This window comes from Chryseobacterium sp. R2ACT005 (assembly GCF_049949215.1).
Lineage (GTDB): Bacteria > Bacteroidota > Bacteroidia > Flavobacteriales > Weeksellaceae > Chryseobacterium.
The window spans coordinates 865,073-921,113 of sequence record NZ_CP188192.1; the positions used below are offsets into that span (position 1 = coordinate 865,073).

Below are 56,041 nucleotides of genomic sequence, written 5' to 3' on the forward strand. Positions count from 1 at the left end.
CTATGTTCCATCTACCCTTGAATTTTTACAGCAATTGTCTCTTTATCATAGAAGTAAGCTTACCATTCCTTTTATTGGGCTTACAGGAAGTAATGGGAAGACGACGACTAAAGAATTGATTCATGCTGTACTCTCAGAAAAATATAATGTACAGTATACATTTGGAAATCTGAATAACCATATAGGAGTTCCTTTGACAATTCTTTCCATTAAACCGGAACATGAAATGGCTGTGATTGAAATGGGAGCTAATCATCAGAAAGAAATTGAATTCCTGTGTACCATCGCTCAACCCGATTTTGGGTATATTACCAATTTCGGAAAAGCCCATTTAGAAGGATTCGGAGGTTTTGAGGGGGTGATTAAAGGAAAGTCTGAGCTTTATGACTATCTTAAAAATGATAACAGAACTATTCTTGTTAATGAAAATGATCCTATTCAGGTAGAAAAAACTGAAAATTATTTACCTAAAATTACTTTTGGAAAAGAGACATCAGATTACAATTTTGAATCTTTTTCTGCAGAACATTTTGTAGGATTGACTTATCAGGGAGTAAAAGCAGTTTCAAAACTGACTGGAGAATATAATTTCACCAATCTTTGTGCAGCGGCAAGCCTGGGGCTTCATTTCGGAATCAGTTTTGAAAAAATAAAACATGCGCTGGAATTGTACACGCCAACCAATATGAGATCTCAGGTGGTGAAAAAAGAGGGTAGGACTTTGGTGTTGGACACCTATAATGCCAACCCGAGCTCTATGACCGCTTCTTTGAATAATTTCATCAGTTTTGAGGGCAGTAAAACCATTATTATTGGGGATATGCTGGAATTGGGTGATGAAAGTGAGAAAGAACATCAGAACATCTTAAAACTGGCTCAGGAACTTAACTTCAATGAAATTATTACCGTAGGAAAACATTTTAAAGAGGTTAATTCTTCAGATCTTGCTTTTGAAAATACAACAGTCCTGATAGAATATTTGAAACAAAATAAAATTCAGTCTGAAAATATATTGCTGAAAGGTTCCAGAGGAATTGCTTTGGAGAAGCTGATCGAATTTATTTAACAGAGTAAGGAAGCTGGAGGCTGGGAGAGGGAAGATCCTGAAGGCAAGTGAAGAGTATTCTCTTTTTTATTCAACTATATAAACTTCATTGTTAAATGATCTCCGAAAAAGTGGATTGCCGGATAGTAACTTCCAGCTTCACTCTTCCAGCTTCCAGACCTACTACTTATTTCTTCAAGTCCCAGAATTCCTGTACAATCAGTATAATATTTTTGAAGGTACTTGGGAAAACTTCATCCTCAATTTCTGCTGTTGTTTTCCAGGCCACTTCAGTAATACCTTCTTCTATTTGCGGCTTGGAAGTGTCTTCTCCGTCAAAGTTCATTTCAAACCAATGGGTACATTTTAAAATTTTCTCACCATTTCTTTCTACATAAATATGGTAAGTGGTATTGATGAATTTTAAGAGTTCAACATCACTAAGGCCGGTTTCTTCCTCTATTTCCCGTACTGCAGATTCTTCTCTGGATTCTCCTTTTTCCATTTTACCCTTCGGAAGATCCCATTTGCCGAGTCTTTTAATAAAAAGAATTTTCCCTTCAGGATTATTAACAAGGCCCCCAGCTGCTTCTATAATTCTGAAAAGCTTTTGAAATTCCTGCCATATTTCATCCAAATTCTCTCCATATACGTTAAGTTCCTGCACAGAAGTATTCTCCAGAAGATCCAAAGCGATCTCTAAAGTTGTATAATTTTCATACTCAAGCTTTTTTTCAAGAGCTTCCGGATGCTTAGATATCAATAATTTTTTTTCGTTGACAAAAACTTTATACATTTGTAATAGTTAAGAATTTAAATACAAAAATAAAAAATGAATTTAGAAGGACGAAAGATTATTGTCAATAAATCATCTAAAGAACTTACCGAGTTGTTAAAATCACCTGAAAACTATAAAGATTTTATGCCGGATGGTCTTCAAAAATTTGAAACAAGAGATAACGGATTTAAATTCGGATTACAGGGAATGCCGGAAATTGCGTTAAAAATAGACGAAGTAGATGATCAGAAAGCTGTTTTAAAATCTGCAAGTTCAAGCTTGGATTTCACATTAACAGCAACTTTAAACCCAATCAGTGATAATCAGACTGAAGTTCAGATGTTATTCGAGGGAAAATTCAATCCATTCATCAAAATGATGGTAGAAAAACCTTTACAGAACTTTATCAATACGCTTACCGATAAAATCGAAGCCTATAAATAACAAAAAAAACCTTCATTTTTGAAGGTTTTTTTATTTTAATATGAAAATTGTTATGCAATGACCCCTGAACAGTGGTCATAGGAACTTCCTGTAGCAGAAGACAGTACATTCACTTCATTATTTACTTTTAAAACACCCATAAAAGCGAAGATCAGGGCTTCCTTATAATCAATGATTTCTTTTTTAGGGATAATCACTTCAGCTTGTGTTTTTGATCTTATTTTTTCAATTAAAAATGAGTTGTAAGCACCTCCGCCGGTGATAAGAATATCCTTTATATTATTTTTATTGATAACATTGGCGATCTGCTGGGCGGTATGCTCTGTAAAAGTGGCCAGGGCATCTGGGATTTCAATATTTTTAAGAGCTGGAAATATATGTTTATTGCACCATTCGATTCCCAAAGATTTTGGGTGTGAATGCTGGTAGAAATCTAAAGCATTAAGATCGTTCAGTAAAGGTTCATTTATTTCTCCTTTTTGAGCAAGCGCTCCGTTTTCATCAAAACTTTTGTTGATTTGTTGTGCTAAATGATTCAATACAATATTAACCGGAGCTATATCAAAAGCGATTCTTTTTCCGTCTGAATGTAAAGATATGTTGGAAAACCCGCCAAGGTTTAAGCAGGCGTTATACTCCGAAAAAAGTAATTCATCACCTATAGGAACCAACGGAGCTCCGTTTCCATTCATCAGCACATCCTGGCTTCTGAAATCATAGATAACGGGTAATCCTGTTTCCAGTTTGATCGCTCTGCCGTCTCCTATCTGAAGGGTAAATTTTCGCTTAGGCTGATGGAAAATCGTATGACCGTGAGATGCAATCAGGCTGATGTTTTCGAGCTGATGCTTATGAATGAATTTTTTCACCTGCCGGCCAAGGTAAAAACCATATTCTGAATGCAGTTCCAGTAAATCTTCAGCAGAAAGATGAATAGAGTTTCGAAGTTTGTTTTCCCAATCCTCAGAATAGGGGATTGTCTCGGCTTTCAGGATCTGAAAGGTCCATTTGTCTTGTTTCTCAAATTCAGCAAGACAGATATCCAAACCGTCCAGACTTGTCCCGGACATCAGTCCAATAGCCAGAGCTTTCATTATTTTTTTGGATTATTTTTTATTCTCGGAAATTCTCTTTGAACTGAAATCTCCTGAGTTGTTATAGAAAGTATATTCTGAAAAGTCATCCTTTGCAGTCATTCCATTGGCGCCTACCAGCGTAGAGCCGTCTTCCATGGTAACATATACTGTATCTTTAGTATAGATTCTGTTCTTTCTTTGATCCCAATAAATACTCTGCATTGCAAATCTCTGTCCTTCATTGGTTTTTATCCTTACGTCACCTTTGGCTTCGTAGAATTTTTTATATTCAAAGATACGGGCGTATTTAGCTGTAATCCTTCCCGGAACTTTAGGTTTCTTTTTATCAAAAAACTCAATGTCAATTCCTTTTCTGGCTACTACATAAGGGCTGTCAATCAGCTCATACTTTTCAATGATGGGTGCTTTGGCTTTTAAAGTGATAAAGCCGGAGTCACGCTGTATAATATTGGCGTTGTTGATAATCTGTGAAGGGAAATTTTTGCTTTGGCTTCCATTTCTTTTGGTAAGATCCTCTTCACAGGATGTCAATATAAAAAATATAGCACAACTAAAAAGGCATGCTATATTTTTATATGATATTTTTTTTGAAAAATTCATTCTAGTTATAAAGAGTCTTTCGGAACCATTTATCAGCAAAATTAAAGCCGATTTTCAGGTTGACAAAATTCTGGTTGATCAGGTTGTTTTTAAGAGTTCCTCTTTTACCTACTTCCAGACCTATTTCCAGACCACTCATTCTTGTGATACTACTTGTTTTGAATGGAAGCATTACCCCGGCAGAAATACCGAATTTGTTGATGCTTGTTCCTTCCAGTTTAAGGTTTCCTCTCTCATAGAAAGCTCCATATCTGTAGATTACCCTTGAGAAGTAGTTTCTGAAGTTGTTATAGTTAGGAAGATACCATCCACCGGCAGAAACTCTGTACGTATCCTGAAAGTCGAAAGTTTTACCAAAATAAGAGATATCTTCTCCTTTTTTATAATCCACCTGTCCTGATAAGAACCAATGGTTTTCACTTCCATATCCAACCCCTACGGATGCTTGTAATGGAAGAAGGTTTTTAGATTTTGTTTCCTGCTGATCTATGATTGTCTCATATACCTTATTGGTTTCCTGAGCATCAGAGTATCTGTAAGTACTGTTGACGTATTCAGTAGTCATATTACTTGTGTTACCAAAAGTAGCAGTTGCTCCTACTGTGAATTTCTTATCAGTACGGGTATTTAAAGTCTGGTAGCTTGTACCAAGCGTAAAATTAAAGTTTCTGACTCTGTTTTTAGTTTGATAACCGTTAACATATTCACCAGCATAACTACCTGTAGCAGGGTTGTACGCACGGAATTCATTAAGGTCATTAAGGTCTCCAAAATAAAGGTTAGCTCTTGCCCCCACAGAAAGTTCCTGATTAATTTTATAAGAAACAGCAACCTGTGCAGCATTCAATGTTCCGCTGCCTTTAAAGTTATTTTTATACATTGGAGTTCCGTCTGCAGCTAATTGTTCATTTACGATATCGTAACTTTTAGAACTGTATGGCTGGTATGAAATCCCCATTTTCACTTTTGGAGATAGTGGAAATGCAAGAGAAATATTGGAAAGATACGTAGAATGCTTTGTAGATTTCATATCGTTATAGTTCGATTTGAAATAATTGTTTTCATTGGTAGCCTCCAGTCTGATACTCGTAAGTTCAAAATTGGCGTTGTTTGCCGGGTTGGCAAAATTGAAACTACTAGTGAAATCACTTATAAAAGCAGTTGATATACCTCCCATAGAAGTAGTCTCGATCGTATTATCATATTTCACATCTCCAATTCCATACGTTGCATAAGGCGAGTTGCTTAGACTCTGTGCATTTAGAAAATATCCAACTGATATGAATGATACTACAAAGATTTTTTTCATTCTTTATTTTTAAAACAATGCGCAAATATCTTAAATATTAATGAATTGTAAAAATTATATGTGGTTAAAGTTTGTTAAGGGCCTTTCTTTCAAAGAAAAATGCAAATTTTCATCAGTTAAAAGATCAGTTCTATTATATAAAAAAGGCTGTTCTATATTGAACAGCCTTAGTTTATAGGACTTATTATCTCTATTTATTATTTTACCTGAAGCACGGATCGGCTGTGGCTAAAACTTTCAAAGCTGAATTTCCCATGATATTTTCCCATTCCTGAAGTTCCTACACCCCCAAAAGGTAAATAATGCGAACCCACATGGATAATTGTACTGTTGATCTCCGCATCTCCGCTTGTGGTATGATGCAAAACGGTATCTGCAAATTCCTGGTTTTCTGTAAAAACATATAATGCCAGTGGTTTGGGGCGGCTGTTTATTTCTTCCAGAGCCTCATTAATATCACTATATGTCATGATAGGAAGAATAGGGCCGAAGATCTCCTGCTGCATTACCTGATCATTCCAGGTGATATTATCCATTAAAGTAGCTTCAAAATGACGGGTTTCCAGATCATAGTTGCCCCCATAGATCACTTTTTCAGGAGCTGCTTCCAAATAACCGGCTAGATGTTTAATTTGATTTTGGCTCACAATTTTCCCGATTTTCCCTAATGACTGACCTTCATAAGTAGTATTTAAATGCGCTTTAAACTTTTCAATAAATGCACCCTTTATAGATTCATGGATGTAAATATAGTCCGGAGCAACACACGTTTGCCCACAGTTAATCCACTTTCCGTAAGATATTCTTGCTACCGCCTTATCAAGATCTGCATCTTTGTGAACAATCGTTGGCGATTTTCCCCCAAGTTCCAATGCCAGAGGTATTAATTGCTCTGCGGCTGCTTTCATCACAATTTTTCCAACATTCGGACTTCCGGTAAAGAAAATATAATCAAAAGGAAGGCTTAATAATAGAGTATTCTCTTCAATAGCTCCCTGAATGACTGCTACATAAGATTCATCGAAAGACTCTTTTACAATATTTTCAAGAACCTGGGCAACATGAGGTGTATTTTCAGAAGGTTTTAGAATCGCTGTATTTCCGGCTACCAAAGCTCCGATGAGCGGACTGAATGTAAGCTGAACCGGATAGTTGAAAGGGCCAATAATATAGGTAACACCATAAGGTTCATACATTACTTTGCTTATCCCTTCAGCTCCTGATGGATGTGGCTTTGAAGGGACGGGAGTTGGTTTTGCCCATTCATCAATATTCTCCAGAAAATAATCCAGCTCACTAATGACAATTTGAATTTCCACATACTCTGCTTCCTTTCTGCTTTTTCCCAGATCAATAGACAGGGCTTCACAAAGATCATCCGTATGCTGCAAAAAGATTTCACGGAATTTTCTTAATTGCGCTTTTCTGAATTCAATATCTTTAGTCTTATTGGTTTTGAAAAAGGCTTTCTGCTGTTGAAATATACCTTTGATTTTTTGTTCCAGGTTTGTATCCATTGGTGTATGATTTTTACTAGTTGAAAATGATGTGAAACCGTAATGAATTTACGAAAAATTTCACTTCGTAAATTTATTGCTTAAAATTAAATTGTGTAAAATTTAATTTTAAGTTTTATTCTAATCTTATTATTGATATTTCCTATAATAGGATAGGAGTGATCTCTTTTGAAATTTGTAATCTATAGTTTTATACATTTTAAGCAGACTTAATTTTATAAATTGAGATAAGATTTTTTATCTTTGAAACATGAATTGGGAGAACATCGCCGGACAGACGAATCTGAAAAAACTTCTTAGAGAAAGCATTGCCGAAAACAGAGTGAGCCATGCCCAACTTTTTGTAGGAAAAGAGGGATACGGAACTTTACCTATGGTTTTAGCCTATGCAAAAGAGATTCTAAATCGTGAGAATGAACATGCTGCAGCGAAAGTAGAACATCTCAATCACCTGGATCTGCATTTCAGCTTTCCTGTTTTTACGGATAATAGAAATTCTTTAAGTAAGAATAAATTTGATGAATTCAGAGAAATGATCATGGCTTCTCCTTATGCAAGCTATGATGACTGGACTGCTTTTTTAGAGTCGGAAAATAAGCAGCTGTTTATTTCCGCAGATGAAATTGATGACCAGAACCAGAAGTTTTCTTTGAAAAGTTTTGAAGGAGGAACTAAAATCCTTATCGTCTGGAGAGCTGATAAAATGAATATTGCCGCTTCCAACAAGTTTTTGAAATTTTTAGAAGAACCACCGGCTAAAACAATCATCCTTCTTACTGCGGAAAGTACCAATGATATTCTTCCTACCATCCTTTCCAGAACGCAGATTGTAGAAATCCCGAGAATACATGATGAAGATATTGAAAACCATCTCAAAAAGAACTTTTCTGTTTCAGAAGAAAAAGTGAAAGAGATTGTTCATGAAGCGCAGGGAGATCTTAATGATGCTGTAAAACTTTTGAATTCCGGAGAGAAAACCAATGAATTTGAAAAGCTCTTTGTACAGTGGGTGAGAGATGCCTTTATGGTGAAAAAAAAACCTGAGTATCTGAGAAGTATCATTCTTTGGGCAAGAGAAATAGCAGGATGGAACAGGGAAAAGCAGAAAAATTTCCTGAACTACTGTTCTGAAATCTTCAGACTGGCATTACTTCAGAATTATCAGTCCGAAAATCTGGTGTATAAAAAGATTAATGCGAACGGCTTTAACTGGGCAGGATTTTCAAAGTTTATCAGTGGAGCCAATATTGAGAGCATCTTAGATGAAATCAATACAGCTGATCTGCACCTTACCCGAAACGGAAATCCTAAAATTGTGTGGACCGATCTGGGTATAAAACTATCCAGATATATTCATAAAAGCACATAAATAAAACTCCGGTAGCAGCCGGAGTTTTTTGTTTCTGTTTTTCCTTTTTTTAATACATTTTACATTAACATTATGTTAAAGATTCACATTTTGCAGTGAAATTTCTCTAAATACTCCATTATTATTAAGCTTTCTGAAGTTGTTTTTGTCTGAAAACAGGCTTTCCGGCAGTTTCAGTGCCCATTATAGAAAACGTCTTTTCTTTACAATAAATTAAATCTATATTAAAAAATCAATCAATCGTTTGATTTGTGTTAAAACTTGTGTACATTTGCGCCCTGAAAAATGAACACTAACATGATTTCAAAAGAAGAAAATATATTATTCGCAGCCGAGAAGCTTTTTGCAGAAAAGGGATTCGAAGGAACTTCCACCCGTGAAATTGCAAAGGATGCTAATGTAAATATTTCTATGATTTCGTATTATTTTGGCTCTAAGGAAAAACTTTATGAGAAATTAGTAGAATACAGAATGAATGAAGGTCAGTTTTTTTCAAAAGACCTTTTGGGAAGAACCGATATCAACGAGTGGCAGAAGATTGAAAAAGTAATCGATCAGTTTTCTAACAAGATCCGTACTCAAAAATGCTTTTACAGGATTATGCAGAGAGAACAGCTGTATAGTAAGAATCCTCAGATTATAGAATTTTTGAAACAAACTAAAATGGGATTCCTTTCTATGTATTCACAAATATTGGAAAGCGGTCTTAAAAATGGAATTTTCACCAAAAATCCACCTATTTATCTCCTTCATTCCACTATAAGCGGAACCTTATTTTATGCATTCAATGCAAAAGAAATGTATAAAGAGTTTCTGAATGAAACAGAGGATGAGGAAACTTTTGATGCAAAATACTATACAGAACTTAATAAACATATTAAATACTTACTAAAAGACCTTTTAGGTTATGAAGAGAATAAATAACTCAGTGATTGCATTATCACTATTCGTAGGAATAGCAAATGCAAATGCTCAGGAGAAAAAAACACTTTCTCTTGACGAAGCTGTACAGTTGGGAATCCAGAACAGCAAGAATCTCAAGATCGATGCAGCCAAGATCGAAGAGGCTACAGCTGATCTTTTGGAAGCTAAAAACAGACAGTTACCGGAATTGAAAGTATCAGGCAGCTATATGTATCTTCCGATAAAACCGAATGTAGATATCAAACTTCCGGGTGTTTCAGGAGCAGGAGGTCCCGAAGTACATCAAGTACTTTACGGTTCAGCTAATCTTAGTGTTCCAATTTACAGCGGAGGAAGAATCAAGTATGGTATTCAGTCAGCGAAATATTTGGTAGAAGCTTCAAAATTAAGCACTGAGAACGACAAAATTGCGATTGCTTATAATGTTGCCCAGGCTTACAACAACTTATTTAAAGCCAATCAGTCTATTAAAGTTTTTGAAGAAAACCTTGCTGCTTCTCAAAAAAGAGATGAAACTTTCCTTAAAATGGAAAACAATGGTTTGATTGCGAGAAATGACAGATTAAAAGCAAACCTTCAGACTTCAAATATTGAACTTCAGCTATTGGAAGCTAAGAACAACTATAATATTGCCAACATCAATATGGATTTGTTGTTAGGAATTCCTGAAACTACAGAGTTAGTAGTAGATGAAAACTATATTGAAGAAGGTTCAGATGTGAAACCTGTTGATTTTTATGTAACTGAAGCCAGAGAAAACCGTAAGGACTTACAGGCTTTGGCACAACAGAGAAAAGCGGCAGAGTTGGGATCAAAAGCGGCAAAAGCTGAAAATCTTCCTTCTATTGCATTTACCGGAGGCTATGTAGCCGCAGATATTCCTAAGTTTCTTACTGTATACAATGCTATCAATGTAGGAATCGGGGTTTCTTATAACTTATCCAACTTATGGAAAGAAAATTCTTCATTAAGACAGTCGCAGGCGAGAGAAAAACAACTTGCCGCTACAGATGAGCTATTGAATGATAACATTAAGCTTGATGTCAACAGAGAGTATCAGAATACAGACTATTCAAAAAAGAGAATTGTTGTTTTCGAAAAATCTGCTGAGCAGGCAAATGAAAATTACAGAATTACAAAAAATAAATACGACAACGGTCTTGCAACCATGACAGAATTACTGGATGCAGATGCGGCTCAGATTGCAGCCAACGTTGGAGTGATCAATGCTAAAGCAGATGCTGCCTTAGCATACAGAAAACTATTACAGACAACAGGAACTTTAACAATTAAATAATCAGATCGAAACCAAAATGGAAAATAATAATACACAGGCAGCTGAACCTAAAAAGAAAAAAAGTTTAGTTTTTCCTATCATTTTAGCGGCAGTAGTAATCGGAGGAGGATTCTATGGTTACAGAGCCTTTACTTACGGACAGTATCATGAAGAAACTGACGATGCTCAGATTGCTTCCAATATGTCACCGGTAATTTCTAAAATCTCAGGATATGTAGCTCAGGTAAAAGTAAAAGACAACCAGTTTGTAAAGAAAGGAGATACGTTGGTGATTTTGGATAACAGAGATCAGAAAATGGCTCTTGAACAGGCTCAGGCAGCATTATCTACTGCTAAAAGCAATATTTCAAATGCAGAAGCTACTACAACAGCTACTTCTAAAAATATAGGTTCTTCAGAAGCGGCAGTAGTAACTGCTAATGCTCAGATAGAAGCGGCAAAAGTAAACGTTTGGAAAACTTCTCAGGATTTGAAGAGATATGCTAATCTTGTAAAAGATCATTCTATTACAGAACAGCAATATGAGCAGGCTTTAGCTGCAAAACAATCTGCAGACAGACAGTTACAGGTTTTAGTTGATCAGAGAAATCAAATTGCTCAGCAAACCCATATTGCTTCTTCTCAGACAGCCGCAAGTTCACAACAAATCAGTGTTGCCGGATCTGTTGCTAAGCAAAGAGAAGTAGATGTAGAAAATGCAAAATTGAATTTATCATATACCGTAATTCTTGCTCCTGAAGACGGACATGTAGGAAAAGTGTCTACACAGGCAGGTCAGTATCTGCAGGCAGGATCACAGTTGTTTGCTTTGGTTAAAAACGATCAGAAATGGGTTGTAGCCAACTTTAAAGAAACACAGGTAGATAAAATGGTAGAAGGACAGAAGGTGAAAATCGAGATTGATGCTTTCCCTGATCAAGAGTTTGAAGGAGTGGTAAGTTCATTCTCTCCGGCTACAGGAGCTACTTTCTCTATTCTTCCTCCGGATAATGCGAGTGGTAACTTCGTAAAAGTAGTTCAGAGACTTCCTATAAAAATCGATTTTGTAAATCTTGACAAGAATATTGCAAAAAGATTGAGAACAGGAATGAACGTGAAAGCAGAAGTTGCTTTGAAATAACATTTAAAATTGTTAAAAGTCAATGGACTTCGTTGTCAATAGTGAATCAGTTTTTGTAGTCAATTTAAAATAGACTGCTTTTATAATTCAGGATTCACTTGTGAAACAAAATTCGCCATTGATTTTTTACATCATAAAAACTTATGCAAGATTCATTAGTAGAATATGGAGCGCGTAGAGTGATCATTACGATTACTGCTATCCTTTGTGCCCTTCTTGAAATTGTAGACTCCACGATTGTCAATGTTGCCTTGAATGAAATGAAGGGGAATCTTGGATCTACACTTTCTGAAGTGGGATGGGTAATTACGGCTTATGCCATTGGTAACGTAATTATAGTACCAATGACGAGCTGGCTTTCCCAGCAGTTTGGACGTAGGAATTACTTTGCGGCATCCATCATTATATTTACCATATTTTCATTTTTATGTGGAAATGCGACCAATATCTGGGAACTCGTGTTCTTCAGATTGATGCAGGGAATCGGTGGGGGAGCCTTATTGGTAACTTCACAGACGATTATTACGGAATCTTATCCGATTGAAAAAAGAAGTATGGCCCAGGCTATTTATGGTCTGGGAGTAATCATTGGTCCTACATTAGGTCCGCCTCTTGGAGGATATATCGTTGACAACTTCAGCTGGCCATATATTTTCTATATTAATATTCCTATTGGAATTGCCGCAACCTTGATGACGCTGCAGTTTGTAAGAAGTCCGAAATATGCCGAAAAACGTAAGGTCTCGGATGTAGACTGGATTGGAATTGGTTTACTGGCGGTAACGGTAGGTTCATTACAGTTCATTCTGGAAAGAGGACATGAAGAAGACTGGTTTGAAAGCGGAATGATCGTAGCCTTCACAGCAGCAGCAATTTTAGGATTTATATTATTCCTCTGGAGGGAACTTACCTTTAAATATCCAATTGTTGAGCTCAGGGTGCTTAAAAACAGCAATTTAAGAATCGGAACCATGATGTCATTCGTGCTTGGATTTGGGCTTTATGGTTCCACATTCATCGTTCCACTGTATACCCAGAGTATTTTAGGGTGGACGGCACTTCAGTCAGGAGCTTTGATGATTCCTGCAGCTTTAACGACGGCCTTCATGATGCCAATCATTGGTAGATTGCTGGCGAAAGGAGCAAAACAGCAGATCCTGGTTTCTTTAGGATTGTTCATCTTCTTTGTCTATAGTTTCTGGGGATATAAAATTCTGACACCGGACACCAGTAAAGATGCCTTTTTCTGGATGCTGATTGTAAGAGGAGCAGGATTAGGACTACTGTTTATTCCAATCACCTCTTTGTCCTTAAGTACATTGAAAGGGCAGGAGATTGGTCAGGGAGCAGCCTTTACCGGGATGATGAGACAGCTAGGAGGATCTTTCGGGATTGCAGCAATTACAACTTTTATTGCCAATGCAGGCCAGAAGTACAGGAATAACCTGATTTCCCACCTTGACGAAAACAGTTTTGAGGTCCAGCAAAGACTCGCAGCATTGAAGGCAAGTTTTGTAGCGAAAGGAATGACCCCGGACGCCGCGATGAATGCGGCTTATAAAATGCTCGACATGTCAGTAACCAAGCAGGCAACGGTATTGTCTTACATGGATATATTTCTTTACCTCGGAATTGTATTCCTGATATGTATTCCGTTTATCTTACTCGTAAAAGAAAGAAAGAGCAAAGAAAAAATAGATTTGAGTGAAGCCATGCACTAAATTTTAATTAAAAACCTTCGATATTTTCGAAGGTTTTTTTTGTTCATTTCTGTCATAAAAAAATATCAGACAATAACTTTTAGTTTTAATTCTGTTAAATAAAAAATAATATCACTTATTGGAGAGTTTAATTATTTTTTCTAGCTTTACAAGAACAAATGAAAAAATATGAATAGATTCCCTAATCCCTCAAACACTCTTCAAAAAGGTGTTTTCCCAATAAAGTACCGGATTTTTATCTGAATATCAGTTTTATATCAATTGATTGAGTACTATCATCCACTTTGTTTTTATATTCAATAAAGATAATATCCTTATTTCTGAAAGCTTTATTAAATATTGTCTTTCGTTTTAATAATTAACTAAACCATGATCTCAACATACTTACAAAATATTAAATATGAATCAAATACAACTGCCGGAAACCTATCTGGCATTATCAGACTTCAGAAAGCATGATGTCTATCTTCCTGAAATGAATCAGGCTCAGATTATTTCAGATTTTTTTCCCGGAACCTTTACAGAACTTACCCAGCGCCTGTCTGATATTACAGGAGCTTTTTATGGTGGAATGCTTAAGCAGATTGGCAGACTTTATGGAGCCGAAGCTATTGAACAGCTTTCCAGTACCTTCATGTATGATCTCGGATCCAGAATGACACTGAGAAATCTTGAAACAAAACCTAATCTGCAGCCCGGTATTCCGGCCGCAGCCAAAATACTGATAGGAGCAATTTTTACATCCAGTCCCGAATATAATTTTGAATTTAAAGAATTAAATGACCACCAATGTGAACTGCTGATCAAAGGAGTAGACCGTTACCATAAAATAACGCAGAGCCTGCAAATCGCCGGCCTGTTGAAATGGCCGGTCATAAAACCATTTTTACAGTGAGTTTGCGATACCCTGGGGCTGGATGTTTTACTTGAAATAAAAGTGCTGAAACTTGACCCGGACAGTTCATGCAGTTATCATATAATGGTCTCAGAGAAATAAGATTCTTCAAAAGCATTTTGAAGATTTCGCAGATCTTATTGTAATCAATTTTATCTCAAAATATTAATAAAAGCGGACGAAAGTCCGCTTTTACCATTATAAATTAAGGATCGGCTTTAGCGAGAACATAAAACCCGCACCCCGAATCTTGAAATTTAATCTACTTCATCCTCTCTATCCACTCAATTCCGCTCACATCAATCAGTTTCAGCGCATGAATTTCACTTTTCTGAAGAATATCATCAATATCCAAAGTTACATCAGCCTTTGCTCCCAAGGGAATTACCAAGCTGTGCTTTCCGGGTTTTACTTTGGTGACATAATGATTCTGTATATTTTCTTTAGACAATTCAGAAAGTTCTTGATGATCCAGTGCTTTTAAAATATTTCCATTTTTGTCCAGAATATGGATGCCTATCAGGAAAGAGCCATAAACGTCGGCCCCTTCCGTCCTGTACACTTCAAATTTTAAATCCGAATTAGTATGGGAAATATTTGAAATTTCCAGTTTCGGTTTTACCGATTTATTATGCAGGGCTCCCCATACACCTCCATGGAAATACTGATTGGTAAAAAGAGTCAGCCCGAATATGATAAGCGAACCTGCCAGTACAAGAACTTTTGGTTGTGAGACAGGAAAATTTCCTGAGCCAAGCCACTGAAACCACCTTTTTTGAGTGAAGATTTTGTTATTCTTCATGAAATAGTAATCCAGTGAATAAGGACCGCTTCCGGTAAGAAACAGAACAAATCCGCCAGCAACTCCTAAAACTCCTATCTGCCATTCATCAAGACAGGTTGTTCCCAGCCAGCCGGAACCCAATAGAATCCCAAGGGCAAGACTGAAGATGCCGATGCTCATCAGCCGTGTAAATAACCCGAGAATAATGAATAATCCCACAATAGCTTCAATAATAGTGAAAATCATCATGGATCGCTGTAAGGCATCAGGATGGGTGACCAGATATTCAATAATAGGTTTTATACCGAGTGCATTCGGTAAAAAGTGATTGAATTTTTCCCCGATATATCCCTGTTCATCAGGAATAAGCTTGTTTTCAAGGATAAGTCTGCGCCAGAAGGCTGAAAAGTAAGTCCATCCGATCACCATGCGGAGGGATAAAGCATATAATCCGGCCATGTCCGAAGACTGGCTGTTTAGAGTATGTTTCATTGAAATTAATATTGTATTGTAAAAAACTGATTTTTAATTAGGTTAAAAAAGTTTAAACCAGATTAAGCTTCAGTCTTTTAAACAGAATATATTTCGGCGGGCTGTTTCCTGTAGAATGCCCTGAGTATTCATTGAAAAAAATCTTCTCTTCAGCAGAAACCTCTGCAGAAGAATAAAAATTGGAAAAAGAATCTTTGTATTGGCCCTGAATGTTGGCTTTTGATACTGAAACTCCTGCTGAAGCGGATGCAGCGTCACAACTGGAAGAAAGAGATGAAGTTATCTTTACCTTATTCAGCCCGCTGATATACTGAATATCAAAAATATCAAGAACATTTCTTTTTACAGAACACGGTGATAATGAAAACACCAATACAAGCATCGTAATGACAGCTTTATAGGTTTTCATATGGAGTCCTGAATGGGGCATGGTTACAAAACTACACATTATTTCAATGTAAGCTTCATAAATTGCAAAAAATCCTCCTGCTGGTCTACAAATAAATAATGGGAACAGTTGTCGATAAGTCTGAAATTTTTCACCCCAACGATATTTTTAAGATCATTCAGCTGTTTTTCTGAAAATATTCCGTCATCCTTGCCATACACTGCAAAAATGGGAATTCCTTTTTTTCGGATGTCTTTTAGAACGGGAGTATTATCCAGATTGTTCAGAGTTTCATTTTTATAGAATTTAAGGGGTGAATCAGGATTTCTTATATTGTTTTTATAAAACTCACCTGCCTTGTATTCGTTTCTCAGCATTTCACTTTTGGGAGTAGGATTGGGCATATCGAAGAAACTCAGCTTACCGGCCATTTCATAACATCTTTTTCTATAGGCCGCAGAATTTTTATTCAGATTTTCTATTTCCGAAATCTCTTTGAGCTGTACAGAATCATTTTTAAAATGTTCTTTTGCCTGTTTTAAAATATGATCATAAGTTTCCTGCTGGGTAAATAAAGCTCCGGCAAGAGTCAGAGAATTTACTTTTTCAGGAAATTGTGAAGTGAATAGAGTCCCGATAATTCCACCGAAACTGTGAGCAAGAATATTTGCTTTTTTAATATGATAAGCTGTGTAAATTCCTTTTAAATCTTCAAAACTTTCTTTAAAAGTCATAGTGGCATTTTCATCTTTTGAACGGCCTTCACCGCGTCTGTCATAGACAATGACATAAAATCCTTTATCAGCAAGTTTTTGAGCTGTAGTTCCTTCAAATAAAGTGGCATTTCCGCTCGGTCCTCCATGAATAAAAATAACAGGAATGTTTTTTGGATTTCCATAGGCTTTAGAATATAGATTCTGTGCATTTAAAAAAATAGAACATACAATAAAGATAATAGAAAACAGTGATTTCATGATAGCGTTTTAGGATCCTCTAAACTACTGAATATTCTGTGAGCAGGATAAAATAAATGGAATTATCATTAAATTTAAAAAATAAAAATCACTACTGACGGACAGTTGTCACAAATCTGATTTATTTTTACAACATTATTTAGAATTTAAACAGAATATTGTAATGAGTTATTGTTTAGCAATAGAAGGTATGCAGCCCGAAAGCAGAAAAGAACTGCACAAAAATTATCATGACCACTATTATGGATTTCCAATTCATGATGATAATGAATTGTTTGGAAGGCTGATTCTGGAAATCAATCAGGCAGGCTTAAGCTGGGAAACCGTTCTGAAAAAAGAAGACAGTTTCAGAAAAGCCTATGATCATTTTAATATTCAGAAAATAGCAGCGTATACAGAAGAAGACCGCGAAAGACTGTTGAATGATCCGGGAATTATCAGAAATAAATTAAAGGTAAATGCTGCGATTGAAAATGCCAGAACGATTTTAGAGCTTCAGAAAGAATTCGGGTCATTTGAAAAATGGCTGGAACATCATCATCCTAAAACATTGCAGGAATGGATGAAGTTATTCAAAAAAACATTCAAATTCACAGGTGGAGAGATTGTCAACGAATTTCTCATGAGTACTGGATATCTGAAAGGAGCCCATCATGAAACCTGTCCGATACATTCAAAGGTTTTGGCTCAAAAACCTTTGTGGAAGAGAAGTTTGGATCAATAATAGACATAGATTCCTACGGAATGACAAATAGAAGTATTTAACTTTAAACACACACCTTGTCATTCTGTAGGAATCTCAATCATTCTTTGTAGCTTCATTCACTACTTTTTTATGTTCATTTCCCCATTTTTCAAACTCGAGGATAATGGGTTTCAGCTTGTACCCGATTTCTGTAATCTCATATTCTACCCTTGGAGGAACTTCGGCAAATACTGTTCTGGTAATGATTTTGTCCTCTTCCAGCCTGCGAAGCTGAAGAGTAAGCATACGCTCTGTAATATTCTGAAGCTTTTTTCTCAGTTCTCCGAATCTCATTTTTCCATTGATCAGATAACAGCAGATAGCCAATGCCCATTGTCCCCCGATAATGTTGGAAGCATAGATTTCCGGACATTCATCAGCAAGCGCTTTTTTATTGGCAAAATTCGTTGAAGTTTCCTTTATTTTAGTCATTACTTACATTTTTTATAGTACCATACAATGGGTGGCTAATGTACAAAATGTAAGTTACGTATCGTAATTTTGTAATAGAAATTTAAACATAATGAAGACTTTAGTAATTGTTACCCATCCTGATATTGAAAAATCTGTGATCAATAAAAAATGGACTGACGAATTAAAAAAATATCCTGAAAAATATACGGTTCATCAATTATACGAAGCTTATCCTGATGGCAAAATCGATGTAACTCAGGAGCAGAAGTTGATGGAGTCTTATGACAAAATTGTATTTCAGTTTCCTTTTTACTGGTTCAGCAGCCCGCCGCTTTTAAAGCAATGGTTGGATGAGGTGGTTTTATATGGTTGGGCGTATGGAAGCAACAGTGGTTTCAAGCTTGCAGGAAAGAAAATGTCACTGGCCGTTACTGCTGGAATTGATGAAGAAGGATACAGTACATCCGGAGAGTATAAATATACCATGAAGGAGCTTTTCAGGCCTTATGAACTGACGTTTGATTATATAAAAGCAGATTATAAAGAACCTTTTGTTTATTACGGCATTGAAAGAGATTCTTCCGATGAATGGATCAACAGAAGTGTTCCGATGTATCTGGAGTTTTTGGATGCTTTATAACAGAGTAAAAGTAAAGTTGGACTTTAATTAAATGAGTTCAACTTACTTTTCTATGTATTCAAAAGGTTCTACATTCCAGTTCTGAATATATTTCTTTATTGTATTGCTATCAATATTAAAAGGGACATCTTGATATTTCCAGCCTTTTGCGGGAATTTTTAAATCTATAAGATAATTCTCAATAGAATAAATGTCAAGAACTTTTGCATTTTTAGGTTTGATAGAATCAAAAATGATGAGAAATTTATCTCCTTTTTTGTAAGAACAATTTGTTGTTTTATAATATATTTTATTACTAACCTGATAGCTATAATCTGTTCCTACACCATTGTTATTCTTTGGATGCCAATCCGTAATAGCCTCTCCAATTGTATATTTAGGACTTTTGAGCATTTTTTTTACCCATAAATTCTCGTCTACCATGCAGAATATGATCAATCCTAAAGTGAGTACCAAAAGAATAATATGAAATTTTCCAGAGATAAATTTTTTCATGTTCAACTCATATATTTTTCATTGAACTTTTGCAGATCTACTGCCTGTTCCTGAAAATATTCTTTAAATTTATCTGAAAGATTTTTTTCTTTAAACTTTACTATAGTATACCCGCTATCAAAAGCAATAATCTCTAAAATACTTTCCTGAATTAAAAAATGATTAGATTCCCAAACGATGGAATCTTCAGCAGATAATTTAGAGATTAATGAAGCATCTGGTTCAATACTGTTTGAAACAGCCGATATTATTCCCCAAATCATCTGAGTATTGCTTTGACAGAGCTTTTCAAATTCCGGATTATCCAAAACAAAAAAATCTTCATCAAAATTAATAGGAAGTGGTTGTTCAGATATAAAATCCAGATCAGTTAAGATCCAGTGATAAATAGTCAGATCATCCCATATAGGCTTTAAAACTTCCTGAAGATTGGTATGGAATTTTACTTTCTTTGTACTTCTGATAATCCAGTTCATCTATTCTCTATTTAAAATCCTGTTGATTCTTTTCTCTGCTTCTTCCTTTGTAATTCCATTATAGAAATCATGTACAAAAGGATGTTCATAGCTTTGGTGAGGATAAACAAATGGCCTGCCGATAGAATTATTTACCACAACTGTTGTAGGAACACTTTCCTCAAACTCATAATCCGGAAGATAGGTAGAAAGCCATCCAAAATATTCAGCTTCAAATTTCTTATTATCGTAATTCTCAACATATTCATTATAGCTCTTCTCACTCAATGAAACCCATATTCCGTAATCCAGATCTCTGCAGTCATCCGCGACTTCCTGTACAAGAACTGTGCGGATAAATCGGTGCGTATTTTCTGAGTCTTCAACAACACACAGGTCTGAACTGAGTTCAGCATTCTTTAATTCTTCTTCGGATAAGCAGGAATAAAAATAAGGGTATGAATAGGCTATTGCCGGCCAGTCTTCTTTTTCTTCCCCGCAGCATTGGCAGATGTATTTCATGATTAAATTTGCTTTTCGGCTAAAATACCTAAAAATCCTTATCCCACCGTCGGCGTATCCTCTTCTTTCAGTATTTTCTTCTCTTTCATGGTGAGCATCATGCGTTCATATTTATACTTTTCCCAATCAAATGTGTTAAGAAAATCAAGGGCTGCCTGGAAACCTCTGTTGAAAAGTTCTTCCTTTTCCTCTTTTTTCATAAAGAAATTCAGCCAGCTGCTGGTACCGCAGTTCACACTCTGTATACTGTATAAACGGTAAAAAGTATGTTTGGTAAGGAAAGTTTTGTCATTAAAACCTTTCAACGTACTGATGATATTTCCGGCATAGCTGAAGGGTGTTTTCATGATTTCTGCACTGGTTTTCCCTCTTTGCGAAAGAATAGCAGAATCACTAGTCAGCTGTACTCCGAAAAGAGGCATTCTTGGATAAAAAACTTCATCGGCATGAAACAGGTCAATAGGAAAGTTGGAAATACTGCCTCCATCAATGAAAACCCCGGCAGGGTTGATATCTTCCGGTTTGGTATTCATCCAATATCTCCAGGCGTATTTTACAGAGCTGTCATCTTTATTGATCTGTTTCTGAAAAGGTTCAAAGAAAAAAGGAACAGCCATAGATGCTCTTACAAATTCCGCTGGGCTGATGTGCTTCAGTTCCTCTTCGGACCAATAGAGATTGGCCATTGTAGGAAGTTCCACTTTAATTTTAGCATTGATATCGGTGGTAATGACCACATATTCAGATTTGAGAAGGTAAAACGGATTGTTTTTATAATAATCATTATTGAGGGCACTTTCATAGAAAATTCGATATCGGGTCTGATCAATATGTTCCTTATTTTTTATTTTAATCTTTTCGATATTCTGCAGAGTCATTGTATAATATTCCTGACCGTTTCCATACCGGTAGTTGAGGTTAAGATCCCGTTCTTTCTGAATAAATTTTTCGTTGAGGTGGGCCACCGTTTTGATTCCAAATTGATCCAGAGCATTTTGCATGGTATTCTGAAAAACATTTCCGGGGTTGAGGCCGCTGTTCTCTTTTCTAAAATTATTATACAGTTTTTGAATGCAGAAAAAGAGAATGACAGCCGGAATCAGAGGAATCAAAAACATCAGTTTGGCATTCAGTATAGTAGCTGAAGAAACCAAAAAAGGAATACTGATCAGGATAATGAACAGGATCGCAGCAATAATGGCATTGATCTTAAAAAAATCCTTATTGTTAAGCATTGCATGCAGCGTCGTTTTTACATAAGTTTTTCCATCCATAAAATCGGAAAAATCCCAGCTGAAAAGGATATCTTTAATAAGCTCACTTTTGGGCTCTTCTTTGGTTTTACAGGCCGCAATGAGCATCGTATTAATGGCTCCGGCACTCGTTCCGGCTACTTTCAGAAAACGGATACCAAATATTTCCAGCCCGTAAAGATAGCCTACCAGTGCACTTCCCCAGACACCACCACCTTCCTGCACAAACTCTATATACTGATTCCCAGACTGATCCAGGAGATCAGAGAATTCTTTGGCAGATATATTCTCATGCAAAGCAGCCAGTTTATCTTTGGAGGCCTGCGAAAGAGAAGAATCTTCCATGATTTTGTTGAGGTTTTCCGAGGTCATGGTATTTTGTCTTGATGGTGTTTGGGTTAAAGGCAAAAAGCAATCAACCGGTTTATATTTTTATCGAAGATAAAATCTTTGCGTCTTTGTGCTTATATAAAAATTAATCACCATTGTTTACGTCTTACATAAATAAACGTACTGATCATGACCGTAGCCATAGCTCCCAGCGTTATAAAATATCCGTATTTATGATGAAGTTCAGGCATATTATCGAAATTCATCCCATAAACCCCGGCAATAAAGGTGATCGGTAAGAAGTAAATAGAATAGATAGCCAGAACTTTCATAACCTGGTTGGCCTTTTGATCCGAAAGTGCCAGGAACATGGAAATAAGGTTGGTGATCTGAATATTCAAGTGATCAAAATCTGCCACTACATCTTTATGTTTATCTTTCAAATCAACAATTTCGGAGTCCTGTAAATTCAATAATTTAAATTTATCAATGGCATCCGTAGAAATCACCAGTACCCGTGAATTCAATCCTGATTTTCGTTTCAGTTTATAAAGACGGCGGATCTGGCTTGTATGATTGGTGTTTTTAAGGAAAATCTCATTCTCTATATTGTCCATAGTTTCAAACAGACTTAAAGATTCATCATCAAAACTTTTCATGATCAATATAGCAATCATCAGTGTGATCTGCTGAGGATTAAGGTCTTCCTGAATTAAAGAAACTTTCTTCTTGACTTCGGTGATACTTCTGGTTTTCATCCTGTGGATGGTGATAATGGTATTCTCCACCAAAAAAATCCCGATCTTGGTACTGATGTCACTGATGGTATTCAGATTCTTTCTTTCCAGTTCTGTACTTTCACGCAGGAGAAAGAATTTGATATTTCCGTCCTCTTCATATTTGGGAAGGTGGTTGGGGTCCATGGTATCTTCCAGAAGAAGATTATTGATTTCATATCTTTCATGAAGAAATTTCAGGTCTTCTGCAGTAGGAGCCTCTACATCTACCCATTCGCACTGGGAGGTTCTGTATATCGTATCAATTGGCATAAAGTAAAAATACTAATATTTTGAAAAACTATGTGTTAAATAAGTTTTATCTTTGCCAAAATTAAAAAACTATATGATTAAAAGTACAATAAAAGGTGTGGGATTTTATGTTCCAGATAACGTTGTTACAAATGATGATTTAGCAAAACTAATGACGACCAATGATGAATGGATTACGGAAAGAACGGGTATCAAGGAACGCAGACATAGAAAAAACAGGAATGACGCTCAGGAAACTACTGCTTATTTAGCGTTTAAAGCCTCAGAAAAAGCCATTCAGAACGCAGGTCTTACCTCAAAAGATATTGATTTTATTGTTTTTGCAACCCTTTCTCCGGATTACTATTTTCCTGGGAGCGGGGTATTGCTTCAGGATATGTTGGGATGCGATACAATTGGAGCACTGGATGTGAGAAATCAATGTTCGGGATTTGTATATTCTATGAGTGTTGCCAATGCATTTATTAAATCAGGTACTTATAAAAATATTCTTGTTGTAGGAGCGGAGGTTCACTCTTTCGGATTAGATTTTTCTGATGAAGGCAGAGGAGTTTCTGTTATTTTCGGAGATGGAGCAGGGGCCGTTGTACTTTCAGCTTCAGAAGATGAAAATTCAGGAGATATTTTAGCGGTGAATATGCATTCTGAAGGTAAATATGCAGACGAACTTTGTACGCAGTTCCCGGGTTCAAAATTCGGATGGAGTGACAGAATGAGAAGAGAACCTGAAAATGTAACTAACAAAGAAGTATACCCAATCATGAACGGTAACTTCGTGTTCAAACATGCAGTGACAAGATTTCCTGAAACGATGATGGAAGCATTAAACAAAGCAGGAAAAACAGTTGAAGATCTTGATATGTTCATTCCGCACCAGGCGAACCTTAGAATTGCTCAGTTTGTACAGGATAAATTCGGATTACCGAATGAAAAAGTCTTTAACAATATTCAGAAATACGGGAACACAACCGCTGCTTCTATTCCTATTGCTTTAAGTGAAGCGATTGAACAAGGGAAAATTAAAAGAGGTGATTTGGTACTTCTTTCAGCTTTCGGAAGCGGATTTACCTGGGGAAGTGTGCTGTTTGAATACTAAGAGAAGAGAGTAAATAGCTTTTGTATCTATAAAACAGAAAGAAAGCTTTATGTTCCACTCATATTACAGCTGAAGACGTGAAAATTCCCATCCTTTGGAGGGGTGGGGAAAATTCAAAGAATTTTTGACGGGGCGGTTGGCAACATTTATTCTCCAAACAATATAAAAAAAACGCAGAACTGCTAAAGTTCTGCGGTTTTTGATTTATGTATTCCTATTAAAGGCTTTTCAATAATTTTTCGGTATCCGTAGAATCCTGTCCTGTGCTTTTTGCAAGCTCAATAGACTTTTCAGCCCATGTTTTTGCATTTTTCTTATCCCCAATCTTATTGTAAAGATTTGCCAGAGTATCTGTATTAGCAAAGTTCTGATCTTTCTTTACAGATTCCTGTGCCCATGCAATTGCTTTTTCAAGAGATGTTTTATTGCTTACGTTTTCAAAGAAGTTCCACGCAAGAGAATTCAGTTCTTCAGAACCTGCTGCAGAATAGTCTTTGTATAAGTCAAGGATCAATTTTTCATACTCAGGAATATCTTTATTCTTTAAAGCTCTGTTGGCTTTCATTCTTTTTAAGATCTTGTCAGCCTCTTCTTTGCTTAGGAATTTCTGAGTTTCAGACATGAAATAGTTGTCGTCCCATTTTTTTGTATCTGCATTATATGCTTTTTTGGAAACGGTATTCAACTTGATGTTTTTGTCAAACTTTTCATACTTATCTTCCGGGAAGAATTTAACGATATCCGCTTTCTTATCCTGAAAAATTTTGTACAAAGGGCTGTCTGTAGTTTGAACCCCTGAAAGAAGCATTTGAACATCTTCCTGATCTAAACTTGGTTTCTGCTGGAAATAACGGTTAAGTACTTTACCGGCAAACTCAGCATCATTATACATTGTAAGCCCTGCAAGATTCTTTAGGAACTCAGGATCTTTTTCTCCTTTCTCAAACTGCTCTTTTAGAGAAGTCAGTCTTTTGTTTGGATCTTCGGCATCTTTGGCAAACTGGATAAAGTCTTTTTCTTCAACATATCCTAACGTTCTGTGTACTGCTTCACCGTTTCCATCAATAAACAGGTAAGTAGGGAATGCTTTTACATTATATTTTTTAGCCAACTCAATTCCTTCACCTTTTTCCATGTCAATTTTAGCATTGATGAAGTGAGAATTATAGTATTCACCCACAGACTGAAGTGGGAAGATATTTTTTACCATCAGTTTACAAGGTCCACACCATGAAGCATATGCATCTATAAAGACCAGTTTTTTTTCTTTTTTTGCTTTGGCAAGGATAGACGCAAAATTGCCGTCTTCAAATTTAATTCCCTGCGCCCATGCAAGAACTCCTATAAAGATTGAGGAAAGTATTGCTATTTTTTTCATAAAAACTTTTTATTCCCTGCAAATGTAATAAATATGATGACACATGAGCCGTTCATATTGAAAATAATTATAAAGGAATTTTGGTTTTAAAACAGGCATCAGTTCATATGAAGGATAATCATTTATTATTTCGGTCTAATTATTAAAATTAATGTAAATCGCTGTTTTAAGTTAAATGATTAAATTTCAATATAATATTTTAATAAAAAATAAAATATCACTAGTTTTGTAAAAAACAAAAAGACACCCAGTGAAAATAATGATGAATTATTATAAAATAAAAATAATAATTTGTTTCTGTATGTCTAAAAATATCCTGAAATTTTTGTTTTTGCTGGCAACAGCAGTCCCCATATTCGCTCAGAAAAAAAACAACTTTGACCTTATCTGTGAAAGAACGTCTTCTGTTACCGCACATAAGGATTTACCCAAAGCGATCAAGACCGCAGATTCTCTTTATATGCTGGCACAGAAACCTTCTGAGAAAATACAATCTCTTATTCTCTCTTCAGAACTTTATCATCATGCCGGCGAGCTTAAAAAAGCAATTTGCTATAGTGAAAACGTCCACTCGATAATCAATCAGATAAATGACCCGGAACAGATGGCTGTTGTAACCAGATTACTTGCCAGGCAATATAGACAGGTAGGGTTATATGAAAGATCTAAAAAATACATTGTAAAAGGACTGGAAGCTTCCGGCAGGATTACTGATTTTCAAAAAAGCAATGAGGCGGCAGGACTCCTGAATCAGGAAATGGCTTTCTATGAAATGGAACTGGGCAATTACTCAAATGCAATACGATTTATAGAATCTTCCCTGAAATATTTTGAGAGAATCAACAGCCGTAATGAAAACAGAACAGCTGCTGCTTCCTATCAGTTGCTTGGTGATGTCTATTTCAAACTGAATGACTATCCTGTTTCTGAAAATTATTACAGGAAAGCTGAAGGTTTGCTCAAAGTCGGAAGCTGTACGCTCGGATTGGTTTATAATGGTCTGGGAGGAATCCGTTTGAAGCAGAAAAACTGGAAAGATGCGGAACTATACCTGAAAAAAGCAGAAAAAATAGCAGACACTTCCCGAAGTCTTACATTGAAAAAAGCAGTATACTCCAATATAAATGATTACTATGAAGGGATGGGGGATAATTTCAAAGCTTCTTTATATGCTGTGAAATATGTACGGACATACGACAGTATTGCAGCCCGTAATCAAAGCTTCACAATGAAAGGAGCAGAGGTTTCAAAAGGGAAGACCAGTAAGAAGAGCGGACAGATGAATCTGGTGAAAAATGCCACTATTATTGTCCTGTTTACATTGTTGGTTGGCTTACTTGTTTTCTTCAGAATGAAACAGAAAAAACAACGTTCAAAGTTTAGAAATATCATAAGAACTCAGTTGAAAATGATCAGCAGCAGGAGTAATCATCCTTTAAAACAATCCGATGGTTCTGAGTTTTCCAATATATCTGTGGAAGAAATTGATGAAAAAGATTCTGAAACAGACCGAAGACGAAATGATTCTCTGATGACTTCCGAAACAGAATCAAAGCTGCTTGAACTTCTTGAAGATTTTGAGAAAGGTGATCTCTATAACAATAAGGGAATGTCTCTGTCTTTCCTTGCAGGTGAATTGAATACCAATACAAAATATCTGTCTTATGTAATCAATCAGCATAAGAGTGCTGACTTTAAATCGTATGTCAACCGACTGAGAATCAGATATATTGTGGATAAGCTGATCAACGATGAGAAATACCGACAGTATAAAATAAGCATCCTTGCTGATGAATGCGGCTTCTCTTCACACAGTAAATTTGCTGCAGTTTTCAAAGCGGTCACAGACTATTCTCCATCAGCCTATATTAAATATCTTGATGCTGAAAATCAATCAGATAAAAATGTTCATTTTCCTGAAAATGATTAAAAATAGATAGGTTTTTAAATTCTATCTTACTGTTTTCACGAAAATGAACAACCTATTGTTTTACAGGAACCCTTTGCTATCCTATCTTTGCGCCAGTTCGAGGGACATGAATACAATCATACTACAGCTTATCTCTTTTATTTTTTGAAGGAATATTTCTTTTCCTGAAATAATAGTATAGTAAGAAAATCATCCCTAAGCTGAAAACTAAACCATGAAAATTTATATATGGAACGCGTGTATATTTCATCATTGAAACAGCCACGGTTCCTGTTTTTATCTTTAAAGGAAGTATTCTGTTCACAGAATATAAACCATATCTTATAATCGGGGTTGATTGCCCGGTTTTTTTTCAGTCAAGTTTTTTTAAGTGCAAATCCACAGAAGTCTGTGGATTTGTGATTTTATTTAACTTTTGGACTGTCGGGTTTGGTTTTTGAAGTATCAGCTGCCGGAGCGGGTATAGAATTAGCTACAGCAGAATCACCCATTTTGTTTCTTAAAGATTCCTTGTTGTGGGCATCTTTATATTCCTCTCGTTTTTCTTTATTTTGAGCACAACTTCCAAGGAAAAGAAGTCCAAGAACTGCTCCTATCCAGAATTTTTTCATAGTAGTATATATTAATGTTTGGTAATAATCAAATATAAGATTAATTAAAAGATAAAAGATAAAAGATAAAAGATAAAAGATAAAAGATAAAAGATAAAAGATAAAAGATGTTATTATTAAAATTCAATAGGGGGTGGATTTTAACTCACTAACAAAAAAATATTCGTCCCATTGGCTTTATCCAATAAAAAAATCTGCAGCGATTTCATCTGCAGATTTTCCATTTTTAAATTGAACGTATATCAATACTATTTGACTGGAGACATTACCGCTGAATCTTTTTTTATCTTGACACTGTCAGGATTTGTCATTTTTGTAGTCATTGTATCAGTGGTTGTAGGCGGTATACTTTTTTGAGTATTTTCTACTGTCGCTGAATCACGATTGCTCGATGACATTGTCGATTCTTTGGTTCCACAGCTCACTGCAAATATTCCTATTCCAATGACTGTTAGCAATAACTTTTTCATACTATTTTATTTTGGGGTGTATACCTATCCAAAATCAACAATTATTCCTAAGAGGGTAGGGAAAGTCGTAAAATATAGGTAAAGTTTGTTAAAAAATGTTAGGTAACAGGTTGTAGGGATTAGGGATTAGGGATTAGGGGAGAGAGTATTGAAGTATTGGAGAAGTAAAAGTATATTTCTGGCTACCAGTAACCTTAAACTTTAAATCTTAAACCTCGAACTCTGCATCCCACAAAAAAGCCCCGAAACCGAAATTCCGAGGCTGTTCAATCATTTATCAATGATTATTTATCTTTTATTATCCCAAATAAGGATATTTGTAGTTTTTTGGAGAAACAAAAGTTTCTTTTACACTTCTTACAGAGGTCCATCTCAGAAGATTCATTTTAGAACCTGCTTTATCATTTGTTCCTGAAGCTCTACCACCACCGAAAGGCTGTTGTCCCACTACAGCACCTGTTGGTTTATCATTGATGTAGAAGTTACCTGAAGCATTCTCTAAAGCTTTATAAGCTTCATTGATCGCGTAACGGTCTTGTGAAAATACAGAACCTGTTAATGAATAAGGAGAAGTAGAATCTACAAGTTTTAGCGTTTCTTTCCAGTCCTTATCTTCATATACAAAGATTGATAAGATTGGCCCGAAGATCTCTTCTACCATACTTTCGTAGTGAGGATTTGTAGTTTCAATTACTGTTGGGTGTACAAACCATCCTTTAGAATCATCAACTTTTCCACCGATTGCTACAGAAGCTTCACCTGAAGCATTTGCTCTGTCGATATATCCTTTACATTTCTCGAAAGAATTTTTGTCAATTACAGCGTTTACAAAGTTAGAAGTATCTTCCGGAGAACCTACTTTAATAGAATTCATCTGAGTTTCCATTACTTTTTTCACGTCAGCCCAAAGAGACTTAGGTACATAAGCTCTTGAAGCAGCAGAACATTTTTGTCCCTGATATTCGAAAGCACCTCTTACCAAGGCAGTAGCTACAGCTTCTACGTTAGCAGATGGGTGAGCGATTACAAAATCTTTCCCTCCTGTTTCTCCAACAATTCTTGGATATGTTCTGTAGTTGTGGATATTATCACCAATCATTTTCCACATTCCCTGGAATACTTTTGTAGAACCTGTGAAGTGAAGACCAGCAAAATCACGGTGTGCCAATACTTTTTCAGCAGTTTCTTTTCCATCTGTAAAGATCATGTTGATAACACCTGCAGGAAGACCAGCTTCTATTAATACATCCATAATTACTTTTGCAGAATATACCTGCTTGTCAGACGGCTTCCAAACTACAACGTTTCCTAACATTGCCATACAAGTAGGAAGGTTTCCGGAAATAGCAGTAAAGTTGAACGGAGTTACTGCAAAGCAGAATCCTTCTAATGGTCTGTATTCAACGCGGTTCCAGATTCCATTGTCAGAAACCGGCTGCTCAGCATACATTTCTGTCATGAACTCTACATTGAATCTTAAGAAGTCGATGAATTCACAAGCTGCATCAATTTCAGCCTGGTGTACATTCTTAGACTGCCCGATCATTGTTGCAGCATTAATCACATCTCTGTAAGGACCAGCCAAAAGATCAGCTGCCTTTAAGAAAATTGCTGCACGCTGTTCCCAGCCTAGTTCATTCCATTCTTGTTTAGCTGCCAATGCCGCGTTGATAGCGTCATCCACATGCTGCATACCACCCTGATAGTAGAAACCGAAGTCATGAGCATGATCCTGAGGAGACTGAAGCTGTACTTTTGTATCAGTTTTCACTTCTTTTCCATTGATAATCATTGGAACTTCCACCTTTTCAGCCCACATTTTTTTATAAGTGTCGATAAGGCTTTTAACTTCCGGAGATCCCGGTTCATAAGAATTTACCGGCTCATTTACCGCTAATGGTACTTGCGAAATTGCTTTTGACATATTACGTTTTATTATTTTATTAAATTAAATAAGATGTGTATACAAATTTACGATAATTATAAGGAAAGAAAAAAATACCGCCTGTTTTTATGAAATAAAGCTTATTGTTAAGTAATAGCTAATGAATAAAGGATTTTTAACATGTTGTGTTGATAATATTGGATGTATTTATTCGATCTTTTAAATAGAAGGAAAAGATAAAGTGGAATATCAGAATTATAGGAATAAGGACAATAAAATATTTGTCATAGTTCATAAACTATGCTTAAGTATTATAAATAAGGGATTTATCATGAAATGTTAAAATTACATAAAATTGTATTTGTTGTGATTTTGAACATTTTAAATAATTTTTTTGATAGCCAAGGTTTTAAGATTGTTCTAATTTTACACCATTATTAATAGTATGAAAAAAAGAGTTTTATTTTTCTCTTTTCTGATGTTTTTCTCAGCGTTGTGTGCGGGTCTTTTTGCACATAAAGGGAAAACTCAGTCATACTCTGATATTATCTCAAAAATCAATCTCCTTCAGCAGAAATCCGATCAGCAGACCCAGCCTGAAATGTATAGTTTTTCAGATGTGCAGGATGTACAGGATTCCAATGACTGGGAGAAAGTGAAATTTGATTACTCAGTACTTGCACAGCAGTGGCTCAATTATTTCTTTGCAGGCTATACTTACAATACACAGGTTGCGGCTGTTCAAAACCGTACCTACATTACAGCACCAAGATACATTCTGTATCACTGCCTGCAGATAGCGGGCTGCTAATTCCTTTTTTTTAATTTTTAATGATCCATTGTGGTTTGTATTCACTCAATACAGATCCGTAAAAATCATTCCCATTTTACATTTTTTGAACATGTCTATTTGCCTTTATGGAGAGGTGAACCAGTACTGTTTGTCCAATTTTAAATAAAAATACTATGCACTTAACACCGAGAGAAACGGAAAAGCTTATGCTATTTCTGGCAGGCGAACTCGCTCTAAAAAGAAAGGCAAGAGGCCTTAAATTAAACTATCCTGAATCAATTGCACTCATCAGCCACTTTTTGCTTGAAGGAGCAAGAGATGGAAAAAAAGTAGCCGAACTGATGCAGGAAGGCGCTAATCTTCTTACTAAAGATGACGTAATGCCCGGCGTATCAGAAATGATCCACGATGTTCAGATTGAAGCCACTTTCCCTGATGGGACTAAGCTGGTAACCGTACATAACCCAATCCGCTAATACTACTGATTATGATACCAGGAGAAATTTTTGTAAAAGAAGGTACAATTATCTGCAATGAAGGCAGAGAAACTGTAAAAATAAAAGTAACAAACACCGGAGACCGTCCTATTCAGGTAGGTTCACACTTCCACTTTTTTGAAGTCAATAAAGCGATGAGCTTTGACCGTGAAAAAGCTTTCGGAAAGAGACTGAATATTGTAGCAAGTACTGCAGTAAGGTTTGAACCGGGAGAAGAAAAAGAAGTGGAATTGGTAGAAATAGGAGGAACCAAAAAAGCAATGGGCTTCAACAACCTTGTCGACGGACAGATAGATTCCGAAGAACAGAAAAAGGCAAGCCTTGCAAAAGTTGAAGAATTAAACTTTAAAAATCATTAAGATGAGCTTACACGTAGACAGAAAACAATACGCCAATATATTAGGTCCTACAGCCGGAGACAAAATCAGACTGGGAGACACTGAAATAATCATTGAAATTGAAAAAGATTTCACTCACTATGGAGACGAAGCCGTTTTCGGAGGAGGAAAAACAGTCCGTGACGGAATGGGACAGAATGTTACTGCTAAAAGAGATGAAGGTGTTCTGGACCTTTGCATCACAGGAGCTGTCATCATTGACCATTGGGGAATTGTAAAAGGTGATATCGGAATCAAAGACGGAAAGATCGTAGGAATCGGAAAAGCAGGTAACCCTGATACAATGGATGGTGTAAGTCCCAATATGATTATTGGAGCTTCAACTGAAGTCCACGGTGGAAAAGGATATATCGTAACAGCCGGAGGTATTGATACCCATATTCACTACATCTGTCCTCAACAGATCGAAACATCTCTATACAGCGGGATCACAACAATGATTGGCGGTGGTACAGGTCCGAATGACGGAACTAATGCTACAACAGTGACTCCGGGAAAACTCAATATGCAGAAAATGCTTGAGGCAGCAGAAGAATATCCTATGAACCTTGGTTTCTTCGGAAAAGGAAACTGTTCGGCAGAAGAACCTATTGAAGAGCAGGTAGAAGCAGGTGCTTTAGGTGTGAAAATCCATGAAGACTGGGGAGCAACTCCCGCAACAATTGATGCAGCACTGAAAGTAGCGGATAAATATGACGTTCAGGTTGCTATCCATACCGATACGCTGAATGAAGGAGGATTCCTGGAAGATACAATGAGAGCAATCAACGGAAGAGTGATCCATACATTCCATACAGAAGGAGCTGGTGGAGGTCACGCTCCGGATATCATTAAAGCAGCAATGTACCCAAATGTACTGCCCGCTTCTACAAACCCTACACGTCCTTACACAGTCAATACGATTGATGAGCACTTAGATATGTTGATGGTTTGTCATCACCTGAGCAAGAATATTCCTGAAGATGTAGCCTTTGCTGATTCCCGTATTCGCCCTGAAACCATTGCAGCAGAAGATATTCTTCATGACATGGGCGTTTTCAGCATCATGAGTTCGGATTCTCAGGCGATGGGAAGGCCGGGAGAAGTGATTACAAGAACATGGCAGACGGCAAGCAAAATGAAGGAGCAGAGAGGTGATTTAGCTGAAGATCAGGATAGTGGAAACGATAATTACCGTGCAAAAAGATATGTGGCTAAATATACCATCAATCCCGCTATTGCACATGGTATTTCAGAATATGTAGGATCTCTTGAAGAAGGTAAATTGGCAGATTTGGTGATCTGGAAGCCTGCATTATTCGGAGTAAAACCGGAAATGATTGTAAAAGGAGGGTTTGTGATTGCTGCTAAAATGGGAGATCCAAATGCATCTATTCCAACACCTCAGCCAATTATTTACAGAAATATGTTCGGAGCTCATGGAAAAGCCAAGTTTGGTATTTGTGCGAATTTCGTTTCTCAGGTTTCTATCGACAACGGAACTATTGCTTCTTACAAATTGGAGAAAATGATTCTTCCGGTAAAAAATTGTAGAAATATTTCCAAAAAAGACCTTATTCATAACGATAAGACTCCTTTAATTGAAGTGAACCCTGAAAACTATAAAGTAACGGTAGACGGTGAGTACATCACTTGCGAACCTGCGGAAAAACTTCCTTTAACCCAGCTGTATTACTTATTCTAAGATCAATTTAAAATACAGTATCTGAAAGCGAAACTATTGGGCTTTGTCATTCTGACGAAGGAAGAATCTCATAGGGATTCTTCACTACATTTCGTTTAGAATGACACTTTCAGGTACTTCTTTATCCAAGGTTTACTCACTGAATTTAAAATAATTATAGAACTAAGTTTAAAATGAAATATTTAAATAAAACAGTTGTTTCTCTTGCGGTAGCCGGAATGTCTATGCTTTCAGGAAATCTGAGCGCTCAGTTTTTGGGCGGGCACAGGCTTAAAAGTGATGAAGACGGACCAAAAGGACAGTTTATGGTGTATGGTTCATTAGACTATTCTAAACTTACAACTCCATCCAGCAGCAGCAGTACTGTTTCAAGCGCACCGCTTGGAGTAGGGTACTTCATTAACAATAATGACCTTATCGGAGCCAATTATGCTTACTCACAGAATACAGTTGATCATAATGTAGTCTACAAACAAAATGAAGCAGGTATCTGGTACAGCCCTTCATTGATGCTTGGAAAGTACTTTGTACTGATCGGGCAGGTAGATGCTCACTATGTTTGGGGACAGCAGCTGTCAACGGCTGCTGATGCAATGCAGAACTTTAACGGATTCCGTCTTCGTGCCTATCCCTTGATCGGAATATTACTGGGAGGAGGCTGGGCCCTGAAATTCAAATTTGCAGAACTTTCAATGCTTCAGACTAAAACCAAAGAAGAAGGCTGGACGAAGAACTATGTAGCAGGAATCAGTGGTTCAACATTCGGGGTAGGAATCTCCAAAAACTTAGACTTTAGAAAAAAATCCAAAAATGATAATTAATCAAATCACAGGCAACCTTTCTGAAAATCCTACAGGGAAAACCATAGATTATCTTGATCTGGAATGGTTTGAAACTACCAAAAGAATCCAGCGCAAAAAAACCAGACAGGGAACTGACGTTGCGATCAAGTTTCTCAGAGAAGGACAGCGTTTGCGTGAAGGAGATATTCTTTTTGAGGATGCAGAAAAAATAATCGCGGTAAATGTTCTGGAGACGGAAGCGATCGTGATGTCACCCGCTTCACTCCTGGAAATGGGTACCGTATGTTATGAGATCGGAAACAAACATATTCCGCTTTTCATTCAGAATGATAAAGTATTGCTTCCTTTTGAAATGCCGATGTTCAGATGGCTGGAAGCAAGCGGTTTCAACCCGGAGAAACAATCTGTGAAACTGCTGAATCTTCTTAAATCCAATGTAGAACCCCACGGGCATGGAAGTCTGGGATCAACAATCTTTACAAAAATCTTAAAAATGGCAGCTCCGAAAGATGAATAATATCAACATAAATTTCCTGTCAGGACTGCTTCATCTTGCAGATCCGACACTTCCCATCGGAGGGTATACTCATTCCAACGGACTTGAAACCTATGTGCAGGAAAGGATTGTACATAATTTAGGTACTGCCAAAGAATTTGTGCAGAATATGCTTCAGTACAACCTTAAATTTAATGACGGGGCTTTTGTAAAACTGGCGTATGAAGCAGCGGAAAAAGGAGATTTGCAGGCATTGTTACTTCTTGATAATGAGTGTAACGCTATAAAATGTCCGAAGGAAATTCGCCAGGCCAGTCAGAAATTGGGGATCAGGCTGATCAAAATCTTTAAAAGGAGAGACCGTTTCCCTTTTATGGAAGCGTTTGAAAAAGCAGTGCAGAATAAAGAAGCCAATTCCCATTATTGTATTGTGTTCGGAGTGTATGCTTACCTAATGAAAATTCCTTTGTATGAAGCTCTTTTAGGATTCTATTATACCTCAGTGGCGGGAATGATCACCAATGCGGTAAAGCTTGTTCCTCTTGGTCAGCTGGATGGACAAGATATTTTATTTTCCCTTTATCCTGTAATGGAAAAAACAGTCTGGGAAACCATAGAGCTGGACAGAGATATGGTAGGACTTTGTAATACCGCTTTCGATATCAGATGTATGCAGCATGAGAGATTGTATTCAAGACTTTATATGTCGTAAGGAAAAGGTAAATAGCTGATGATGCAGAATACGATGCACATTGCTGAGTGAAACGCCTTTGCGATCGTAAAATATTCACGGTAAAAAACTTAGCGTCCATAGCGTTAAAAAACAATTAAAATTTTAAAAAAATGGAAAATAGAAAATATATAAAAGTAGGAGTTGCAGGACCTGTAGGTTCAGGAAAAACTGCATTACTGGAACGTTTAAGCAGAAAATTATTCGGAAAGTATGACCTTGGAGTAATCACGAATGATATTTATACGAAAGAAGATGCTGAATTTATGGCAAAAAACAGTCTTCTTCCCCATGACAGAATTATCGGAGTAGAAACAGGAGGCTGCCCACACACTGCCATCCGCGAAGATGCAAGTATGAACCTTGAAGCCGTAGATGAGCTTGCAGCACGTTTCCCTGAAATTGAACTGGTTCTTATCGAAAGTGGAGGTGATAACCTTTCAGCGACATTCAGCCCGGACCTTGCAGACGTTACCATCTTCATTATTGACGTAGCAGAAGGAGAGAAAATTCCTAGAAAAGGAGGTCCTGGTATTACAAGATCAGACTTGTTAATTATCAATAAAATAGACCTTGCCCCGTATGTAGGAGCCAGCCTTGAAGTAATGGAAAATGATGCCAGAAGAATGAGAAAAGGAAATCCTTTTGTATTTACAAACCTAAAAACAGATGAAGGACTGGACAAAGTAATAGGTTGGATTAAAAAATATGCTCTTCTCGAGGAAATTGAAGAACCGAACTTAGTAAGATAAATGGACAGTCGTTTAAATATTATCGCAGGATTTAAGGGAGGAGAATCCTATGTGAAAAACCTTTATGTCTCACTTCCTTTCAGAGTGGTTTCTGTAGGGCAGCGGAAAAGTGACAAAAAACTCTATCAGATGGTGATGAGCTCCTCTCCGGGAATTCTGGATGGAGACCACTACCATCTGGAGGTTGCTCTTGAAAAAGGTGCTGCGCTTCAGCTGCAGTCACAATCCTATCAGAGGCTTTTCAATATGAAGGATAAAGCACTTCAGGAGCTTAATGTTTCTATGGAAGATGAAACCTCTTTTGCTTACGTTCCTCATCCCATAGTTCCACATGAAGATTCCAATTTTAAGAGCAAAGCGAATATTCATATCGGGAACAACAGCCAGATCATCATCAGTGAGATTATTACCTGCGGAAGAAAACATTATGGAGAAGTTTTTAAACTGAGGCGTTTTCAGAATGTGATGGAAATCTACCACAACAATAAGCTGATAGTGAAAGATAATGTTCTCATTCAGCCTGATATGATCCCGATCAGCAGTATCGGAAATCTGGAACAGTATACCCACCAGGGAACCCTGATCTTCTATAGTACGAAGGGAAATGTAGACAAGAATGGATTGATTGAAGAGATCGTTGAAGCAGCGGCACAGCATCATGAAGAAATGGAAGTCGGAGTCTCTGCAATGGATGACAATGGTTTTGTCGTAAGAGCTTTGGGACACGGAGGAGAGTTGATGTACAACTTCTTCCTGTATATTCAGGAAATTCTCTGGTCACTCGAGTAAAACAAAAAAGTAAAAAATGGATAGTACAGTTTGGGCGCTTCTTTTGAGTGCCGTTTCAATAAGTTTCATACACACCGCTTCAGGGCCGGATCACTACCTGCCATTCATTGTGATTTCAAAATCCAAGAAATGGAGCGGAATGAAAACAGCAGTATTAACGGTTGTCTGCGGTTTCGGACACGTATTCAGTTCTCTGATTTTAGGCTTTATCGGGGTTTTCCTTGGATGGCAGCTCAATAAGATCTCCTGGTTTCAGGATATCAGAGGAAATTTCTCAGGATGGGCACTGCTTATTTTTGGAGGCGTTTATCTGGTATATGGTCTCATTCAGGCCATCAGAAACAAGCCTCATAAGCATTTTGATGTAATGGGTGATGATGTTTATGTATACGAACATAATCATAGTGAAGTGGTAATGCCTCAAAAAAGAATAAAAGTGACTCCGCTTGTACTTTTTATGATTTTCGTAATGGGACCCAGTGAACCTTTAATTCCTTTATTATTCTATTCGGGAGTAAAACATTCAATGTCTGAAATTGCTGTTCTGGTAACGTCTTTCACCATAACTACCGTCCTGACAATGCTTGGAATGGTTCTTCTGGGACGTTATGGTTATTCAACACTATTCAATACTGAAAAGCTGGAAAGATATATGGGAGTGGTGAGCGGAGCTGTGGTAACCGTTTGCGGGGTTGGAATGGTCTTTCTTGGATGGTAAACGAGTTTCGGGATTCGGGGTAAGAGTGGTAGAGTTGGAAGGTCAGAGAGAATGAGAGTTTTAGGGTAGAGTCCCACTTCCTGCTCCCAACTTCTAGCTTCCAGCTATTACTTTTACTGTCTCACTCAAATCATCAATACATTTTACATTGTACAAAATACATTATACAAAAAAACTATGAACGAATTTTTCAAAAAACTACCTTTTATAGACCATGTTTTGAAAGGAATCGGACAGATTATGCTTCAGGAAAACAGATGGACAGGACTTCTGTTTCTTACAGGAATCTTTATGGGAAGCTGGCAGTGCGGGATTGCAGTATTGCTTTCAACGGCGGCCGGAACTTTTACTGCCATGAAACTTAACTATGCTAAATCTGAAATCAATGCCGGGCTTTACGGCTTCAGTGCGGCACTTGTAGGAGTAGCGTTGTCCTTTCTATTTGAAACTACATTGCTGATCTGGATTTTAATAGTGTTGGGTGGAGCATTGGCAGCTGTTATTCAGCATTTCTTTATTCAGAAGAAAATTCCGGTGTTTACCTTTCCTTTCATTATCATTACATGGATATTGGTATTTGCACTCCATCATTTTACGCATATCCCGCCATCTGCGATGTTGAGCAGTGAAGTGGTGCCCACAGAATATGATGATTTTCTTGCCTGTACCAATGGTTTTGGCGAAGTAATATTTCAGGGTGGAGTACTTTCAGGAATGATTTTCTTTCTTGCCGTTTTCATCAGTTCTCCCATAGCCGCTTTATATGGGCTGGCAGCATCTATTCTTGGTGCAGGATTATCACAGTTGAACGGAGAACCTATTAAAGAAATTCACATGGGATTATTTGGTTTTAATGCCGTGCTTTCAGCAATTGCTTTTTCCGGAGTTAAAAAAACAGATGGTTTATGGGTACTTATTGCCGTTCTTATCACGATTGCCATTGATGATCTTTTGATTGACAATCATTGTTTAGATATCGTGGGTGGAGTATTTACTTTTCCATTCGTAGCCGGAACGTGGATTACGCTTTTAATTCAGAAAGTATTTCTTAAAACTAAAGAATAGAGTTTTAGAAGGGAGTTCAAAATTTAACGTTCAAGGTTTAAAGTTTAAAGTTCTCCTACGAATGACTGATGATTCACTTGTCTTTCATTTAACTTCTAAAATCATTAATACATTATACAAACAAATAAAAAATGAAAATAACAAAAATAGCAGCCGTATTTCTGGTTATGGCATTCAGTGGAAAAATGATGGCGCAGGAAGCAGAAAAACAGTTGCTGATCAAAGATGCAGATGACAAATTTCCCATTGCAGATGCTTTGGTAAAATATGACCACGGGAACAGCCATACTCATACCGCGGCAGATGGTATATTTGCCATTCCTGTAAAATCACTTCCTGATACCCTTGTGATCAGCCGTCAGGGATATGATGAGGTAAAATGGGTGGTGACCAGCGATGAAGATAAAAATAAAGTTATTTTTTTACAGCATAAGCCTTTTCAGATTTCTGAAGTTGCCATCAATCACAGTTCATTTTTATCAGCCATTACCAAGGTTGATCTGAATAAATTTCCGGTAAACTCAGCGCAGGATTTATTGAGAAAAGTTCCGGGATTGTTTATTGCACAGCATGCCGGAGGAGGAAAGGCCGAACAGCTTTTTTTAAGAGGATTTGATGCCGATCACGGTACCGATGTCAGCGTTAATGTGGACGGAATGCCGGTGAATATCGTTTCTCATGCCCATGGTCAGGGATACTCAGATTTACACTTTGTGATTCCTGAAACGGTAAACAATATTGACTTCGGAAAAGGAGCCTATTATATGGATCGCGGTGATTTCAATACGGCAGGATATGTAGATTTTCAGACCTATAATGGATTGAAAAACAGTATGATTAAACTGGAAGGAGGCTCTTTCAATTCAAAAAGAGTTTTGGGAATGTTCAATATTCTGCATGATGATCTGGGAAGAAAAAATGCCTATATCGCAGCAGAATACAACTATACAGACGGCCCTTTTGATGTAAAACAGAATTTCAACAGAGTTAACATCTTCGGGAAATACAACCAATGGTTAACTGATAAAGACTATTTCAATATTCAGTTTTCAACATTCAATTCTTCATGGAATGCTTCCGGACAGATTCCGGAACGTGCCGTAGATGAAGGAATCATTGGCAGATGGGGAAGTATAGACCCTACGGAAGGCGGAAAAACTTCCAGAACAAATCTTCAGATGAATTTCAAGCACATTATATCTCCTTCTGAGCAGATTGATGCCATGGCTTTCTATTCAAAGTATAATTTCAATCTGTATTCTGATTTTACCTTTAATTTAAAAGATAAAGATCATGGAGATGAAATTCAGCAGACCGACGGAAGAAATATCTACGGTGCCGAAGTGAAATATACCAAAACTTTTGCCCTGGCTAATAGTTCTTTAAACTGGACTTCTGGAATAGGGTTAAGGAATGATGATATCAATACTTTACAGCTTAACCATGTGTATCACAGAGATATGCTGCTTGACAGATTATCCGATGTGACAGGGACGGAAACCAACCTTCATGCTTACTCAGGATTGGTATGGAAGACAGGAAAATGGACCATTAACCCTGCTTTGAGAGTAGATCATTTTATCTTTAACATGCATAATCTGCTGGATGTAGAACAATTGCCGTCCGGACAGTCAAAAGAAGCAACAAGACTAAGCCCGAAATTGAATTTCTCCTACGCTCAGAATGATAACGTGATGTGGTTTCTGAAAACAGGGATGGGCTTCCACTCCAATGACCTGAGAGTAGTCGTTCCCAATAAAAACGAAAATACCCTTCCATATTCTATTGGAGCAGATTTTGGGGTGAGATTACATCCGTTCAAATCATTGATTATTACTCCGGCATTATGGTATATGGATCTGCAGCAGGAATTTGTTTATGTAGGAGATGATGCTGTAGTAGAACCTTCCGGAAAGTCAAGACGTTTCGGGGCCGATCTTGGAGTTCGTTTCCAGCCGTTGGAAAACTTTTATCTGAATGCCGATATCAATTATTCCCATGCAAGATTTACCGAAGAAGAAAAAGGACAGGATTACGTTCCGCTGGCTCCTGTAGTAACCAGTACAGGATCTGTAAACTGGGATTTCCTGGATGGCTTTTCTTTAGGACTTCAATACCGATATCTGGGAGCAAGACCAGCAGTAGAGGATAACAGTATCAGAACCAAAGCTTACTTTGTAAATGATCTAATGCTTTCTTATAACCGCCAGAAATGGGGTGCAAATGTTCAGCTTAACAACCTTTTCAATGTAAAATGGAATGAAGCCCAGTTTGCAACAGAAACGCAGTTGAAAGGAGAAGCAGAACCTATTACAGATCTTACTTATACACCGGGAAGTCCTTTTGGAGTGAGGGTAGGAGTGTATTATAAGTTCTAAATGAATGAGTGGGAGAGTATAAAGTGGTGAGAGAGGAGGTTGCTGGATGCGGGAGTTGCTTTTGCCCTTTTACTTTCCACTGATTCAATATTGAGTCTTAAAAATATTTTGTATAACTTTAAATAATCATAAAAAGGATATGGAAGTTCTATCCAATTTTCAATATAAAAAACTCTTTCTTCCGAATATTACGGACAGGATATTAGCCAATAATGCTGATATACAGCTCTATCGGATAGAAAATTACCTTAAAGGCATTCTGATGCCGGTCATTCCGTATCGTACAACGTTTAATTTTATCATTTTCGTTACCAACGGTCATATCAGACAATATCTTGAAAATAAAGAATATCATGCTGGGAAAGGCGGGGTTATCTTTATCAAACAAGGAACCATCACGGCAACCGTAGAATTATCTGATGATATTGAAGGTTTCTTCCTGGCTTATGAAAATAATATCCTGTCTGAACAGGAACTGCCAAAGCATAAAAGCAGTATCTTTTTCATGACTCCTTTCCTGAATCTGGACAGCCTGACTTATGGAACCATTACCCAGCTTCTTCCTATCATGGAGCAGGAGTTGTGGCTAAATAATCTCAATATCAATGATGTAGTAGTAACGATGCTTCATCTTATTTTAATCAAAATGCTGAGCACAGATTCTGATACCCATCACAAATCTGCGACACGTCCTATGGAATTGTCCCTTCAGTTTCGGGATCTTTTGTTTAAATATCATGTGGGAGAAAAGAGAGTGGCGTTCTATGCCGATAAACTGTCGGTAACAGAAAGCTACCTGAATAAATGTGTAAAAGGTGTTACCCAGAAATCCCCAAAACAGTGGATCAATGAGATAGATATCAATTACAGCAAAGCATTACTTCACTCCAGTAAAGATATTGCTGAAATTGCTTACGAACTGAATTTTCATACTGCTTCCCATTTTACCCAGCTTTTCAAAAAAATTGCAGGTATTACTCCAAAGGAATACAGAATACAGTTTTTGAATAACAACAGGATTTCAATATAATAAGGCTGGGAGTAGGAAGCCGGATGCTGGAAGTATTGCAGAAGCTTGATCAAAATGAGTTGAAAGTTCGGGATTTGATTTCAGAACTTCCATCTCCCTGCTTCCTTTCTTCCATCTTCTCACATCCTCTCATTTTCAAGAATTTTCAGAACCAGCCTTTCCTCTTTTGTCAGATCAGCTTTTCCATCATTTTCTTCTATAATTTCCAGTTCGTCAAGGTATTTTTTGATGGTATTGTTTTCGTAAAGATTAATAACTAAAGGATGAACATAATATTTTCTGCAGACAGCCGAGGTATTTCCTAAGTTTTCTGCAACGATCTCCAGGGCTTCTTTTACTTTCTTTTTATATTGAGTATCATTTTCTGCATACCCGATCTCTTTAAAAGCGATCAGAGCACTTACCGTTCCAGACCAGGTCCTGAAATCCTTAGCCGTAAAATCTTCGCCGCTGATCTCTTTTATATAGTCATTCACCATACCTGAATCCACAGAATGGCGGTTTCCTTCATCATCAAAATATTGAAAAAGTTCCTTTCCCGGAATATCTTTACATTTCTGAATAAGTCTTGCCAGCCTCTTACTTCTAAGGTCAACGTTATGCATAATGCCTTTTTTGCCTTTAAAAGAGAACGTAATTTTCTGTCCTTTTACCTTGACATGCTTATCCTTTAAAGTAGTCAGTCCAAAAGAACCGTACAGTTTTTCATAAATAGTATTACCAATACGGATATTGGTTCTTTGCATAAGGCTCACAATTAAAGCCAGAATTTTTCGCTTTTCAAAATTTCTCAAAGCAAGATCCTGTTCTATATTCAGCCGCATTTCCGGTAACGCATATCCGAACTGAAGCATTCTGTAAAATTTCGTATGATTTCTTAAAGCGCTCCAAAGAGGGTGGTAGCGGTATTGTTTTCTTTTTTTGATGTCAAAGCCTGTTGCCTGAAGATGCCCGTTGTCAAGGGCGCAGATCCATACATTTTCCCAGGCAGGCGGAAGTACCAGGCTGTTGATTCTTGTAATTTCTTCCTTATCCTTGATCTTTTCACCGTCTTTATAATAGGAATATTTCTTTCCTGTTTTCTTACGGGTAATTCCGGCGGTCTCTGCATCGGTGGCATATACAAGATGTACCGCCTTTGCAGAAGCTTCCGGGTCCTTCATTATTTTAACAATTTTTGAAGGCTTAAGGTGAGAAATCATCTCCAGATCTGTATTCTTCTCCATAAAGCATGGTTAAGAGTTTTTACCCCTCGAAAAAATCAGTAAAAGAATCCCTACTATTATACAGACTAAGAGAATTCCCCACCACATTCCTGCCTTAAAAATTGTTTCTACTGCTTCACAACTTGTTAGTGTCAACAAACTTAATATCATAATACTGTAAAAGCTCCACTTTTTCATAACCATATATTTTGTTGAGGTGTTAGATTCTGAGTCGGTCAGCCCTCCATTTTTTTATAGACCGTTTAATTTCATCTCCTGAGATGTTTTCGTGAAGAGCTCTGTATAAAAGCTCTTTGAACTCATCGTCATAGGTAAATCTCAATGCAGCAATCTGATCAAATCTTAGTTTTTCAACAGTTTCATCCGATCTTTTATTGAAGATTTCAAAATACCGCTGTTGAAATTCCAGAATTACCATTCGGTTTTGAAGCCCCAATGCATAATGCTGCCGCGTCATAAACGCCAGATAAAAAAGCAGAAAAATCACAATAGAAAATAAAATCCAGATCAGCTGATTTCCAGGATCATCCCAGATTTTATAAATTCCGAAAATCTCTAACAGGATGAGTAAAGGAAGGTAAATAAAATGATGAGGTGGATAAAACTTCCTGTGGTTATTGTAGTTCTGCTGTTTCATGGAGTTGAATACAGCAATAATCTTTCCAAAAATTTATTATTTTGATAATGTGGTAGTTTTTTTTAGATGAAAATGATTTGTTTTATCAAATATGTTTAAGGTTTTAATGTTTTTAAATTATAAATTTATTCCCAATCCATTTACATGTATTAAGTGTCAGAAAGCTTAAATATACTTTTCAAACACAAGGATTGTCATTTAAAAAACAGAATATTAAAAAAGATTTTGTGACTTTAGAGGGTAAATAATCAATGTCTTTTAATACAAAAACATATAAAATTAAACTGCAGATCTCTTCAAAAAGAATTCGGGATAAAATAACAGATTATTAAGTAAAATAGCCGTTAGATTTCAGCTCCAACTTCAAATTTTTCGTAACTTTCGGTGTTTAAAAAAGAAAAGAATGACTTCAAAGGAAAAAGTTGCTGCGCTTCGTGAAGAAATGCAGAAAAATAATGTTGATGCATTTATAGTATATTCTGCAGACCCGCATATGAGCGAATACCTTCCCGAAGAATGGCAGGAGAGAGCTTGGTTGTCAGGTTTCTTAGGTTCTGCTGGTTTTGTGGTAGTTACCAAAGACAAAGCCGGACTTTGGACAGACGGAAGATACTTTACACAAGCTGCTATCGAGCTGGATGGTTCAGGTATTGATCTTTTCAAAGACGGTATGGAAGGAACTCCCAACTATATCGACTGGATTATTTCAGAAATCCCTTCAGGAGGTAAAGTGGCTGTAAATGCTTTAGCAGCCTCTAATGCAAACTGGGAACTGCTTTCTCAGAAATTTAATTCAAAAAATATTACGCTGGTAGATTTTCCGCTTTTAAAAGAAGTTTGGAAAGAAAGAGGAACGCCATCTGCTAACCCTATTTTCGTACATCCGGTAGAAAGAGCGGGAAAATCCGTCTCTGATAAAATTGCTGCCATCCGTCAGAAAATGGAAGATCAGGAAGCTACCGTACATATCATATCAAGTCTGGATGACGTAGCATGGACGGCTAACCTGAGAGGAAGTGATGTAGAAAGCAATCCTGTGTTTTTAGGATATATTGTGATTACTAAAAACGATGCTGTTCTATTTACAGGATTAGAAAAAATGGAAGTAGGAGCAAGAAAACAAATGGATGATTCCTTTGTGAAGATGATGCCTTACGAAGAATTCTACAATTACCTGAAGACCTTTAAAAATGAAAAAGTACTGGTTTCTCCAAACAGCAATCAACAGATTTTTGAAACTTTAAAAACTGACAACCAGTTTATCAAAGCTCCGGTTCCTGGTAATTTGATGAAAGCCCAGAAAAACGAAGCTGAGCTGGAAGGGTTCAGAAAAGTAATGGTAAGAGATGGAGTCGCTATGGTAAAATTCCTTTATTGGTTAACTCACAATGCAGGAAAAGAAACGATGAATGAATATTCTATCGGACAGAAACTAAGAGGATTCCGTGCAGAAGGTGAAAATTTTGTCGGAGAAAGCTTCGGTTCTATCGTGGGATATAAAGATAATGGTGCCATCATGCATTATTCTGCCAAAAAAGAAGGAAGCAAAGACGTAACCAATGAGGAAACAATCCTGGTAGATTCAGGAGGTCAGTATCTTGAAGGAACTACAGATATTACAAGAACTTTTGCCTTAGGAACACCTTCGGATGAGTTTAAAAGAAATTCAACATTGGTATTACAGGGATTGATCCGTTTATCAATGGTAAAATTCCCAAAAGGAACAAAAGGAGTGCACCTTGATGCTATCGCAAGACTTCCTTTATGGATGGAAGGTAAAGACTTCAACCACGGAACAGGACATGGTGTAGGAAGCTTCATGAATGTACACGAAGGACCCCAAAACATCAGAAAAGACCTGAACCCTCAGGAACTTCTTCCGGGAATGGTATGTTCAAACGAACCTGGATATTACCTTGAAGGACATTATGGAATCCGTCATGAAAACCTGATCGCAGTAAAAGAAGCAGAAAAAACAATTCACGGAACATTCTATGAATTTGAAACCTTAACATTCTGCCCGTTCTTCAAAGATACTGTAGTGAAAGAAATCCTTTCAGAAAGTGAAATCGCATGGTTGAATGGTTACCATAAAACGTGTGAAGCAAAGCTCGCTCCTTATTTGGAAGGAGAAGTTAAAGACTGGTTCCTGCAATTGGTAAGCCCTCTTTAATAAAGATTAGTCAGGGTTTAAAGTTAATGAAATCATCACTTTATATCTTGAGCTTTAAACATTAAACAAAAGAATTGTTAGATAAACCAAAGTCCTGTAAGGTATTTCCTGCAGGGCTTTTCTTTTTGTACAACCGTATTTTTACGGATATAATTCTAGGGATTCTACTGATTGATAAAAAACGGCGTTGACCTATCTTTGTCCCAACAAAACATCATTCATATCTTCATAAATAACTCAAGTAAATTCAAAACGGTAAATCATCTCGTCCTGAGGTGATTTTTTTTGTTCTCAATTGAAACTTGCATGGCTATACATTCGCTTAAAAAGGATCAATGAAATTGATCTCAGCTTTGCTCACTTAAAATAAAATCTTAGAAAAAATGAAAACTTTGCGTTTATAAAGCATGTTGCATTCATCTTTTATCTATTTTCGTGATTCATTAAAATACCCTTATTTTTAAGAATGATGATACAGGATTATTTTCGAAGCTTTAATCTGTTTTCAGAGAACGAAATTGAAGAGTTTCTACAACTTTTCGAAATCCGTAAGCTGAATAAAAATGACTTTTTCGTACAGGAAGGCGAGCGGTGTAGAGAAGTAGCTTTCATAAACTCCGGAATTTTCCGGTCTTTCTATACTTCCGGTGACGGAAAAGATATGACTTATTGTTTCAAGTTTCCGAGTACGATGATTGCGGCTTATTCATCATTTATTTCAGGATGTCTCAGTAAAGAAAGTATTCAGGCTATTACCGATGTAGAATTATTGATCCTGAAAAAAGAAAAAATGGATATTCTGGTTCAGGATGCACTGAACTGGACCCAGTTTTTAAAAATTATTGCTGAACAGGAATATCTTGAACTGGAAAGAAGATTTTTTCAGCTTCAGAGAGACAGTGCGAGCCAAAGGTATGCAGCACTTCTTGAAAATTATCCTGATTATATTCAGAAAATTCCATTACAGTATTTATCTTCTTACCTGGGAATTACACAGCGGCATTTGAGTCGTATCAGAAAGGAAGTTTCTTTTTAGACATTTGTCCTGTTCATTGAAATGGGAGCGCTATACTTTTGTCAAAAAAAGTTATGGAGCAAAATATTTTAATCATTGGAGGAAATGGATTGGTTGGAAAAACTATTTCCCGCATTATGAAATCAAGAAACCCTCATCTTACCATTTTTATTGGAGGAAGAAAAGGTGGACAAACGGATAAAGACCTGAGAATCGACGTTACAGATCCTGCTTCTTTTAAGGTTATTCTGGAAAAAAAAATAAACCTCATCATTCTTTCTGTGAATGATAGAGAAGATCATATACTTCGTTTTGCGATTGCTCATCATATAGATTATCTGGATATCACCAAGCCTACTCCGGCCTTGGTAAAAGCTTATGCTATTGCCGGAAAAGCAGACGTGAACAGCAGAATTGTTTTCAGTTCAGGATGGATGGGCGGAATTGTACCGGGATTGGTCAATACTCTTTCCAGTTCAGATGATATTAAGGAAGTAAAGGTATTTGTTTATTATTCGGTAAAAGATCTGGCAGGAGAGAGTTCAGCTCATTTTATGGCAGAAAACGTAGCCGTTCCTTTTGTACATTATAAGAATGACAGACCTGTCTCTATCAGACACTTTCTGGATACGGAACCTTTTAAGTTCTCTTTTGGAATAGGAGAGAGAAAGGCTTACAATTTTGATGTACCAGATCTTTATATTCTTAATAAGGTGGAACGAATTCCCGGAGTAAGTGTAAAAATGACCTATAATTCTAAATTCATTACATGGCTGCTGGGATCCTTTCAGTACCTTAGAATTTTTAATATTTTATCATTAAAAGAAAGAAAAATGATTTTTGGATCCAGTGGAAACGGAGATCAGTCTGTGTTTGAAATTGTGGTAAAAGATAAAGAAGGTCAGAAGAAACTGAGCTTACGAAGTATGAAAGGACAGGCAGAACTTACTGCTTTATCTGCTGTTCTGCATACCGAAGAACTGTTGAGAAATCCCCATGAAAATAATGTGTATTTCAGCCATCAGCTGCATGAGCCTTTATCATTAATGACACAGCTTCATAGCTATGAAACCATCAATATCAATATCACACAATGAAAAAAATAGCAATTATCAACGGGCATCCCAATAAAGATTCTTTCAACTTTGGCGTGGCAGAAGCTTACAGTGCAGGAGCTGCAGAAACAGGCGCAGAAGTAAAGGAAATTGTTATAAGAGATTTAAACTTTAATCCTAATCTGCAGTTTGGATACCAGAAAAGAATGGAACTGGAACCGGATCTGATGAAAGCATGGGAGATTATTCGGTGGGCTGACCATTTGGTGTGGGTACATCCTGTCTGGTGGGGAGGATTTCCAGCTTTGATGAAAGGATTTATAGACCGCCTTTTCTTACCGGGAATGGCTTATAAATACCGGGAGAATTCTGTGTGGTGGGATAAACTTTTAAAAGGTAAAACGGCACATATAATTACCACTTTAGATCAGCCGGGCTGGTATTACCGTTTGTTTTTTGGCAGACCCAGCGTGAATCAGCTTAAAAAATCCATATTGGAATATTGCGGTGTAAAACCTGTAAAACTGACCTATATCGGGATCATCCGGAATTCTAAAGATGAACAAAGGGTTCAATGGTTAAGAAAAGTGAAGGAATTAGGGAGGAAACAGAAATAATCTATAAATTTTAAGATGTAGAGTTGATGATAACTTTATCCGGTAATAATTGATTTTTTATTACCGGATAAAGGTTTCACTGTTAAAGTAAAAATACTGCTGTTTTGCCATTTTACAATCCTTTTTTCCCCTCAATCCAGTATGCCTGTGATTTTATACATTTGGGAGAAACTCCTCTGGCCTTAAGAAACTTCCTGATCAGAGACATTCTTTCTCCGTTTCCGGTGAGGTAGAAAACAGCATCATCATTATAAATAGCTTCTTTTTCCTCCCTCAGAAAATCATTCAGCGCTTCAATCATCCTCATGGTATTGTTTTTGGGGCTGTGATAGCCATATAAATTCAGTTTTTCAAGAGCAGAACATTCTTCCAGTTCATGAAGGCAGATGAATAAAGAACCATTTTCTTCCACGGCTTCTTTGATCGAAAGTGAACTTCCCAGTGAAGTTTCGTCACCCACAGAAAAATGAATTTTTGCGTTGGGAGCAAAGAATTGTTTTCCTCTGGGCATTAAAAGCTTTATAGAATCTCCGGCAGAAAGCTGGGTAACAAAATGGCTTCCGGCAGCAGATGTATCATGAAGGTGAAATAGAACATCAAAAGTGCCGGCCTCCTGGTTGAAATTGAAGGGAGAATAATTCCGGAAATCGCGGCCATTGATTCTTATCGCTATTGCATACGCAGGTTCGTAAGAAACATCCTGTAAGTCAGCCTGAAAACGGACAAGACGAAGATCATTCGTAATTTTTTCTATCTGGATAACCGTACAGTCTTTAAATTTTGAGGACCAGACATTTTCTACAGTGTCGTTGATCCATTTTGGTAAACTCGGCATAAATCATTTTTATTGCAAAGGACGTTGCAAAATCAGAAAATACCGATAGCTGTTTCGGGGGAATAATTGGACTATTCGTGGTTAGTGTTTGTTTTGATGCAGATTCCGGAATTCTGATGGAGATTGGTCTTCCAGTTTGGAAAATAAACGGCTGAAATAAGTATGGTCACTATATCCCAGTTCATAAGCGATCTCTTTTACACTTAGGCTCGTAAAGACCAGCAATCTTTTAGCTTCAATTAAAATCTCCTGATGAATCCAGTGTTGTGCAGGTTTTCCGGTTGCTTCCCGGACAGCCTCCGTCAAATATCCTCTTGTGATATTTAAAATTTCCGCATATTCGGATGGACTTTTCGAGGTTTTGAAATCCTTTCGAACCAAGCTTCTGAACGTTCTCGATAACTGTAAAGCCCGGTTTTCACTGGAAGCAGGAGGTAGATTCTTCTGGGAATAAATCAAGGCAAACATACCCAGGAATGCATTAAGCAATGAATGAACAACCAGAAATCCTTCTTTGGAGGAAAGCATCTCGTTTGTATAAGAGGCATGAAGCATACTGGCTGTTGTGGTTATTTTTTTAATGAGTTTTTTATCAATAAGCAGTGGCTGTATTTCACCCAGAGATTCATCAAAAAAAACACGTACCGTATCAGGAACAAGTTCCGCTTTTACAGCTACAAACCATCCGCAAACGTCTTTCATCAAAAGTCCCTGATGGACCTGCCCCGGCAATACACAGAAAATACCGGAATCTTTTGATTCAATTGTTTTAAAATCTACCATCATTTTTACATGACCGCTTTCCATACAGGTGAAAATGTAATGACTGTCCCGGTGTATTCCTTTGTCTAAAAGAATATCTTCAGCATCCTGAGTCCGTTTATCCATTCTTTTAACATGGAATCTGTGGTGAGAAATGCCGTTTAAATCGTAAGTAGGAATAGTCTGTTTCATCTGTAAGCCAGTTGTGATGAGGATAAATACGCAACCGTAAAATTACGTATTTTCACGGTTTTACATCCGGAATATTAATCTCAAATTCGCGGTGCATAATGATAATATTTTCTTTAGATCAGATTTTATATGAATATACAACGGGATTCGGAACAGAAAGAAACCTGTTCCGGATTTTATTTTGCTTTTGAAAATGCCATTTTTATCGCTAAATAGGTTAACACGCTGGCCATAAACCATTTCTGAATCTTTATCCAGACCGGATTATTGGAAAAGAATAAGGCAACTCTTGCAGCAGTTAATACAATGATAAAGTTAATGCTGAAGCTGATCAGAACCTGAATCACTCCAAGTTCAAGGCTCTGCGTGAATACGGAACCATACTCAGGTTTGATGAACTGAGGAAAGAAAGACAGGTAAAAGACAGCCACTTTCGGATTTAATATATTTGTTAAAAAACCAATGGTAAAAAGCTTTTTGGGACTGTCATGAGCAACATTCTTATCAACATCAAAAATATTCCTGCTTTTTGGTTTTACAGCCTGATAGGCCAGATATAAAAGATAGACCGTTCCCAGGGCTTTAAGAACGGTATAAGCCAATGGAACAGCCAGCAAAACTGCAGTCAGACCAAAAGATACCATGATAATGTGGAACAAAAACCCGCACACTACTCCGGCCAAGGAAATAAATCCGGACTTTTTCCCTTGTGTTATAGACTTTGAAATCAGGTAAATCATATTAGGACCGGGACTGATCACTAAGATGAGTGCAGCCAGGATGAAAAATATAAGTTCGTGAAATGGAATCATTGACAGTAGTTATTTAAACGGGAGTATTCCCGGCACAAAGATACAGACTGTCCCTGATCCGATATTATAAAAAATTGCAGAAATATTAATTTTTACTCAATTAAATTTTATTTTCCACTTGAATGTGATTTAAAATAAATAGCAGTCTGTTTTTTTTGTAAATTTCAACACATAAAATAATTATCATTCACAAATAAATAGTATCATGACTACTGAAAACATCTTTGAAGCCATCAGAAAATGGAAAAATCTTATTGATTCTTATAAAAACGGAATTGATACAAATGGGGCAGAAATTTTGAATTTTTTAAATCAGGGAACTCATTTCAGTGTTTCAGGTGACGAAATTGAACAATGGAAACAGAATCTTGGAACTGTAGAATTGAAGACAATTCATGCGTATGTAGGTATTCATGAGAAGCAGCTGAAATTTTTTCTGATTGATTCTAAAAGTGATAAGGATGCCGATTTTAGTACCATCATTATTAAAGAATTTTCAAGCAAATTTCCTGAAGAGAAGATGGAGAGCAGCAATGACCGAGAAGTGACCTCACCTCCGATTACGTCTGAATCAGCCATTAACCGTAATTTCAGATGGAACATGTTCGGTACATCATGGATACAGGCTCAGAAAACAGAAGCTATTTTTCAGCTGATTTCAATTCCGTTTTCAGATTATGATAAAATGGGAATTACAGGAGGACAAACCTGTACCAGTTTCTTTGGACTTACCGATGATCTGGAGAAAAAAGATCCGGAGTTTCCTTATCATATCGAAATTATTACAGTGAAAAGCCTTGCGATTAATCATATGAGTGAGACTGCAGAAAATTATTCTACTCCAAGACCTCCTTTTACCGTTGATACTCTTAATGATTATCAACTTTTGAAGCAAAGCACCAGTGTTTTCGTATAACAGTTTATCCCTGTATTTACAAATTATTATTAACCTGGTCTTATGTACAGGACTGATTGTATTGGTAAGAGAAGGGATAAAAACAAAACTTCCTGTGATTATACTTCTCTCAGGAGAATTCATGCTGGAGCTGACGGACTTGGCGGACCGGCTGATGAAATTAAATACACTCAATATTTACAACTATATATTGAGCCAGTTTTTTGGCTTAATGATTCTTACTGTGATTTATAGCCACTACTACATCCGGCTTTCCCGTGAGGTAAGGTGGATGATCTATGGTTATGCAATATTGGTACTGATTATTAATGTGTTGTGTTTGCAGGATAATACACAGGTTACTTTTTATTCCAATATTATCACCAGTATTATTATTTGTAGTTATGCCGCCTCTTATTTTATGAAGATCATAAGGGAAGGAAAGGCAGATCGGGATATGTTTATCGTGAACGTCATTGTTTTCCTGCTTTTTTCTATTGAATGCATCATATCCACGACCTTTAATTTTTTAATCAGCAACCATCTGAGTTGGGTAGCACCTATCTGGCTTTTTAGAGGCATCTTGCTATTGTCTTTTTATATTGCTTTTATTAATCTGGGATGTGGCGTTGGGAAAATCAGGATCAGATAGTTCTGTGGATATGGATCGGTATTGGACTATTTTTTTTAACAACGTTATTCATTACGTTATTGGTTATTAATTATTTGAAAAGTATAAAGAAAAATAAAAAGAAAGTCTCTCAGCTGGTCCGGAATACAAAAAAGGAATATTGGGAGAATACGCTGCTTTTACAGGAACAGGACAGGGAACGTCTGGCAGAAGAACTTCATGATAATATTATCTCACAGTTGAATCTCATCCGTCTGAATCTTACGGATAAAAACCCGGAAGAGCTTAATCGCGATTTAAAAAAATCCATGCAGCTGATAAGGGAATTGTCTCATAATCTTACACCGCCGGATCTTGATGAAGTTGAGCTGGAAGATTTGATTGCAGACTATCTTGAACAGATTAATAAAAATATAGAAGTCATTTTCCGCCATATTACGATAAGAGCTCCGATCAGCAGTCCGGTAAAACTGAACCTTTTCAGAATTGTTCAGGAACTGATCACCAATATTCTCAAACATGCTGGAGCTACCAGAGTAGATGTATCCCTGAGAATATCTCTAAACTATCTGATGCTGACCATAGAAGATAACGGGAGAGGTTTTATCATGGAACCCCACTCAGGAGGTATAGGATTGAGGAATATTCAGTCAAGAGCACAAAAAATTCAAGCTATTTATAAACTTAAAACTCAGCCCGAAAAAGGCACAAAATTCATAGCCTGTATGGCCATACAATAAAATAAACATGGAACACACAAAAATTAAAATCGGAATTGTAGATGATGACCTGCTGTTTGTACAGCTTTTGAAAAAATATATTGATCATAATGGAGAGTATCAGGTTATGCTGACCTCAACAGGCGGCTATCAATTTCTCACCGAGGATTCCGGATCTTTAGATATTCTGATTCTGGACCTGAGAATGACGAATGGTGACGGCCTTGAAGTAATGTCCGAACTGGCCAAAAGAGAAACGGAGACAAAAATCATTGTTCTTTCCAGTTTTTACCGCCGTTCATTTATGGGACAAATGCTGAAAATGGGAGCCCATGCTTTTTTACCCAAAGAAATTGAATTAGAAGAATTATTGGCCGTCATCAAAACCGTTCACCATACGGGACATTACTTTTCCAATGATCAGATTGATGTCATGAGAAGCCAGCTTTCCAATAAGCTTCCGGAGTTTCATGCTTTTTCTAAGAATGAGCTTACCGATAGAGAAGTGGATGTTCTGCGGCTGGTTTGTCAGCAGCTCAGCACTAAGGAAATAGCTGATTCTCTTTTTATTTCTCCCAAAACTGTAGAAACCCATAAAACCAACCTGATGATCAAAACAGGAGTGAAAAATATGGCCGGTCTCGTTATTTACGCAGTGCAGAATCAGGTTATAGATCCGAACGAAATCGTATTATTTGATAAATAGTTTTATCCAAAAAAAGAATCAGGGAGTACATGAATGCACTCCCTGATAACAAGAAATCTAAAAATACACTATAATTTAGGATTCAATACTTTAGCAATAGAAACCGCATCTGCTACAGTGTCCAGGCTATAGATCTGCAGAATACCCTGAGTGGTAGCTGCCTGACCTAAAATGTTCTGTTGGTTTTGTGCATTCACTGCATTTTCAAACATAATTCCTGTAGAATGCGCTGCAGATTGATATACGTTACTTAAAGCCATTGCAGGAGATTCTGCGACTACTTTTACGTTCGATTGTGTTACTGCGTCTGTGATTTGTTCGTTTACTGGCATAATGATTATTGTTTATTTGGGTTAAAAGTATCCGGATTTTCCGGTTGTTTAAAATAATTATTTAAGCTTTCCTCAAAAATGAATTACGGATTAAGGATCTTAGCCATAGAAACAGCATCAGCAATGGTATCCAGACTGTAGATCTGTGCGATACCCTGTGTAGTAGCTGCCTGAGTTACAATGTTCTGTTGGTTTTGCGCGCTCACTGCATTTTCAAACATAATTCCTGTAGAATGTGCTGCTGTCTGATATACGTTGCTTAAAGCTACTGCAGGAGATTCTGCAACTACCTTTACGTTCGACTGTGTTACTGCGTCTGTGATTTGTTCGTTTACTGGCATAATGATTATTGTTTATTTGGGTTAAAAACAACCGGCTTTTCCGGTTGTTCGGGCAATGGTATTTAAGCTTTTCGCAAAAATGGATTAAGGATTAAGGATTTTAGCCATAGAAACAGCATCAGCAATGGTATCCAGACTGTAGATCTGAGTGATTCCTTGTGTAGTAGCTGCCTGATTGACAATGTTTTGCTGGTTTTGTGCATTTATTGCATTTTCAAACATGATTCCTGTAGAATGGGCAGCTGATTGATATACGTTGGCAAGTGCCATTGCAGGAGATTCTGCTACTACTTTTACGTTCGATTGTGTTACTGCGTCTGTGATTTTTTCGTTTACTGGCATAATGATTATTGTTTATTTGGGTTAAAATAACCGGATTTTCCGGTGGTATAAAATTGTTTATTTGCGGTCTGCAAAAAATGGATTAAGGTTTAAGGATTTTAGCAATGGAGATGGCATCAGCAATGGTATCTTTACTGTAGATTTGAGTGATCCCTTGTGTGGTAGCTGCTTGCGTTACGATATTGTGCTGATTTTGAGCAGTCATCGCATTTTCAAACATAATTCCTGTAGAATGGGCAGCAGATTGATACACGTTACTCAAAGCCATTGCAGGAGATTCTGCAACTACCTTTACGTTCGACTGTGTTACTGCATCTGTGATTTGTTCGTTAACTGGCATAATGATTATTGTTTATTAAGGTTAAAAAACGACCGGATTTTCCGGCTGAGAATTACTTTTTATCAAAAAAGTGTAAAAATTAAGGCTTAAGAATCTTAGCAATGGAAACCGCATCTGCTACCGTATCCAGGCTGTAGATCTGCAGAATACCCTGAGTGGTAGCTGCCTGCCCTAAAATATTCTGCTGGTTTTGTGCATTTACTGCATTTTCAAACATAATTCCTGTAGAATGGGCTGCAGATTGGTACACG

The 56,041-nt window shown here is 37.0% G+C and carries 61 protein-coding genes (2 of these 61 cut by a window edge); 33 read left to right on the plus strand and 28 right to left on the minus strand.

The features are described from left to right. On the plus strand, nt 1-1,066 hold the 3' portion of the coding sequence (locus ACPF63_RS04040; RefSeq protein ID WP_426482062.1) for a UDP-N-acetylmuramoyl-tripeptide--D-alanyl-D-alanine ligase. It extends 206 nt beyond the left edge of the window; the window shows 1,066 of its 1,272 coding nt (coding positions 207-1,272); its start codon lies beyond the left edge, outside the window; the stop codon is at nt 1,064-1,066. A gap of 166 nt (nt 1,067-1,232) precedes the next feature. On the opposite strand, the gene ACPF63_RS04045 is transcribed toward ACPF63_RS04040, so the two are convergent. Continuing rightward, a complete protein-coding gene (locus tag ACPF63_RS04045; RefSeq protein ID WP_426482063.1) occupies nt 1,233-1,841 on the minus strand; it encodes an NUDIX hydrolase in 609 nt (202 codons plus the stop codon). Nucleotides 1,842-1,877: 36 nt separating this feature from the next. Here ACPF63_RS04045 and ACPF63_RS04050 point away from each other — a divergent pair, with 36 nt between their 5' ends. Beyond that, complete coding sequence (locus tag ACPF63_RS04050) at nt 1,878-2,267, plus strand: hypothetical protein (protein WP_047387661.1); 390 nt, start codon at nt 1,878-1,880, stop codon at nt 2,265-2,267. Between the two features lie 50 nt (nt 2,268-2,317). Here ACPF63_RS04050 and ACPF63_RS04055 read toward each other — a convergent pair whose 3' ends face one another. The 4 genes from ACPF63_RS04055 to mdlD form a co-directional block, all read right to left on the minus strand. Further along, nucleotides 2,318-3,361 (minus strand): anhydro-N-acetylmuramic acid kinase, encoded by a 1,044-nt coding sequence (locus ACPF63_RS04055; RefSeq protein WP_426482064.1) that lies wholly within the window; start codon nt 3,359-3,361, stop codon nt 2,318-2,320. Between the two features lie 12 nt (nt 3,362-3,373). Beyond that, nucleotides 3,374-3,964, minus strand: a complete 591-nt coding sequence (gene lptC, locus ACPF63_RS04060) for an LPS export ABC transporter periplasmic protein LptC (RefSeq protein WP_034699921.1) — start codon at nt 3,962-3,964, stop codon at nt 3,374-3,376. A gap of 1 nt (nt 3,965) precedes the next feature. Beyond that, on the minus strand, nt 3,966-5,273 hold the full coding sequence (locus ACPF63_RS04065; RefSeq protein WP_047387668.1) for a membrane protein: 1,308 nt from the start codon (nt 5,271-5,273) through the stop codon (nt 3,966-3,968). Nucleotides 5,274-5,470: 197 nt separating this feature from the next. Further along, nucleotides 5,471-6,790, minus strand: coding sequence for an NAD(P)-dependent benzaldehyde dehydrogenase MdlD (gene mdlD / locus ACPF63_RS04070; RefSeq protein WP_426482065.1), 1,320 nt, complete (start codon nt 6,788-6,790; stop codon nt 5,471-5,473). A gap of 250 nt (nt 6,791-7,040) precedes the next feature. Between mdlD and ACPF63_RS04075 the strand changes: the two genes are divergently transcribed. The 6 genes from ACPF63_RS04075 to ACPF63_RS04100 all read left to right on the plus strand — a co-directional run bounded on the left by ACPF63_RS04075 (nt 7,041) and on the right by ACPF63_RS04100 (nt 14,116). Then, nucleotides 7,041-8,159 carry an ATP-binding protein gene (locus tag ACPF63_RS04075; RefSeq protein ID WP_426482066.1) on the plus strand — a complete coding sequence of 373 codons (1,119 nt, stop codon included), beginning with the start codon at nt 7,041-7,043 and terminating at the stop codon, nt 8,157-8,159. Nucleotides 8,160-8,444: 285 nt separating this feature from the next. Further along, on the plus strand, nt 8,445-9,083 hold the full coding sequence (locus ACPF63_RS04080) for a TetR/AcrR family transcriptional regulator (protein WP_180564221.1): 639 nt from the start codon (nt 8,445-8,447) through the stop codon (nt 9,081-9,083). Further along, the gene (locus ACPF63_RS04085) at nt 9,067-10,380 is read left to right on the plus strand and encodes a TolC family protein (protein ID WP_180564220.1); all 1,314 of its coding nucleotides are present in this window, start codon (nt 9,067-9,069) and stop codon (nt 10,378-10,380) included. The genes ACPF63_RS04080 and ACPF63_RS04085 overlap by 17 nt, the downstream gene beginning before the upstream one ends. Nucleotides 10,381-10,396: 16 nt before the next feature. After that, nucleotides 10,397-11,500, plus strand: coding sequence for an HlyD family secretion protein (locus tag ACPF63_RS04090; RefSeq protein WP_077418458.1), 1,104 nt, complete (start codon nt 10,397-10,399; stop codon nt 11,498-11,500). 143 nt (nt 11,501-11,643) lie between these two features. Next, complete coding sequence (locus tag ACPF63_RS04095; protein WP_426482067.1) at nt 11,644-13,221, plus strand: DHA2 family efflux MFS transporter permease subunit; 1,578 nt, start codon at nt 11,644-11,646, stop codon at nt 13,219-13,221. Nucleotides 13,222-13,621: 400 nt separating this feature from the next. Next, nucleotides 13,622-14,116 carry a hypothetical protein gene (locus ACPF63_RS04100; RefSeq protein ID WP_426482068.1) on the plus strand — a complete coding sequence of 165 codons (495 nt, stop codon included), beginning with the start codon at nt 13,622-13,624 and terminating at the stop codon, nt 14,114-14,116. A gap of 262 nt (nt 14,117-14,378) precedes the next feature. Here ACPF63_RS04100 and ACPF63_RS04105 read toward each other — a convergent pair whose 3' ends face one another. Genes ACPF63_RS04105 through ACPF63_RS04115 form a run of 3 tightly spaced genes read right to left on the minus strand, consistent with a single transcriptional unit; the run spans nt 14,379 to nt 16,754 of the window. Then, complete coding sequence (locus ACPF63_RS04105; RefSeq protein ID WP_426482069.1) at nt 14,379-15,392, minus strand: TQO small subunit DoxD; 1,014 nt, start codon at nt 15,390-15,392, stop codon at nt 14,379-14,381. A gap of 52 nt (nt 15,393-15,444) precedes the next feature. After that, nucleotides 15,445-15,840, minus strand: a complete 396-nt coding sequence (locus tag ACPF63_RS04110; protein ID WP_426482070.1) for a hypothetical protein — start codon at nt 15,838-15,840, stop codon at nt 15,445-15,447. Then, complete coding sequence (locus ACPF63_RS04115; RefSeq protein ID WP_426482071.1) at nt 15,840-16,754, minus strand: alpha/beta hydrolase; 915 nt, start codon at nt 16,752-16,754, stop codon at nt 15,840-15,842. Before ACPF63_RS04115 ends, ACPF63_RS04110 begins: the two co-directional genes overlap by 1 nt. Before the next feature lie 163 nt (nt 16,755-16,917). On the opposite strand from ACPF63_RS04115, the gene ACPF63_RS04120 reads away from it, so the two are divergent. Next, nucleotides 16,918-17,478, plus strand: coding sequence for a DNA-3-methyladenine glycosylase I (locus ACPF63_RS04120; RefSeq protein ID WP_426482072.1), 561 nt, complete (start codon nt 16,918-16,920; stop codon nt 17,476-17,478). A 75-nt stretch (nt 17,479-17,553) separates the two neighbouring features. Here the strand turns inward: ACPF63_RS04120 and ACPF63_RS04125 are convergent, their stop codons facing one another. Continuing rightward, nucleotides 17,554-17,931 carry a winged helix-turn-helix transcriptional regulator gene (locus ACPF63_RS04125; protein WP_426482073.1) on the minus strand — a complete coding sequence of 126 codons (378 nt, stop codon included), beginning with the start codon at nt 17,929-17,931 and terminating at the stop codon, nt 17,554-17,556. A gap of 91 nt (nt 17,932-18,022) precedes the next feature. Here ACPF63_RS04125 and ACPF63_RS04130 point away from each other — a divergent pair, with 91 nt between their 5' ends. Beyond that, nucleotides 18,023-18,553 carry an NAD(P)H-dependent oxidoreductase gene (locus ACPF63_RS04130; RefSeq protein WP_426482074.1) on the plus strand — a complete coding sequence of 177 codons (531 nt, stop codon included), beginning with the start codon at nt 18,023-18,025 and terminating at the stop codon, nt 18,551-18,553. Nucleotides 18,554-18,595: 42 nt separating this feature from the next. Here ACPF63_RS04130 and ACPF63_RS04135 read toward each other — a convergent pair whose 3' ends face one another. The 5 genes from ACPF63_RS04135 to ACPF63_RS04155 form a co-directional block, all read right to left on the minus strand. Beyond that, nucleotides 18,596-19,048: a hypothetical protein gene (locus ACPF63_RS04135; RefSeq protein ID WP_426482075.1), complete on the minus strand. Its 453-nt coding sequence runs from the start codon at nt 19,046-19,048 to the stop codon at nt 18,596-18,598. Nucleotides 19,049-19,050: 2 nt separating this feature from the next. Next, nucleotides 19,051-19,524 carry a hypothetical protein gene (locus ACPF63_RS04140; RefSeq protein WP_426482076.1) on the minus strand — a complete coding sequence of 158 codons (474 nt, stop codon included), beginning with the start codon at nt 19,522-19,524 and terminating at the stop codon, nt 19,051-19,053. Further along, complete coding sequence (locus tag ACPF63_RS04145; RefSeq protein WP_426482077.1) at nt 19,525-20,025, minus strand: DUF2199 domain-containing protein; 501 nt, start codon at nt 20,023-20,025, stop codon at nt 19,525-19,527. A 38-nt stretch (nt 20,026-20,063) separates the two neighbouring features. Continuing rightward, on the minus strand, nt 20,064-21,650 hold the full coding sequence (locus ACPF63_RS04150; RefSeq protein ID WP_426482078.1) for a patatin-like phospholipase family protein: 1,587 nt from the start codon (nt 21,648-21,650) through the stop codon (nt 20,064-20,066). 107 nt (nt 21,651-21,757) lie between these two features. Further along, nucleotides 21,758-22,657 (minus strand): magnesium transporter CorA family protein, encoded by a 900-nt coding sequence (locus ACPF63_RS04155; RefSeq protein WP_047387733.1) that lies wholly within the window; start codon nt 22,655-22,657, stop codon nt 21,758-21,760. Between the two features lie 73 nt (nt 22,658-22,730). Here ACPF63_RS04155 and ACPF63_RS04160 point away from each other — a divergent pair, with 73 nt between their 5' ends. Further along, nucleotides 22,731-23,753, plus strand: a complete 1,023-nt coding sequence (locus tag ACPF63_RS04160) for a 3-oxoacyl-ACP synthase III family protein (protein WP_426482079.1) — start codon at nt 22,731-22,733, stop codon at nt 23,751-23,753. Between the two features lie 217 nt (nt 23,754-23,970). Here the strand turns inward: ACPF63_RS04160 and ACPF63_RS04165 are convergent, their stop codons facing one another. Next, nucleotides 23,971-25,131: a thioredoxin fold domain-containing protein gene (locus ACPF63_RS04165; protein ID WP_426482080.1), complete on the minus strand. Its 1,161-nt coding sequence runs from the start codon at nt 25,129-25,131 to the stop codon at nt 23,971-23,973. 301 nt (nt 25,132-25,432) lie between these two features. On the opposite strand from ACPF63_RS04165, the gene ACPF63_RS04170 reads away from it, so the two are divergent. Further along, nucleotides 25,433-27,061, plus strand: coding sequence for a tetratricopeptide repeat protein (locus ACPF63_RS04170; RefSeq protein ID WP_426482081.1), 1,629 nt, complete (start codon nt 25,433-25,435; stop codon nt 27,059-27,061). 404 nt (nt 27,062-27,465) lie between these two features. Here the strand turns inward: ACPF63_RS04170 and ACPF63_RS04175 are convergent, their stop codons facing one another. The 3 genes from ACPF63_RS04175 to pruA form a co-directional block, all read right to left on the minus strand. Continuing rightward, complete coding sequence (locus ACPF63_RS04175; protein ID WP_077418494.1) at nt 27,466-27,672, minus strand: hypothetical protein; 207 nt, start codon at nt 27,670-27,672, stop codon at nt 27,466-27,468. A 248-nt stretch (nt 27,673-27,920) separates the two neighbouring features. Next, nucleotides 27,921-28,142, minus strand: a complete 222-nt coding sequence (locus ACPF63_RS04180; RefSeq protein WP_077418496.1) for a cytochrome C551 — start codon at nt 28,140-28,142, stop codon at nt 27,921-27,923. Nucleotides 28,143-28,440: 298 nt separating this feature from the next. Further along, nucleotides 28,441-30,066, minus strand: a complete 1,626-nt coding sequence (gene pruA, locus ACPF63_RS04185; RefSeq protein ID WP_077418497.1) for an L-glutamate gamma-semialdehyde dehydrogenase — start codon at nt 30,064-30,066, stop codon at nt 28,441-28,443. Between the two features lie 406 nt (nt 30,067-30,472). Here pruA and ACPF63_RS04190 point away from each other — a divergent pair, with 406 nt between their 5' ends. The 13 genes from ACPF63_RS04190 (at nt 30,473) to ACPF63_RS04250 (ending at nt 42,160) form a co-directional block, all read left to right on the plus strand. Then, the gene (locus ACPF63_RS04190; protein ID WP_077418498.1) at nt 30,473-30,838 is read left to right on the plus strand and encodes a hypothetical protein; all 366 of its coding nucleotides are present in this window, start codon (nt 30,473-30,475) and stop codon (nt 30,836-30,838) included. Between the two features lie 155 nt (nt 30,839-30,993). Continuing rightward, nucleotides 30,994-31,296, plus strand: coding sequence for an urease subunit gamma (gene ureA / locus ACPF63_RS04195; RefSeq protein WP_047387758.1), 303 nt, complete (start codon nt 30,994-30,996; stop codon nt 31,294-31,296). Nucleotides 31,297-31,307: 11 nt separating this feature from the next. Next, on the plus strand, nt 31,308-31,676 hold the full coding sequence (gene ureB, locus ACPF63_RS04200) for an urease subunit beta (RefSeq protein ID WP_047387761.1): 369 nt from the start codon (nt 31,308-31,310) through the stop codon (nt 31,674-31,676). Between the two features lies 1 nt (nt 31,677). Next, the gene (gene ureC, locus ACPF63_RS04205; RefSeq protein ID WP_426482082.1) at nt 31,678-33,399 is read left to right on the plus strand and encodes an urease subunit alpha; all 1,722 of its coding nucleotides are present in this window, start codon (nt 31,678-31,680) and stop codon (nt 33,397-33,399) included. Between the two features lie 173 nt (nt 33,400-33,572). After that, entirely contained in the window at nt 33,573-34,220 is a 648-nt protein-coding gene (locus ACPF63_RS04210; RefSeq protein WP_426482083.1) for a hypothetical protein, read from the plus strand. Then, nucleotides 34,210-34,719 carry an urease accessory protein UreE gene (gene ureE / locus ACPF63_RS04215; RefSeq protein ID WP_077418500.1) on the plus strand — a complete coding sequence of 170 codons (510 nt, stop codon included), beginning with the start codon at nt 34,210-34,212 and terminating at the stop codon, nt 34,717-34,719. The genes ACPF63_RS04210 and ureE overlap by 11 nt, the downstream gene beginning before the upstream one ends. Beyond that, nucleotides 34,712-35,410 carry an urease accessory protein UreF gene (locus ACPF63_RS04220; protein WP_077418501.1) on the plus strand — a complete coding sequence of 233 codons (699 nt, stop codon included), beginning with the start codon at nt 34,712-34,714 and terminating at the stop codon, nt 35,408-35,410. Before ureE ends, ACPF63_RS04220 begins: the two co-directional genes overlap by 8 nt. 131 nt (nt 35,411-35,541) lie before the next feature. Further along, a complete protein-coding gene (gene ureG, locus ACPF63_RS04225) occupies nt 35,542-36,180 on the plus strand; it encodes an urease accessory protein UreG (RefSeq protein ID WP_045499433.1) in 639 nt (212 codons plus the stop codon). Continuing rightward, nucleotides 36,181-36,969: an urease accessory protein UreD gene (locus tag ACPF63_RS04230; RefSeq protein WP_426482084.1), complete on the plus strand. Its 789-nt coding sequence runs from the start codon at nt 36,181-36,183 to the stop codon at nt 36,967-36,969. Nucleotides 36,970-36,985: 16 nt separating this feature from the next. Next, complete coding sequence (locus tag ACPF63_RS04235) at nt 36,986-37,687, plus strand: hypothetical protein (protein ID WP_426482085.1); 702 nt, start codon at nt 36,986-36,988, stop codon at nt 37,685-37,687. Between the two features lie 177 nt (nt 37,688-37,864). Continuing rightward, nucleotides 37,865-38,752: an urea transporter gene (locus ACPF63_RS04240; RefSeq protein WP_077418504.1), complete on the plus strand. Its 888-nt coding sequence runs from the start codon at nt 37,865-37,867 to the stop codon at nt 38,750-38,752. 131 nt (nt 38,753-38,883) lie between these two features. Then, the gene (locus ACPF63_RS04245) at nt 38,884-41,130 is read left to right on the plus strand and encodes a TonB-dependent receptor (RefSeq protein WP_426482086.1); all 2,247 of its coding nucleotides are present in this window, start codon (nt 38,884-38,886) and stop codon (nt 41,128-41,130) included. Between the two features lie 139 nt (nt 41,131-41,269). Continuing rightward, complete coding sequence (locus tag ACPF63_RS04250) at nt 41,270-42,160, plus strand: helix-turn-helix domain-containing protein (RefSeq protein WP_180564209.1); 891 nt, start codon at nt 41,270-41,272, stop codon at nt 42,158-42,160. 119 nt (nt 42,161-42,279) lie between these two features. Here ACPF63_RS04250 and ACPF63_RS04255 read toward each other — a convergent pair whose 3' ends face one another. Then, nucleotides 42,280-43,386, minus strand: a complete 1,107-nt coding sequence (locus ACPF63_RS04255; protein ID WP_426482087.1) for a DNA topoisomerase IB — start codon at nt 43,384-43,386, stop codon at nt 42,280-42,282. Nucleotides 43,387-43,585: 199 nt separating this feature from the next. Further along, nucleotides 43,586-44,023 carry a DUF6526 family protein gene (locus ACPF63_RS04260; protein WP_426482088.1) on the minus strand — a complete coding sequence of 146 codons (438 nt, stop codon included), beginning with the start codon at nt 44,021-44,023 and terminating at the stop codon, nt 43,586-43,588. Nucleotides 44,024-44,426: 403 nt separating this feature from the next. Between ACPF63_RS04260 and ACPF63_RS04265 the strand changes: the two genes are divergently transcribed. The 4 genes from ACPF63_RS04265 to ACPF63_RS04280 all read left to right on the plus strand — a co-directional run bounded on the left by ACPF63_RS04265 (nt 44,427) and on the right by ACPF63_RS04280 (nt 48,883). Beyond that, the gene (locus ACPF63_RS04265; RefSeq protein WP_426482089.1) at nt 44,427-46,196 is read left to right on the plus strand and encodes an aminopeptidase P family protein; all 1,770 of its coding nucleotides are present in this window, start codon (nt 44,427-44,429) and stop codon (nt 46,194-46,196) included. Between the two features lie 469 nt (nt 46,197-46,665). Continuing rightward, nucleotides 46,666-47,232: a Crp/Fnr family transcriptional regulator gene (locus tag ACPF63_RS04270; protein WP_077418739.1), complete on the plus strand. Its 567-nt coding sequence runs from the start codon at nt 46,666-46,668 to the stop codon at nt 47,230-47,232. 53 nt (nt 47,233-47,285) lie between these two features. Beyond that, a complete protein-coding gene (locus ACPF63_RS04275) occupies nt 47,286-48,308 on the plus strand; it encodes a saccharopine dehydrogenase (RefSeq protein WP_426482090.1) in 1,023 nt (340 codons plus the stop codon). Continuing rightward, a complete protein-coding gene (locus ACPF63_RS04280; RefSeq protein ID WP_426482091.1) occupies nt 48,305-48,883 on the plus strand; it encodes an NAD(P)H-dependent oxidoreductase in 579 nt (192 codons plus the stop codon). Before ACPF63_RS04275 ends, ACPF63_RS04280 begins: the two co-directional genes overlap by 4 nt. 112 nt (nt 48,884-48,995) lie before the next feature. Here ACPF63_RS04280 and ACPF63_RS04285 read toward each other — a convergent pair whose 3' ends face one another. From ACPF63_RS04285 to ACPF63_RS04295, 3 genes are all read right to left on the minus strand, one after another. Then, the gene (locus ACPF63_RS04285) at nt 48,996-49,718 is read right to left on the minus strand and encodes a siderophore-interacting protein (protein WP_426482092.1); all 723 of its coding nucleotides are present in this window, start codon (nt 49,716-49,718) and stop codon (nt 48,996-48,998) included. A gap of 81 nt (nt 49,719-49,799) precedes the next feature. Continuing rightward, the gene (locus tag ACPF63_RS04290; protein ID WP_426482093.1) at nt 49,800-50,672 is read right to left on the minus strand and encodes a helix-turn-helix domain-containing protein; all 873 of its coding nucleotides are present in this window, start codon (nt 50,670-50,672) and stop codon (nt 49,800-49,802) included. Between the two features lie 176 nt (nt 50,673-50,848). Next, nucleotides 50,849-51,484, minus strand: a complete 636-nt coding sequence (locus tag ACPF63_RS04295; protein WP_426482094.1) for a LysE family translocator — start codon at nt 51,482-51,484, stop codon at nt 50,849-50,851. A 205-nt stretch (nt 51,485-51,689) separates the two neighbouring features. Here ACPF63_RS04295 and ACPF63_RS04300 point away from each other — a divergent pair, with 205 nt between their 5' ends. The 4 genes from ACPF63_RS04300 (at nt 51,690) to ACPF63_RS04315 (ending at nt 54,435) form a co-directional block, all read left to right on the plus strand. After that, nucleotides 51,690-52,400, plus strand: a complete 711-nt coding sequence (locus ACPF63_RS04300) for a hypothetical protein (protein WP_426482095.1) — start codon at nt 51,690-51,692, stop codon at nt 52,398-52,400. Nucleotides 52,401-52,494: 94 nt separating this feature from the next. Continuing rightward, nucleotides 52,495-53,031 carry a hypothetical protein gene (locus ACPF63_RS04305; protein ID WP_426482096.1) on the plus strand — a complete coding sequence of 179 codons (537 nt, stop codon included), beginning with the start codon at nt 52,495-52,497 and terminating at the stop codon, nt 53,029-53,031. A 74-nt stretch (nt 53,032-53,105) separates the two neighbouring features. Further along, complete coding sequence (locus tag ACPF63_RS04310; protein WP_426482097.1) at nt 53,106-53,750, plus strand: sensor histidine kinase; 645 nt, start codon at nt 53,106-53,108, stop codon at nt 53,748-53,750. A gap of 7 nt (nt 53,751-53,757) precedes the next feature. Then, nucleotides 53,758-54,435 carry a response regulator transcription factor gene (locus tag ACPF63_RS04315; protein WP_426482098.1) on the plus strand — a complete coding sequence of 226 codons (678 nt, stop codon included), beginning with the start codon at nt 53,758-53,760 and terminating at the stop codon, nt 54,433-54,435. Between the two features lie 68 nt (nt 54,436-54,503). Here the strand turns inward: ACPF63_RS04315 and ACPF63_RS04320 are convergent, their stop codons facing one another. The 5 genes from ACPF63_RS04320 to ACPF63_RS04340 all read right to left on the minus strand — a co-directional run. Next, the gene (locus ACPF63_RS04320) at nt 54,504-54,767 is read right to left on the minus strand and encodes a RebB family R body protein (RefSeq protein ID WP_047378387.1); all 264 of its coding nucleotides are present in this window, start codon (nt 54,765-54,767) and stop codon (nt 54,504-54,506) included. 83 nt (nt 54,768-54,850) lie between these two features. Then, nucleotides 54,851-55,108 carry a RebB family R body protein gene (locus ACPF63_RS04325; RefSeq protein WP_047421299.1) on the minus strand — a complete coding sequence of 86 codons (258 nt, stop codon included), beginning with the start codon at nt 55,106-55,108 and terminating at the stop codon, nt 54,851-54,853. Nucleotides 55,109-55,192: 84 nt separating this feature from the next. Further along, nucleotides 55,193-55,450 (minus strand): RebB family R body protein, encoded by a 258-nt coding sequence (locus ACPF63_RS04330; RefSeq protein ID WP_426482099.1) that lies wholly within the window; start codon nt 55,448-55,450, stop codon nt 55,193-55,195. A gap of 82 nt (nt 55,451-55,532) precedes the next feature. Then, nucleotides 55,533-55,790, minus strand: a complete 258-nt coding sequence (locus tag ACPF63_RS04335) for a RebB family R body protein (RefSeq protein ID WP_077418520.1) — start codon at nt 55,788-55,790, stop codon at nt 55,533-55,535. A gap of 79 nt (nt 55,791-55,869) precedes the next feature. Then, nucleotides 55,870-56,041, minus strand: partial view of a RebB family R body protein gene (locus ACPF63_RS04340; RefSeq protein WP_047378383.1) — the 3' portion only. Its footprint extends 86 nt past the window's final position; only the last 172 of its 258 coding nucleotides appear in the window; the start codon falls outside the window, past its right edge; the stop codon is at nt 55,870-55,872.

What these genes read in the sequence shown, in the direction of transcription:
- ACPF63_RS04045 (WP_426482063.1), bottom strand. Translation starts at nt 1,841, where the DNA reads ATGTATAAAGTTTTTGTCAACGAAAAAAAATTATTGATATCTAAGCAT.
- ACPF63_RS04050 (WP_047387661.1), top strand. Translation starts at nt 1,878, where the DNA reads ATGAATTTAGAAGGACGAAAGATTATTGTCAATAAATCATCTAAAGAA.
- ACPF63_RS04055 (WP_426482064.1), bottom strand. Translation starts at nt 3,361, where the DNA reads ATGAAAGCTCTGGCTATTGGACTGATGTCCGGGACAAGTCTGGACGGT.
- lptC (WP_034699921.1), bottom strand. Translation starts at nt 3,964, where the DNA reads ATGAATTTTTCAAAAAAAATATCATATAAAAATATAGCATGCCTTTTT.
- ACPF63_RS04065 (WP_047387668.1), bottom strand. Translation starts at nt 5,273, where the DNA reads ATGAAAAAAATCTTTGTAGTATCATTCATATCAGTTGGATATTTTCTA.
- mdlD (WP_426482065.1), bottom strand. Translation starts at nt 6,790, where the DNA reads ATGGATACAAACCTGGAACAAAAAATCAAAGGTATATTTCAACAGCAG.
- ACPF63_RS04075 (WP_426482066.1), top strand. Translation starts at nt 7,041, where the DNA reads ATGAATTGGGAGAACATCGCCGGACAGACGAATCTGAAAAAACTTCTT.
- ACPF63_RS04080 (WP_180564221.1), top strand. Translation starts at nt 8,445, where the DNA reads ATGAACACTAACATGATTTCAAAAGAAGAAAATATATTATTCGCAGCC.
- ACPF63_RS04085 (WP_180564220.1), top strand. Translation starts at nt 9,067, where the DNA reads ATGAAGAGAATAAATAACTCAGTGATTGCATTATCACTATTCGTAGGA.
- ACPF63_RS04090 (WP_077418458.1), top strand. Translation starts at nt 10,397, where the DNA reads ATGGAAAATAATAATACACAGGCAGCTGAACCTAAAAAGAAAAAAAGT.
- ACPF63_RS04095 (WP_426482067.1), top strand. Translation starts at nt 11,644, where the DNA reads ATGCAAGATTCATTAGTAGAATATGGAGCGCGTAGAGTGATCATTACG.
- ACPF63_RS04100 (WP_426482068.1), top strand. Translation starts at nt 13,622, where the DNA reads ATGAATCAAATACAACTGCCGGAAACCTATCTGGCATTATCAGACTTC.
- ACPF63_RS04105 (WP_426482069.1), bottom strand. Translation starts at nt 15,392, where the DNA reads ATGAAACATACTCTAAACAGCCAGTCTTCGGACATGGCCGGATTATAT.
- ACPF63_RS04110 (WP_426482070.1), bottom strand. Translation starts at nt 15,840, where the DNA reads ATGTGTAGTTTTGTAACCATGCCCCATTCAGGACTCCATATGAAAACC.
- ACPF63_RS04115 (WP_426482071.1), bottom strand. Translation starts at nt 16,754, where the DNA reads ATGAAATCACTGTTTTCTATTATCTTTATTGTATGTTCTATTTTTTTA.
- ACPF63_RS04120 (WP_426482072.1), top strand. Translation starts at nt 16,918, where the DNA reads ATGAGTTATTGTTTAGCAATAGAAGGTATGCAGCCCGAAAGCAGAAAA.
- ACPF63_RS04125 (WP_426482073.1), bottom strand. Translation starts at nt 17,931, where the DNA reads ATGACTAAAATAAAGGAAACTTCAACGAATTTTGCCAATAAAAAAGCG.
- ACPF63_RS04130 (WP_426482074.1), top strand. Translation starts at nt 18,023, where the DNA reads ATGAAGACTTTAGTAATTGTTACCCATCCTGATATTGAAAAATCTGTG.
- ACPF63_RS04135 (WP_426482075.1), bottom strand. Translation starts at nt 19,048, where the DNA reads ATGAAAAAATTTATCTCTGGAAAATTTCATATTATTCTTTTGGTACTC.
- ACPF63_RS04140 (WP_426482076.1), bottom strand. Translation starts at nt 19,524, where the DNA reads ATGAACTGGATTATCAGAAGTACAAAGAAAGTAAAATTCCATACCAAT.
- ACPF63_RS04145 (WP_426482077.1), bottom strand. Translation starts at nt 20,025, where the DNA reads ATGAAATACATCTGCCAATGCTGCGGGGAAGAAAAAGAAGACTGGCCG.
- ACPF63_RS04150 (WP_426482078.1), bottom strand. Translation starts at nt 21,650, where the DNA reads ATGACCTCGGAAAACCTCAACAAAATCATGGAAGATTCTTCTCTTTCG.
- ACPF63_RS04155 (WP_047387733.1), bottom strand. Translation starts at nt 22,657, where the DNA reads ATGCCAATTGATACGATATACAGAACCTCCCAGTGCGAATGGGTAGAT.
- ACPF63_RS04160 (WP_426482079.1), top strand. Translation starts at nt 22,731, where the DNA reads ATGATTAAAAGTACAATAAAAGGTGTGGGATTTTATGTTCCAGATAAC.
- ACPF63_RS04165 (WP_426482080.1), bottom strand. Translation starts at nt 25,131, where the DNA reads ATGAAAAAAATAGCAATACTTTCCTCAATCTTTATAGGAGTTCTTGCA.
- ACPF63_RS04170 (WP_426482081.1), top strand. Translation starts at nt 25,433, where the DNA reads ATGTCTAAAAATATCCTGAAATTTTTGTTTTTGCTGGCAACAGCAGTC.
- ACPF63_RS04175 (WP_077418494.1), bottom strand. Translation starts at nt 27,672, where the DNA reads ATGAAAAAATTCTGGATAGGAGCAGTTCTTGGACTTCTTTTCCTTGGA.
- ACPF63_RS04180 (WP_077418496.1), bottom strand. Translation starts at nt 28,142, where the DNA reads ATGAAAAAGTTATTGCTAACAGTCATTGGAATAGGAATATTTGCAGTG.
- pruA (WP_077418497.1), bottom strand. Translation starts at nt 30,066, where the DNA reads ATGTCAAAAGCAATTTCGCAAGTACCATTAGCGGTAAATGAGCCGGTA.
- ACPF63_RS04190 (WP_077418498.1), top strand. Translation starts at nt 30,473, where the DNA reads ATGAAAAAAAGAGTTTTATTTTTCTCTTTTCTGATGTTTTTCTCAGCG.
- ureA (WP_047387758.1), top strand. Translation starts at nt 30,994, where the DNA reads ATGCACTTAACACCGAGAGAAACGGAAAAGCTTATGCTATTTCTGGCA.
- ureB (WP_047387761.1), top strand. Translation starts at nt 31,308, where the DNA reads ATGATACCAGGAGAAATTTTTGTAAAAGAAGGTACAATTATCTGCAAT.
- ureC (WP_426482082.1), top strand. Translation starts at nt 31,678, where the DNA reads ATGAGCTTACACGTAGACAGAAAACAATACGCCAATATATTAGGTCCT.
- ACPF63_RS04210 (WP_426482083.1), top strand. Translation starts at nt 33,573, where the DNA reads ATGAAATATTTAAATAAAACAGTTGTTTCTCTTGCGGTAGCCGGAATG.
- ureE (WP_077418500.1), top strand. Translation starts at nt 34,210, where the DNA reads ATGATAATTAATCAAATCACAGGCAACCTTTCTGAAAATCCTACAGGG.
- ACPF63_RS04220 (WP_077418501.1), top strand. Translation starts at nt 34,712, where the DNA reads ATGAATAATATCAACATAAATTTCCTGTCAGGACTGCTTCATCTTGCA.
- ureG (WP_045499433.1), top strand. Translation starts at nt 35,542, where the DNA reads ATGGAAAATAGAAAATATATAAAAGTAGGAGTTGCAGGACCTGTAGGT.
- ACPF63_RS04230 (WP_426482084.1), top strand. Translation starts at nt 36,181, where the DNA reads ATGGACAGTCGTTTAAATATTATCGCAGGATTTAAGGGAGGAGAATCC.
- ACPF63_RS04235 (WP_426482085.1), top strand. Translation starts at nt 36,986, where the DNA reads ATGGATAGTACAGTTTGGGCGCTTCTTTTGAGTGCCGTTTCAATAAGT.
- ACPF63_RS04240 (WP_077418504.1), top strand. Translation starts at nt 37,865, where the DNA reads ATGAACGAATTTTTCAAAAAACTACCTTTTATAGACCATGTTTTGAAA.
- ACPF63_RS04245 (WP_426482086.1), top strand. Translation starts at nt 38,884, where the DNA reads ATGAAAATAACAAAAATAGCAGCCGTATTTCTGGTTATGGCATTCAGT.
- ACPF63_RS04250 (WP_180564209.1), top strand. Translation starts at nt 41,270, where the DNA reads ATGGAAGTTCTATCCAATTTTCAATATAAAAAACTCTTTCTTCCGAAT.
- ACPF63_RS04255 (WP_426482087.1), bottom strand. Translation starts at nt 43,386, where the DNA reads ATGGAGAAGAATACAGATCTGGAGATGATTTCTCACCTTAAGCCTTCA.
- ACPF63_RS04260 (WP_426482088.1), bottom strand. Translation starts at nt 44,023, where the DNA reads ATGAAACAGCAGAACTACAATAACCACAGGAAGTTTTATCCACCTCAT.
- ACPF63_RS04265 (WP_426482089.1), top strand. Translation starts at nt 44,427, where the DNA reads ATGACTTCAAAGGAAAAAGTTGCTGCGCTTCGTGAAGAAATGCAGAAA.
- ACPF63_RS04270 (WP_077418739.1), top strand. Translation starts at nt 46,666, where the DNA reads ATGATACAGGATTATTTTCGAAGCTTTAATCTGTTTTCAGAGAACGAA.
- ACPF63_RS04275 (WP_426482090.1), top strand. Translation starts at nt 47,286, where the DNA reads ATGGAGCAAAATATTTTAATCATTGGAGGAAATGGATTGGTTGGAAAA.
- ACPF63_RS04280 (WP_426482091.1), top strand. Translation starts at nt 48,305, where the DNA reads ATGAAAAAAATAGCAATTATCAACGGGCATCCCAATAAAGATTCTTTC.
- ACPF63_RS04285 (WP_426482092.1), bottom strand. Translation starts at nt 49,718, where the DNA reads ATGCCGAGTTTACCAAAATGGATCAACGACACTGTAGAAAATGTCTGG.
- ACPF63_RS04290 (WP_426482093.1), bottom strand. Translation starts at nt 50,672, where the DNA reads ATGAAACAGACTATTCCTACTTACGATTTAAACGGCATTTCTCACCAC.
- ACPF63_RS04295 (WP_426482094.1), bottom strand. Translation starts at nt 51,484, where the DNA reads ATGATTCCATTTCACGAACTTATATTTTTCATCCTGGCTGCACTCATC.
- ACPF63_RS04300 (WP_426482095.1), top strand. Translation starts at nt 51,690, where the DNA reads ATGACTACTGAAAACATCTTTGAAGCCATCAGAAAATGGAAAAATCTT.
- ACPF63_RS04315 (WP_426482098.1), top strand. Translation starts at nt 53,758, where the DNA reads ATGGAACACACAAAAATTAAAATCGGAATTGTAGATGATGACCTGCTG.
- ACPF63_RS04320 (WP_047378387.1), bottom strand. Translation starts at nt 54,767, where the DNA reads ATGCCAGTAAACGAACAAATCACAGACGCAGTAACACAATCGAACGTA.
- ACPF63_RS04325 (WP_047421299.1), bottom strand. Translation starts at nt 55,108, where the DNA reads ATGCCAGTAAACGAACAAATCACAGACGCAGTAACACAGTCGAACGTA.
- ACPF63_RS04330 (WP_426482099.1), bottom strand. Translation starts at nt 55,450, where the DNA reads ATGCCAGTAAACGAAAAAATCACAGACGCAGTAACACAATCGAACGTA.
- ACPF63_RS04335 (WP_077418520.1), bottom strand. Translation starts at nt 55,790, where the DNA reads ATGCCAGTTAACGAACAAATCACAGATGCAGTAACACAGTCGAACGTA.